General features: G+C 75.6%; 40 protein-coding genes. 19 read left to right on the forward strand and 21 right to left on the reverse strand.

Features of this window, described 5'->3' with window-relative positions:
* The 4 genes from ACR807_RS22265 to ACR807_RS22280 form a co-directional block, all read right to left on the reverse strand.
* The coding region (locus ACR807_RS22265; protein ID WP_438923312.1) for an endo-1,4-beta-xylanase at nucleotides 1–1,965 on the reverse strand (1,965 nt) is incomplete at its 3' end.
* 133 nt (nucleotides 1,966–2,098) lie between these two features.
* The gene (locus ACR807_RS22270) at nucleotides 2,099–2,584 is read right to left on the reverse strand and encodes a SigE family RNA polymerase sigma factor (protein ID WP_438923313.1); all 486 of its coding nucleotides are present in this window, start codon (nucleotides 2,582–2,584) and stop codon (nucleotides 2,099–2,101) included.
* Between the two features lie 45 nt (nucleotides 2,585–2,629).
* Nucleotides 2,630–3,121: a hypothetical protein gene (locus ACR807_RS22275; protein ID WP_438923314.1), complete on the reverse strand. Its 492-nt coding sequence runs from the start codon at nucleotides 3,119–3,121 to the stop codon at nucleotides 2,630–2,632.
* A gap of 232 nt (nucleotides 3,122–3,353) precedes the next feature.
* Nucleotides 3,354–4,331, reverse strand: coding sequence for a LacI family DNA-binding transcriptional regulator (locus tag ACR807_RS22280; protein ID WP_438923315.1), 978 nt, complete (start codon nucleotides 4,329–4,331; stop codon nucleotides 3,354–3,356).
* Nucleotides 4,332–4,386: 55 nt separating this feature from the next.
* On the opposite strand from ACR807_RS22280, the gene ACR807_RS22285 reads away from it, so the two are divergent.
* A complete protein-coding gene (locus ACR807_RS22285) occupies nucleotides 4,387–5,556 on the forward strand; it encodes an MFS transporter (RefSeq protein ID WP_438923316.1) in 1,170 nt (389 codons plus the stop codon).
* An 8-nt stretch (nucleotides 5,557–5,564) separates the two neighbouring features.
* On the opposite strand, the gene ACR807_RS22290 is transcribed toward ACR807_RS22285, so the two are convergent.
* On the reverse strand, nucleotides 5,565–5,993 hold the full coding sequence (locus ACR807_RS22290) for a YkvA family protein (RefSeq protein WP_438923317.1): 429 nt from the start codon (nucleotides 5,991–5,993) through the stop codon (nucleotides 5,565–5,567).
* Between the two features lie 479 nt (nucleotides 5,994–6,472).
* On the opposite strand from ACR807_RS22290, the gene ACR807_RS22295 reads away from it, so the two are divergent.
* Nucleotides 6,473–6,805 (forward strand): MerR family transcriptional regulator, encoded by a 333-nt coding sequence (locus ACR807_RS22295; RefSeq protein WP_438923318.1) that lies wholly within the window; start codon nucleotides 6,473–6,475, stop codon nucleotides 6,803–6,805.
* Nucleotides 6,802–7,674, forward strand: coding sequence for a hypothetical protein (locus ACR807_RS22300; protein ID WP_438923319.1), 873 nt, complete (start codon nucleotides 6,802–6,804; stop codon nucleotides 7,672–7,674). Before ACR807_RS22295 ends, ACR807_RS22300 begins: the two co-directional genes overlap by 4 nt.
* A 103-nt stretch (nucleotides 7,675–7,777) precedes the next feature.
* Here the strand turns inward: ACR807_RS22300 and ACR807_RS22305 are convergent, their stop codons facing one another.
* Nucleotides 7,778–8,689: an SDR family oxidoreductase gene (locus ACR807_RS22305; protein ID WP_438923320.1), complete on the reverse strand. Its 912-nt coding sequence runs from the start codon at nucleotides 8,687–8,689 to the stop codon at nucleotides 7,778–7,780.
* An 86-nt stretch (nucleotides 8,690–8,775) separates the two neighbouring features.
* Between ACR807_RS22305 and ACR807_RS22310 the strand changes: the two genes are divergently transcribed.
* Nucleotides 8,776–9,339, forward strand: a complete 564-nt coding sequence (locus ACR807_RS22310; protein WP_438923321.1) for a TetR/AcrR family transcriptional regulator — start codon at nucleotides 8,776–8,778, stop codon at nucleotides 9,337–9,339.
* 96 nt (nucleotides 9,340–9,435) lie between these two features.
* Here the strand turns inward: ACR807_RS22310 and ACR807_RS22315 are convergent, their stop codons facing one another.
* From ACR807_RS22315 to ACR807_RS22325, 3 genes are all read right to left on the reverse strand, one after another.
* Nucleotides 9,436–11,298 carry a pectate lyase-like domain-containing protein gene (locus tag ACR807_RS22315; RefSeq protein ID WP_438923322.1) on the reverse strand — a complete coding sequence of 621 codons (1,863 nt, stop codon included), beginning with the start codon at nucleotides 11,296–11,298 and terminating at the stop codon, nucleotides 9,436–9,438.
* 209 nt (nucleotides 11,299–11,507) lie between these two features.
* Nucleotides 11,508–11,669, reverse strand: a complete 162-nt coding sequence (gene rpmF, locus ACR807_RS22320; protein ID WP_438923323.1) for a 50S ribosomal protein L32 — start codon at nucleotides 11,667–11,669, stop codon at nucleotides 11,508–11,510.
* 1 nt (nucleotide 11,670) lies between these two features.
* Entirely contained in the window at nucleotides 11,671–11,922 is a 252-nt protein-coding gene (locus ACR807_RS22325; RefSeq protein WP_438923324.1) for a type B 50S ribosomal protein L31, read from the reverse strand.
* Between the two features lie 249 nt (nucleotides 11,923–12,171).
* Between ACR807_RS22325 and ACR807_RS22330 the strand changes: the two genes are divergently transcribed.
* A complete protein-coding gene (locus ACR807_RS22330) occupies nucleotides 12,172–13,320 on the forward strand; it encodes a glycoside hydrolase family 43 protein (protein ID WP_438923325.1) in 1,149 nt (382 codons plus the stop codon).
* Nucleotides 13,321–13,359: 39 nt separating this feature from the next.
* Here the strand turns inward: ACR807_RS22330 and ACR807_RS22335 are convergent, their stop codons facing one another.
* Nucleotides 13,360–14,937, reverse strand: coding sequence for an FAD-dependent oxidoreductase (locus tag ACR807_RS22335; RefSeq protein ID WP_438923326.1), 1,578 nt, complete (start codon nucleotides 14,935–14,937; stop codon nucleotides 13,360–13,362).
* Between the two features lie 254 nt (nucleotides 14,938–15,191).
* Here ACR807_RS22335 and ACR807_RS22340 point away from each other — a divergent pair, with 254 nt between their 5' ends.
* Genes ACR807_RS22340 through ACR807_RS22350 form a run of 3 tightly spaced genes read left to right on the forward strand, consistent with a single transcriptional unit; the run spans nucleotide 15,192 to nucleotide 18,549 of the window.
* Nucleotides 15,192–15,974 carry a carotenoid biosynthesis protein gene (locus ACR807_RS22340; RefSeq protein ID WP_438923327.1) on the forward strand — a complete coding sequence of 261 codons (783 nt, stop codon included), beginning with the start codon at nucleotides 15,192–15,194 and terminating at the stop codon, nucleotides 15,972–15,974.
* Entirely contained in the window at nucleotides 15,971–17,089 is a 1,119-nt protein-coding gene (locus ACR807_RS22345; RefSeq protein WP_438923328.1) for a glycosyltransferase family 2 protein, read from the forward strand. Before ACR807_RS22340 ends, ACR807_RS22345 begins: the two co-directional genes overlap by 4 nt.
* On the forward strand, nucleotides 17,089–18,549 hold the full coding sequence (locus ACR807_RS22350) for a phytoene desaturase family protein (RefSeq protein WP_438923329.1): 1,461 nt from the start codon (nucleotides 17,089–17,091) through the stop codon (nucleotides 18,547–18,549). The genes ACR807_RS22345 and ACR807_RS22350 overlap by 1 nt, the downstream gene beginning before the upstream one ends.
* Here ACR807_RS22350 and ACR807_RS22355 read toward each other — a convergent pair.
* Complete coding sequence (locus ACR807_RS22355; protein WP_438923330.1) at nucleotides 18,521–19,198, reverse strand: CDP-alcohol phosphatidyltransferase family protein; 678 nt, start codon at nucleotides 19,196–19,198, stop codon at nucleotides 18,521–18,523. The two genes, ACR807_RS22350 and ACR807_RS22355, sit on opposite strands and share 29 nt — an antisense overlap.
* A 55-nt stretch (nucleotides 19,199–19,253) precedes the next feature.
* Between ACR807_RS22355 and ACR807_RS22360 the strand changes: the two genes are divergently transcribed.
* The 3 genes from ACR807_RS22360 to ACR807_RS22370 all read left to right on the forward strand — a co-directional run bounded on the left by ACR807_RS22360 (nucleotide 19,254) and on the right by ACR807_RS22370 (nucleotide 25,215).
* Nucleotides 19,254–20,063 (forward strand): YhjD/YihY/BrkB family envelope integrity protein, encoded by an 810-nt coding sequence (locus ACR807_RS22360; RefSeq protein WP_438923331.1) that lies wholly within the window; start codon nucleotides 19,254–19,256, stop codon nucleotides 20,061–20,063.
* 177 nt (nucleotides 20,064–20,240) lie between these two features.
* On the forward strand, nucleotides 20,241–22,160 hold the full coding sequence (locus tag ACR807_RS22365; RefSeq protein WP_438923332.1) for a tachylectin-related carbohydrate-binding protein: 1,920 nt from the start codon (nucleotides 20,241–20,243) through the stop codon (nucleotides 22,158–22,160).
* Between the two features lie 208 nt (nucleotides 22,161–22,368).
* Nucleotides 22,369–25,215 (forward strand): AfsR/SARP family transcriptional regulator, encoded by a 2,847-nt coding sequence (locus tag ACR807_RS22370; protein ID WP_438923333.1) that lies wholly within the window; start codon nucleotides 22,369–22,371, stop codon nucleotides 25,213–25,215.
* A 31-nt stretch (nucleotides 25,216–25,246) separates the two neighbouring features.
* Here ACR807_RS22370 and ACR807_RS22375 read toward each other — a convergent pair whose 3' ends face one another.
* The gene (locus ACR807_RS22375; RefSeq protein ID WP_438923334.1) at nucleotides 25,247–26,707 is read right to left on the reverse strand and encodes a serine/threonine-protein kinase; all 1,461 of its coding nucleotides are present in this window, start codon (nucleotides 26,705–26,707) and stop codon (nucleotides 25,247–25,249) included.
* Between the two features lie 206 nt (nucleotides 26,708–26,913).
* Here ACR807_RS22375 and ACR807_RS22380 point away from each other — a divergent pair, with 206 nt between their 5' ends.
* Nucleotides 26,914–27,159 (forward strand): three-helix bundle dimerization domain-containing protein, encoded by a 246-nt coding sequence (locus ACR807_RS22380; RefSeq protein WP_438923335.1) that lies wholly within the window; start codon nucleotides 26,914–26,916, stop codon nucleotides 27,157–27,159.
* A gap of 81 nt (nucleotides 27,160–27,240) precedes the next feature.
* On the opposite strand, the gene ACR807_RS22385 is transcribed toward ACR807_RS22380, so the two are convergent.
* From ACR807_RS22385 to ACR807_RS22415, 7 genes are all read right to left on the reverse strand, one after another.
* Nucleotides 27,241–27,729 (reverse strand): OsmC family protein, encoded by a 489-nt coding sequence (locus ACR807_RS22385; protein ID WP_438923336.1) that lies wholly within the window; start codon nucleotides 27,727–27,729, stop codon nucleotides 27,241–27,243.
* Nucleotides 27,726–28,370, reverse strand: a complete 645-nt coding sequence (locus ACR807_RS22390; RefSeq protein WP_438923337.1) for a GntR family transcriptional regulator — start codon at nucleotides 28,368–28,370, stop codon at nucleotides 27,726–27,728. Before ACR807_RS22390 ends, ACR807_RS22385 begins: the two co-directional genes overlap by 4 nt.
* Before the next feature lie 115 nt (nucleotides 28,371–28,485).
* The gene (locus ACR807_RS22395) at nucleotides 28,486–29,574 is read right to left on the reverse strand and encodes a S1 family peptidase (RefSeq protein ID WP_438923338.1); all 1,089 of its coding nucleotides are present in this window, start codon (nucleotides 29,572–29,574) and stop codon (nucleotides 28,486–28,488) included.
* Between the two features lie 207 nt (nucleotides 29,575–29,781).
* Nucleotides 29,782–30,690: an Rv0361 family membrane protein gene (locus ACR807_RS22400; protein ID WP_438923339.1), complete on the reverse strand. Its 909-nt coding sequence runs from the start codon at nucleotides 30,688–30,690 to the stop codon at nucleotides 29,782–29,784.
* Nucleotides 30,691–30,722: 32 nt separating this feature from the next.
* Nucleotides 30,723–31,424, reverse strand: coding sequence for a hypothetical protein (locus tag ACR807_RS22405; protein ID WP_438923340.1), 702 nt, complete (start codon nucleotides 31,422–31,424; stop codon nucleotides 30,723–30,725).
* A gap of 17 nt (nucleotides 31,425–31,441) precedes the next feature.
* The gene (locus tag ACR807_RS22410) at nucleotides 31,442–32,344 is read right to left on the reverse strand and encodes a hypothetical protein (protein WP_438923341.1); all 903 of its coding nucleotides are present in this window, start codon (nucleotides 32,342–32,344) and stop codon (nucleotides 31,442–31,444) included.
* Between the two features lie 143 nt (nucleotides 32,345–32,487).
* The gene (locus tag ACR807_RS22415; RefSeq protein WP_438923342.1) at nucleotides 32,488–32,892 is read right to left on the reverse strand and encodes a YciI family protein; all 405 of its coding nucleotides are present in this window, start codon (nucleotides 32,890–32,892) and stop codon (nucleotides 32,488–32,490) included.
* A 383-nt stretch (nucleotides 32,893–33,275) separates the two neighbouring features.
* Here ACR807_RS22415 and ACR807_RS22420 point away from each other — a divergent pair, with 383 nt between their 5' ends.
* Nucleotides 33,276–33,656, forward strand: a complete 381-nt coding sequence (locus ACR807_RS22420) for an STAS domain-containing protein (RefSeq protein WP_438923343.1) — start codon at nucleotides 33,276–33,278, stop codon at nucleotides 33,654–33,656.
* Between the two features lie 54 nt (nucleotides 33,657–33,710).
* Here the strand turns inward: ACR807_RS22420 and ACR807_RS22425 are convergent, their stop codons facing one another.
* A complete protein-coding gene (locus ACR807_RS22425) occupies nucleotides 33,711–34,805 on the reverse strand; it encodes an acetate/propionate family kinase (protein WP_438923344.1) in 1,095 nt (364 codons plus the stop codon).
* Nucleotides 34,806–35,022: 217 nt separating this feature from the next.
* On the opposite strand from ACR807_RS22425, the gene ACR807_RS22430 reads away from it, so the two are divergent.
* The 3 genes from ACR807_RS22430 (at nucleotide 35,023) to ACR807_RS22440 (ending at nucleotide 37,683) form a co-directional block, all read left to right on the forward strand.
* The gene (locus ACR807_RS22430; protein ID WP_438923345.1) at nucleotides 35,023–35,808 is read left to right on the forward strand and encodes an alpha/beta fold hydrolase; all 786 of its coding nucleotides are present in this window, start codon (nucleotides 35,023–35,025) and stop codon (nucleotides 35,806–35,808) included.
* A 142-nt stretch (nucleotides 35,809–35,950) separates the two neighbouring features.
* A complete protein-coding gene (gene nhaA, locus ACR807_RS22435; protein ID WP_438923346.1) occupies nucleotides 35,951–37,249 on the forward strand; it encodes a Na+/H+ antiporter NhaA in 1,299 nt (432 codons plus the stop codon).
* A gap of 32 nt (nucleotides 37,250–37,281) precedes the next feature.
* Nucleotides 37,282–37,683: an ATP-binding protein gene (locus tag ACR807_RS22440; protein ID WP_438923347.1), complete on the forward strand. Its 402-nt coding sequence runs from the start codon at nucleotides 37,282–37,284 to the stop codon at nucleotides 37,681–37,683.
* 6 nt (nucleotides 37,684–37,689) lie between these two features.
* On the opposite strand, the gene ACR807_RS22445 is transcribed toward ACR807_RS22440, so the two are convergent.
* Complete coding sequence (locus tag ACR807_RS22445; RefSeq protein ID WP_438923348.1) at nucleotides 37,690–38,052, reverse strand: STAS domain-containing protein; 363 nt, start codon at nucleotides 38,050–38,052, stop codon at nucleotides 37,690–37,692.
* Nucleotides 38,053–38,260: 208 nt separating this feature from the next.
* On the opposite strand from ACR807_RS22445, the gene ACR807_RS22450 reads away from it, so the two are divergent.
* From ACR807_RS22450 to ACR807_RS22460, 3 genes are all read left to right on the forward strand, one after another.
* Nucleotides 38,261–42,424, forward strand: coding sequence for a SpoIIE family protein phosphatase (locus ACR807_RS22450; RefSeq protein ID WP_438923349.1), 4,164 nt, complete (start codon nucleotides 38,261–38,263; stop codon nucleotides 42,422–42,424).
* Complete coding sequence (locus ACR807_RS22455) at nucleotides 42,424–42,720, forward strand: STAS domain-containing protein (RefSeq protein WP_438923350.1); 297 nt, start codon at nucleotides 42,424–42,426, stop codon at nucleotides 42,718–42,720. The genes ACR807_RS22450 and ACR807_RS22455 overlap by 1 nt, the downstream gene beginning before the upstream one ends.
* 467 nt (nucleotides 42,721–43,187) lie before the next feature.
* Entirely contained in the window at nucleotides 43,188–44,141 is a 954-nt protein-coding gene (locus tag ACR807_RS22460; protein ID WP_438923351.1) for an anti-sigma factor RsbA family regulatory protein, read from the forward strand.
* Nucleotides 44,142–44,521 lie beyond the last annotated feature (380 nt).

Genomic DNA, 44,521 nt, shown 5'->3' on the forward strand with positions numbered 1-44,521 from the left:
GTTGAGGCTGAACGTCGCGGGCCTGGCGTTGCGGCCGGTCCACGAGCCGAGGAAGCCCAGGGTGGTCGAGCCGCCGGACGGGAGCGCGCCGTTCCACGACTCGTTGCGCACGGTGACGTTCGCGCCGTCCTGGGTGTGCTTGCCGCCCCACAGCTGGGTGATGCGCTGGCCGTCCGGGAACGACCAGGCCAGCGTCCACGACGTGGTGGGCGCGCCCCGGTTGACGATGCGCACCGAGCCCTGGAAGCCGCCCTGCCACTGGCCGACCAGGTCGTAGTTGATCACGCACACGGGCGGGGGCGGCACGTCGGTCGTCGTCGTCGTCGTCGTGGTCGTGGTCGTGGTCGTGGTCGTGGTGGTCGTGGTGCCTCCGCCGATGCGGCTCGGGTCCACCACGCCCCAGTAGGCGTCCTTGGCCTGCAACCGGGTGTCGAACAGCAGCGGGTGGTCCTTGCGGGTCACCGGGAACGCGTCGAGCCACGTGTTGTCGTCCGCCAGGCCCCACAGGGTGACCGAGCTGATGGACGCCGAGTGCCGCTGGTAGACCTCGAACAGGTCGCGGTAGCGGTACGCCTGGGCGCGCAGGACGTCGGCGGGCGGCGTCGGGTAGGACTGGCCGTTGTCGGTGTAGATCGAGATGTCCATCTCGGTGATCTGCTGGTCCACGCCGAGCAGGGCGAACTTCGCGATCGCCTCCTCGGTCTCGGCGACCGAGGGCCACTGCACGTTGACGTGCATCTGGTGGCCGACCGCGTCGACCGGCACGCCCTCCGCCCGCAGCTGCGCGACCAGGGCGTGCAGCTTGTCCCGCTTGGCCGGCACGGTGGTGTTGTAGTCGTTGATCACCAGCCGCGCGGTGGGCGCGACCTCGCGGGCCACCCGGAACGCGGTGCGGACGTAGTCCAGCCCGGTGATCTCGAACCAGCGGCTGCGGCGCAGGCCGTCGGCCTGGTTCTCGTCGACGACCTCGTTCACCACGTCCCAGACCGGGACGTCGTCGCCGAAGTGGGTCACCACGCCCCGGACGTGCGCCTCCAGCCGGGCGAGCAGCAGTGCCTTGTTCTCCGGGGTGGCGGTCATCTCCGCGCCGGACGCGTCCTCGAACACCCACGCCGGGGTCTGCTGGTGCCACACGAGCGTGTGCCCGCGCACGGCCGCGCCGTTGGCCTTCGCCCAGGTCACGAGCGCGTCGGCGTCGGCGAAGCGGAAGGCGCCCTCGGTGGGCTCGGTGGCGTCCCACTTGAGCTGGTTGCCGGGGGTGATGGAGTTGAAGTGCCTGGCCAGCAGCTGACCGTGGTTGCCCAGCAGCTGCGCGGGCTCGACGGCCGCGCCCACCGCGAAGTGGTCGGCCAGCACGTCCTTCACCGCCGGGATGTCGGTCTGGACCGGCGGCAGCGGCGTGTGGGACAGCGCGAAGTCGTCGACGTGGAACGCCGCCGCGGCGCTGGTCGTCTCGACGTACGCGACGAGGAACTCGACGTCGGCCGCGAGCGTGTAGGAGCCCTTCAGGTTGACCCAGCCGTCGGCGGTGACGTCCGTCGTGCCCACGACCTGGTCGTAGGACGGGGTGCCGCCGGTGCGGCGCTCGACGGACAGGCGCGCCCCGGTGGCCGCCTCACCGGCCGCCAGCCGCACCCACACCGACAGGTCGTAGCGGGTGCCCTTGTCCACGACGTCGAGCAGGTCGCGCACGGGCCCCTCCCAGTTCTGGGTGCGCCCGGTGACGGCGAGGCTCCGCGTGCCGCCGTGCGCGACGGCCGTGCTCACCGCCAGCGCCTCGCCCCCGCGCGGGGCCCAGCCCTGCGCGGTGCCGTCCTCGAAGGTGCTGGAGACGACGACCACCGGGTCGTCCGCCTGCCGCGAGACCACGGGTCGGGGCGCCGTCTCGGCACCCGCGTGCGCCACCGCCACGAGCCCGCCCGCCAGCGAGGCGGTCGCGAGCAGTCCGGCGAGAACTCTCCTCATCGAGGGTCCCTCTTCCGTCACCAGGTCTGGGAGCGCTCCCAGACCGACTGCCCGGACTATAGGAACCCCACCCGCACCTCGGCCGGCCGCCGTTCAGCCCAAACAGTCGAACGGCGCGTTCGACGGGCGCCGCTCAGGCGGCGGGCGACGGCGACAGCAGGGCCCGCAACGCGGCCAGCCCCTTCGCCGCCTGGCTCTTGACCGTGCCCTCGGTGCAGCCGAGGGCACGTGCCGTGTCGGCGAGGCTGAGGTCGTGGCAGTAGCGCAGCACGACGACGGCCCGCTGCCGGGGCGGCAGGCGGACGAGGGCGGCGCGGACGTCCAGGACCGCGTCGGTGTCCGGGGACCGGTCGGCGACCGCGGGCACCTCGGCCACGGCGGTCTCCCGCCGCCGCCCGGCGCGGCGCGCCTCGTCGACCACCACGTGCAGCAGCACCCTGCGGGCGTAGGCGTGCACCCGCACGTCCGGCCCCAACCTCGACCGCACGTGGTGCACCTTCAGCAGCGCGGTCTGCGCCAGGTCGTCCGCGCGGTGCCGGTCCCCGCACAACCGGTACGCGCCGCGCCGCAGCAGCGGGCCGTCCGCGCGGGCGTACTCCTCGAACTCACCGTCCGTCACGCACCTGGTTGACGGGAGGCGCCCCCCGCGTCCCCGTGGTCCTCGTCACAGCGCTCCGCGGGCGGGGGCGCTCGGCAGCGGGAGGCGCGCCCATCGGCGCACCCGCTCCCGGTACAGCCGGCGGGTCAGCGGCCCGGTGGCCGCGGTCACCACGTCGGCGGCCGTGACGGGCGCACCCAGCCGGAGCATCGAGCGCAGGTGCGCGACCGTCGTGCGCTGCTCGTCGCTGCCCAGCTCGAACCACCGCCACCCGCGCGGCCCCGCCCCCCGCAGGGCGAACGCCAGGCGGGCGCGCCGCACGACGACCGGGTCGCCGGGCGCGTCCGCGTCGAACCTGCGGTTGGCCGGGTCGGCGCAGAACCGGTGGGCGAGGACGTCCCCGGTCATCGCGGGCGCGGCCGGGTGCCCGGCGGGCCACCCCCAGTCGGTCCTCAACCCGCACCAGTGGCACGACGGGCGACCCCGCTCCGCCGAGGGGGGCACGGGCGGGCGCGGGGAGGCGGACGAGGCGGTCATGAACTGGACGGCGGACTCCATGACCGAACGCTATAGCCGCCGCGCGGCCGGGGGGCGGCGGAAGTCCCGGAGGCACCGGAAGTTCGGCAGAGGTGATCGGCCCGGGTGATCACCCCGGGGCGCCGACGGACCGCTGGACCGGGTCAACGGGCCGCCCACCGCGCCGAGCACCGGTCCGCGCAACCGGTTTAGTCCACAGTAGACGGAGGGGTGCCCTCGTCCGGGCGGCGTCGTCCCGGGCCGCCCCGTGCGCTCAGGCGCTGTCCCGGACCACCAGGGTCGAGGGGTGGAGGGTGAGCGGGCGGGGTGCGCGCCGGTCCAGGACCGCCGTCGCCGCGCCGGCCGCGACCTCCTCGACCGGGTTGGTGGCCGTGGTCAGCCCGGGGCGGCTCAGGGCGGCGAACGCGATGTCGTCGAACCCGGCGACCGCCACGTCCCCCGGCACGTCCACGCCCGCGCGGCGCAGCGCGCCCAGCGCGCCCAGGGCGGTCAGGTCGCCCAGCGCGAACACCGCGTCGGTGTCCGGCCAGCGGGCCAGCACCTCCCCCGCCGCCGCCTCGCCGCGCGCGGCCGTGAAGTCGCCCGGCACGGCGCGGACCGGCAGGCCCGCCTCCCCCACCGCGCGGCGGTAGGCGTCGAGGGCGCGGCGCGTGCAGGGCAGCCACGCCGGGCCCGTCACCATCGCCACCCGCCGCCGGCCGCCGGTCACCAGGTGCTCGACCACGCGGGTGGCGCCCGCGCCGTTGTCGACGTCGAACGCCGGCACGTCCCGCGAACCGACGCCGATGGCCGCGACCCGCCCGCGCGCCGACCTCGGCAGCGCCGCCAGCGCGGCCTCCGTGGGGTTGACCAGGACGACCCCGCCGACGCCCCGCCGCTCGGCCAGCCGCGCCACCGCGCCCGGGTCGCGCAGCGGCGCCCAGTGCAGCGACACCCCGACCTCGCGGGCGGCGGCGACCCCGGCGACGGCGGCGAGCACCCTGGCCGCGTACGGGTCGTGCAGCACGCGCGCGTCCTGCCCGCCGACGGCCACCGCGATGCGCGTGCCGCCCCCGGTGGCCAGGGCGCGCGCCGCCGCGTCGGGCACGTAGCCGAGTTCGCGCGCGGCCTCCGCGACCCCGCGCCGCGCCGCCTCCGAGGCCGGGCCCCGTCCGCTGAGCACCCGTGACGCGGTGGCCGCGGACACGCCGGCGAGCCGTGCCACGTCCTCCAGCCGCGCCTTCCCCACCACGCGCCCAGTCTGCCGGCCCTTGCGGTGGAAGCGCTTGCAGGCGTGGGGTCACGGGGTGAGCACCTCCACGGTCGACGTGCGGCAGGCCCGCACCGCCACCACCGCCGTCACCGCCGTCTTCGGCCTCAACGGGTTCGCCCTGGCCACGTGGTTCGCCCGGGTGCCCGCCGCGCGCGACGCGCTGGGCCTGGACGCGCGCGGGCTGGGGTTCCTGCTGCTGGCGATGTCCGCCGGGTCGGTGTCCGCGATGCTCACCGCCGGCGCGGTCGCCCACCGCCTCGGGGTGCGGCGCGCGGTGCGCTGGTCGACGGCGGTGCTGGCGGCGGCGCTGGTGCTGATCGGGGTCGCGGTCGGCACGTGGCCGTCGGCGGCGGCCACGGCCGCGGGGCTGTTCGCGCTGGGCTACGGCTCGGGCGTGTGCAACGTGGCGATGAACGTGGAGGCGGTGGCCGTCGAACGGGTGCTCGGGCGCACGGTGGTGCCCCGCTTCCACGGCGCGTGGAGCCTGGGCACGATCGCCGCCGCCGGCACCGCCGCGCTCGCCGCGTCGGTCGCGCTGCCGGTGACCGCGCACCTCGTGGGCGCGGCCGTCGCGACCCTGGCCGGCACGGTCGTGGCCGCGCGCTCCTTCCGCTACGGCGGCGACGCGCGGCGCGGCGGCAGCGGTGTCCTGGCCGCCTGGCGGGACCCGCGCACCCTGCTGATCGGCCTGCTGGTGCTGGTGCTCGCGTTCACCGAGGGCACCGCGAACGACTGGCTCGCGGTGGCGTTCGTCGACGGCCACGCGGTCACCCCGGCGGTGGGCGCGGTGGTGTTCGGCGTGTTCGTGACGGCGATGACCCTGGGCCGCCTCCTCGGTCCCGCCGCGCTGGACCGCTGGGGGCGCGTGCCGGTGCTGCTGGGCACGATGTCGTGCGCCGCGGCGGGCGCCGCCCTCGCGGTGCTGGGCGGTTCACCGGTCCCGGCCGTGCTCGGCGTGGCGCTGTGGGGCCTGGGCACGTCCCTGGGCTTCCCGGTCGGCCTGAGCGCCGCCGCCGACGACCCGGAGCGGGCCGCGGCCCGGGTGAGCGTGGTGGCGCTCATCGGCTACACCGCGTTCCTCGCCGGCCCGCCGGTGGTCGGCCTGCTCGGGCAGCACGTCGGCGTCCTGCGCGCGCTGCTGGTGGTGCCCCTCCTGCTCGTGCCCGCCCTGGCCCTGGTGCCGGTCCTGCGCCGGCCGCGTTGACCGTCCGCTCAGGACGGCTCGGTCCCCCGGTCGAGACCGGTGAGGCGGGCCAGCGCGGCGAAGCCGTCGTCGGTGCCGGGCCAGTGCCCGCGCACGACGTCCGGCCCGGCCCGGCGCACGACACCGCGCAGCACCGCGGCGACGACGATCGCGTCGTCGGCGTACCCGAGGACGGGGATGAAGTCCGGCACGAGGTCGATCGGCGACGCCAGGTAGACCAGCAGCAGCGCCACCCGCACCCGCACCCCGCGCGGCAGGGTCCGGTCGGCCGCGAGCCGCCGCACCAGCCGCAGCAGGTCGGGCAGCAGCCGCAGCGCCTCGCGCAGCAGCGCGCCCCTCGGGCGCACCACCACGAGCACCACGACCAGGGCCAACCACACCACGACCGCACTCACCCCGACGCCGACCACGACGTCCCACCAGACCGAACCCGTCACCGCTGCTCCCTCCGCCCGACGCGGGGGCAGTGTGCCACCCGGCCGCGCGAGCGGGGGTTGCCGCGCCTCGGCCGACGAGGGGTCGCCCGGACCGGGACCGGACGCCCCCCGCGCATCGACCGGAGGGGTGTCGCGGCGGGGCCGGGGGCGAGCGCTGGTGCGGGTGGACCCGGTGCGGCACCGGGAGGGGGCGCAGGCGCGGTGGTGCGGGCGGGTCCGGGGCGCCGGGGCTCCCGGACGGGCCTCGTCGGGTGAACGGCGGCTCCGGGGTGGCGCCGAACGCGGCGTCCACGATGGCGGCGAACTCGGCGTCGAGCCAGTCCGGGTCGCTGAGGACCAGGTCGGCGAAAGCCGTTGCGCGCACTGCGGTTCCGTTCACGTCGATCACTCCGGGCCACGTCCACCAGGGTTGTTGACCGATGTATATTTCTTATAGGCACGACTGGAGGTTCTGTCAAGCACCCGATGAAGGGCCCGCCGTGGCGCTGCGCGAACTGGACGACCTGGACTTCCCGACTTACACGATCGGGCAAGCCGCGGGGCTGCTCGGCGTGCGGCAGGCGTTCCTGCGCAGCCTGGACACCGCCGAGCTGGTGCGGCCGGTGCGCTCCGGTGGCGGGCACCGGCGCTACAGCCGCCGCCAGCTGGAACTGGTGGTGCGGGTGCGGGCGCTGTTCGACGAGGGCCACTCGCTCGCGGCGACCACGCGCATCCTCGACCTGGAGGACGCGCTGACCGCCGCGCGTGCCGAGATCGCCGACCTGCGCGGCCGGTTGCGGACCGCGCACGAGACCGGAGGGGAGTTGTCGTGACGGCGGTGGACACCCGCCCGGAACCGGAACTGGTCCCGCTGCGGACCGACTTCGACGTGGTGTGGCGGGGGTACGACCCGGGGCAGGTGCGGCACTACGTGGAGGGGGTGGAGGCCGACCTGCGGTTGCTCGCGGTGGACCGCGACGCGGCGGCGGCCCGGGCCGACGACCTGGCCCGCGAGCTGGAGCGCGCCAGGTCGGAGGCGCACGCGCTGCGCGAGCGCCTGGACCGCCTGTGCCGCACGCCGGTCGACCCGGCCGCGCTCACCGAACGCCTGCGGCGCCTGGTCGACCTGGCGCACGAGGAGGCCGCCGAGATCACCGAGCGCGCGCGGGCCACCGCCGAGCAGCACTGGGCGACCGCCGAACGGGCCGCCGCGAGGCTGCGCGAGCGCTCGGAGCGCCTGGTCGCGGACCTCGACGCGCGCCGCCGCGAGCTGGAGGCCGAGCACGAGGCCGTGATGCGCCAGGCGCACGAGCGGATCGCCGCGACGACCCGCGAGGCCGAACGCCGCCGCCGTTCGCTCGACGAGCGGGCGGAGGCGCTGCGCGCCAGGGTGCAGGAGGACTTCGAGACCGCGATGCGCGCCCGCCGGGCCGAGGCCGCGGCGGCGCTGGCCGCCCAGGAGGCCGCCGCCCGCGAGCGGGCCGAGCGGATCGTCCGCGAGGCGACCGAGCACGCCGACCGCGTCGTCACCGAGGCCCGGCGGCGGGTGGACGAGCTGCGCGACCGGCGGGCCCGCATCGCCGACGGCCTGCGCGAGGCCCAGCGGCTCCTCGCCGACGCCGACGCCCTCCTGGAACCGGCCGGGCCGCAACCCCCGCGCATCCCCGAACAGGCTTCCGGACCGGCGCTGGTCCCGGCCTGATGCGCGGCCGTGCCGGCACCGCCGCCGCCGGTGCTCGTGCCGGCACGAGCACCGACGGTCAGGCCACCTCAGGTCGGACAGCCGCAGGCCGGGCAGCCGCAGGTCAGGCGGCCGGTCCGCGCGGCCGGAAGTAGTGCCCCTGGTCGAGGTCGTCCAGGAGCGACGGCCGCGTGGGCCGCCAGCCGACCAGCTCGCGGGTCAGCTCGCTCGCCGCCGGTGCGTCGGCGGCGAGGAACGCGCCCAGCCACCCGAAGTGCTCGGCGGCCCGCTCCGGGGCGACCGGCACGACCGGCAGGTCCAGGTGCCGACCGATCACCTCGGCGATCTCGCGGACCGGCACGCCCTCCTCGGCCGCGCCGTGCAGCACGGACCCGGCCGGGGCCGACTCCAGCGCGAGGCGGAACAGGCGGGCCGCGTCGAACCGGTGCACGGCGGGCCAGCGGTTCGCGCCGTCGCCGACGTAACCGGACGCGCCCCGGTCGCGGGCGGTGCCGATCAGCGCGGCGAGGAAGCCGGGGTCGCCGTCGCCGTGGACGGTCGGGGCGAGGCGCACCACCGACGACCGCACCCCGCGTTCGGCGAGGGCGAGCGCCGCACGCGCGCTGACGGCCCGCACCGCGCCCGGTCCGTCCTCGGCCGGCCGGTCGTGCTCGGTCCCGACGCGGCCGGTCGCGAGGCCGATCAGGCCGGAGGCGATGACCAGCGGTCGGTCGCTGCCCGCCAGCTCCGCGCCGAACGCCTCGATGGCGCGCAGGTCGACGCGACCGGACTCCTCGTAGGCCGAGAAGTCGTGGATGAAGGCCAGGTGGACGACGCCGTCCGACTCGGCCGCGCCGGCGCGCAGGCTGTCGAGGTCCTCCAGCGAGCCGCGGCGCACCTCCGCGCCGGCCGCGGTCAGCGCCGCCGCCGACGAGTCCGAGCGGGCGAGCCCGACGACCTCGTGACCGGCGTCGATCAGCTCGGGGACGACGGCGGAGCCGATCCAGCCGCTCGCACCGGTGACGAACACGCGCATGGTGATCCTCCGGGAACCGTGATGTCAGTTGCTGTCATCACCGTAGCACTGCGATGACAGTCGCTGTCATCAGTTAGGATCGGCGCATGGGCCGCTGGGAGCCGAACGCGCGGGGCCGACTCGAACAGGCCGCCCTGGACCTCTACGGCGAGCACGGGTACGAGCAGACCACCGTGGCCGAGATCGCCAAGCGGGCCGGCCTGACCGAGCGGACGTTCTTCCGGCACTTCGCCGACAAGCGCGAGGTGCTGTTCGCCGGCAGCACGGCGCTGCGGGACGCCCTGGTGGCCGCCATCGCCGACACCCCCGGGGCGACGCCCCCGGTGGAGGCGGTGACCAAGGCGCTGGAAGCGGCCTGCGCCGTGCTCCGGGAACGCCACGAGCACGCCCGCCGACGCCACGCCGTCATCACCGCGAACGCCGAGCTGCGCGAACGCGAGCTGATCAAGCTGGCCTCGCTGGCCGGCGCGCTGGCCGGCGCGCTGCGCGAACGCGGCCTCGACCCCGTCACCGCGGACCTGGTCGCCGAAACGGGCATCGCCGTGTTCCGCGTCGCCTTCGACCGCTGGGTCGCCCCCGGCAACGAGCAGGACCTGGTGCTCCTGGTCCGGGACACCGCCGACCGCCTCGACGCCCTGACCGCGCGCTGACCGCGCGGCCGGTGACGCGCCGGACGACCCCGTCCACGCGAACGCGGGCGGTGCCCGACCGGGTGGGTCGGGCACCGCCCGCGCGGGGGCGTGCGACTACGGCAGCGGGTACTCCGCGACGTAGACCGGGACGCCGATCTTCGTGGTGTCGGCCGCCTCGCCCACGCCGTTGACGACGTGGTCGATCGTGCCCGCGGCGAGGTTGACGGTCATGATGTGGTGCAGCTTCACGCCCGGCCGCTCCGGCACCTCGAAACCGTTCTCGGTGTGGATGGACGGGTTGTTCTGGTTGAACACGTAGACGCCGCCGCCGTGCAGGGTGTGCGTGCGCACGCGGTCGCCGACCTTGTAGCCGGCCCAGCCCTCGACGTCGCCCTTCATCCAGTCGGCCTGCGTCGGCGGGTCGTAGGGCAGCTCGTTCTGGTAGAGCACGACGGTGCCGCGCTCGCCGTTCCAGACGGTGTTGTGCCGCTGGAAGTGCTCGACGAACAGGCCGGTCGCGGTCACGTCGTCGCCGTTGACCACGACGCCCGTGCGGCCGGTGTTGGTGTTCCAGCGCTGCGTGTCGGTGAAGCCCTCGACGCCGTGGTCCGCGCGCCACACCCAGGTGTGGTCGATGAGCACGTGGTCGCTGTTGACCTCCAGCGCGGTGTCGGTCCGGCCGACGTGCGGCCCGCCGACGCGGAAGTACACGTCGGACAGCGTGGTCGGGTTGTTCGGTGAACTCCAGTTGAGGCCGTGCCGCTTGCCGACCCGCAGCAGGACCGGGGACAGCTCCGTCCCGGCATCGACCGTGACACCGGCGACGACGACGCCCGGCACGCCCGCGACGTCCAGCGGGACCGCGCCGTTCACGGCGGTGAGCGTGGCGTGCCCGATGCCGAGGACGACGGTGTCGGGGCGCCGGACCTCGATGCTGCGCGCGACGTCGTAGACGCCGGGGGTCAGCAGCAGGTGCTTGCCGAGCAGGAGCGCGGTGTTGATCTCGCGCACCGAGTCGCCCGGCTTGGCCACATAGAAGTCGCTCAGCGGGATCGTGCGGCCGGGCGTGGTGCCGTTGGCCCACGAGACGCCGCTGGTGTTCTTGCGCGCCGCGGGGACGCGGACGTTGTACTTGCCCTTGGCGTCCACGAACAGGTAAGGCTTTTCGCGGCTCACCGGGGTGGTGTCGAGCGTGGTGTAGGGCGGGTTCGGGAACGCGGCGTCGTCCGGGGCGCCCACGACGCCGGAGAACACCTGGTTCCACACGCCGTTGGACCAGCCGGCGACCTCGCTGTCGCGGGTCAACCACTGCTGCTGCGAGCCGTTGGTGACGGCGGGCAGCCGCGAGTCGGCGATGAACCCGCCGCTGGCGTACTGCGGGCCCGCGGTGCAGTAGTCCATCAGGGACAGCGAGCCGTTGGTGACGTTGAGCCGGCGCACCGACACGGCCTGCGACACGGCCCAGAAGTTCGTCGTGGAGCGGCAGCCGTCCTGGCCGGCCGCGTTGACGTTGACCGTCAGGTTGGACAGCGTGCGCCAGAAGTTGACGAGGGCGATGCAGTTGCCCGTGCCGTTGTCGGCCAGGCAGCGGTTGTAGACCTCGACCTTGCCGTTGATGACGACGTCGGTGGGCGAGGCGCCGAGGCCCGCGATCTCGGTGTAGTAGCCGACCTTGATCTGGAGCGGCTGCTCGGCGGTGCCGTACTGGCCGGGCTTGAACAGGTAGGCGTACCGCTGGGTGCCCATCTCGTTGTCGACCTGGGCGGCGTGCGTGGCGTCGAGCTTCGCCTGGATCTCGGCGACCGGCATGCTCGGGTCGAACACCGTGACGTTCGCGCCGAGGTCCTGCGTGCCGCGCCGGGGCGGGTCGGCGGACGCGGCGGGTGCGATCGTCACAGCGGCCGTGGCGAGGGCGAGGCCGAGCGCGAACGCCCTGCCCGGACCACGCCTGGAGTGGCGCATGATCGTCATTGACATGCCTCTGCTGAGGGTAGGACCGCCCGACCACCGAGTCGAGAGAGCGCTCTCACCGGCCCGGTGGTGATCAAGCGGCGACGGAGGGGTTGGCTATTTCTACTCCGCCGACCGCCCGAAATCCATGCCTGTCCGACCCGGGTTTCACCGGCCGCGCCCGGCCTGCCCCCGGTCGGTCCGCGCGGTGGTGGCGGACCGACCGGGGCGCGGGGTCAGAGCAGGCCCCGCCGGTAGGCGGCCACCAGCCGCCGGGGCACGGTGAGCCTGCGCCCGTCGAGCGTGGTGACCGGGACCAGGTCGGGGACCTCGGCCTTCCACTGCGAGCGGCGGTGGCGGGTGTTGCTGCGCGACGTCTTCCGCTTCGGCACGGCCATGTCAGCGGTCCCTCTTCCCGTAGCGGCGGTTGAACTTCTCCACCCGGCCGGCGGTGTCCACGACCCGCTGGTTGCCCGTCCAGAACGGGTGGGAGTCCGACGTGACGTCGACCGTGATCAGCGGGTAGGTGTTGCCGTCCTCCCACTCGACGGTCCTGGACGACGTGGCCGTGGACCTGGTCAGGAACGCCTTGCCCGTCGACTGGTCCTGGAAGACCACCGGGTGGTAGTCCGGGTGGATGCCCTGCTTCACGTCTCCTCCGTCCCGTCGAGCCGGTCGGCTCGGCCGCACCAGACTAACGGAAACGATTGTCATTGCGAAGCGGGCTCGGCCTTCCGTCTACTCCGGACGCCCTTCCGGTGTTCTCGTTGTGTTGCTGAGCGTTGTTGAGCGATTGCGTTGAGCGGTGTTATGTTCGGCGCGCCAGACGAACCGTCGTGCCCTCAGCCGCCGGAGGTCGCACGGCCGTGAAGTGCGGTCCCTGCGTCCGAAGGAGTCCCCATGCGCCACCTCACCCGCGGCAGCGGCACACCACCGACCGGAACACCGAGGAGGTTCCCCCGCCTCGCGGCGGTCACGGGGGCGGCGCTCGCCGCGCTCCTCGTGCTCGGCCAGGCGGCGGGGGCCGCGGGCGGGGAACCGGCGGGGGCCGAACCGCCGGGCGCGCCCGGAGCGCTGGGGCAGACCGGCCTGCGCGCCGCCGACCCGAGCGTGATCCGCGTCGGCGGCACCTACATCTCGGTGCAGGCGGCCGGGAACGGCATCCAGGTCCGCCAGGCGTCGTCGCCGGACGGCCTGGCCGGCGCGCCCGCCCGCCAGGTGTGGACGGACACCCGGGGCATGGGGTCGGTCTGGGCGCCGGAGATCGTCCGCGACGGCGGCCGGTACTACATCCACTTCTCGGCGGGCGACGACGCGGCGCACCGCATGTACGCGATCAGCTCGACCTCGCCCGACAGCGGCTACTCGGCGGAGCGCAAGGTCGCCCTGCCCGACGACCGGTGGGCCATCGACGGCACGATGTTCGTCTTCAACGGCCAGCGCTGGTTCGTCTGGTCCGGGTGGGCGGGCACCACCAACGTCGAGCAGAACCTCTACATCGCCCGCATGTCCGACCCGTTCACCGCGACCGGGGCCCGGTACGTCATCTCGCAGCCCCGCGAACCGTGGGAGCGGGTCGTCGGCAACCCGTTCATCAACGAAGCGCCCGAGGTCGTCAAGGACCCCAACGGCCAGCTGCACGTCGTCTACTCGGCCAACGGCAGCTGGAGCGAGCAGTACTGCCTGGCGGACCTGCGCCTGCGCGCCGGCGGCGACCCCACGCACGTGTGGGACTGGTACAAGTCCAACGGCTGCCTCTTCGGCTCCAACCGCGCCACCATGATGTCCGGCTGGGACCCGACGCTCTACGCCAACGGTCCCGGCCACCACACGTTCGTGCTGCTCGACGGGGACATCGCGACCAGTCCGCCGGCCGGGCCGAGGTTCCCGATGGTGTACCACGCGGTGCCGAAGGGCACGCCGTACACGTGGGCCAACCGCCACTGGTACACCGGCACGTTCGCGTGGTGGGGCAACACGACCTACCGCCGCGCCAACGTGCCCGGCGCGACCTCGGACACGGGGTGGGGCCTGAAGTTCTTCGAGTGACCTCCCCGGTTCAGCACGCCCACCGGGTCCGCGCCGGCCTCACCCGGCGGCGGCGCGGGCCCGGTGGGCGGCGCGGCGCAGCAGGGCGGACCGGCCCCGGTTGGGCACCGTCCACAGGTCGTGGCCGCGCAGGTCCCAGCGCCCGAGCAGGGCGTTGGCGGCGAGGAACCCGGTGGTGGCGGCGCGTTCCATCAGGGCGACCGGCAGGTCGACGCGGGCCAGGTCGCCGGCCACGACCAACGTCGGGTCGGGGGTCGTCACGGTGGGGCGGGCGGTGAACGAGCCGGGCGCGAACAGCGGGCAGTCGGCGGCGAGGACGTGCTCCTCCTGCCGGGCGCGCGCCCCGGTCAGCTCCGGGTAGACCGCCTCCATCTCGCGGACCAGCGTGGCCACGACCTCGTCCTGGTCGCAGCCCTCGTCCAGGGCGTAGGCGTGCAGCTCCACCACCGAGCCGCCGGTGCGGTCGCGGTAGGCGCGGGCGCCGTCCTCGAAGTGGTCGAGCACGCTGACGTTGTCCAGCCGCCCGAAGCCGCTGGTGCCGAGGAACGGGGCGCGGTCCGGTCGCGCGGGCCGGTCCAGCCACAGCCTGCTCACCAGGAACGGCGGGGTGGTGCGCAGGTCGGCCACCCGCGCCCGCCACGCCTCGGTGCCCAGGTCCGGCGAGGCGGCCACCAGCGCGCGCAGGCCGGTGACGTCGGTGGCGAGCACGAGGGCGTCCACGTCCTCCGCGCGCCCGCCGGCCGACACCCGGTAGCCGTCGGCGCGGCGGTCCACCCGGTCCACGGCGCTGCCGGTGCGCACCTCCGCGCCCAGGGAGGCCAGGTGGTCGCGCATCGGCTCCCAGATCGCGGTCGGGTAGTCGTCGCGCGGCACGTCGAACAGCAGGCCCTCGCTGGAGCCGAGGAAGTAGATGTGGAACATGGCGACCAGCTCGGCGGCCGACAGCGCCGACGGGTGGGCGAAGAAGCTGCGGGAGAACACCTCGAACGCCAGGTGCCGGGCCGCGTCGGGGAACCGGATGCCGCGCAGGAACGCGTCGGCGTCCACGTGGTCCAGCTCGGCGTAGGTGCGCGGCAGCGACACGTCGAACAGCGCCGTGGCGGCCCGGGTGTCCATCCGCGCCAGGTCGCGCAGGCTGAACGTCTCGCTGCGCAGCACGAACCCGGCCACGTTCCACGGCGGTGTCAGCGGCAGCCGGGCGAAGCTCTCGCGCGTGCCGTTGGCGTGCAGCAGCGGGTAGTCGGCCACCGGGCGCAGCCGGGACAGGTCGGGGTCGACGCGGCGCAGCAGCGCGCGCAGGTTGTAGTACTGCCGGAAGAACGCGTGGAAGCCGCGCGTCATCGCCTCGCCGGTGGGGGTCGTCCACCCCCGCACCCGGCCGCCGAGCCCGTCGTGCCGCTCGTGCAGCACCACCCGCACGCCGCGCTCGGCCAACGCCACCGCCGCCGCCACCCCGGCGATGCCGCCGCCGACGACGGCGACGCGCGGCACGTGCCCGCCCCCCGCCCGCGCCCGACCGGGTCGGCCGGGCAGCAGGTGCGCGCGGCGGTCGCGGGCGGTCGGCGGGGCCTCCCGGCCGGTGAGCAGGAACAGGGGCGGGCCGGGGAACGCGCTCATGCAGGCGATCCTGGCACCGCCCGCGCTCCTCCGCCTGATGGGCGGCGGGCGGGCGGGGCGAGCGCGAACGGGTGTCGGTCCCGACGGGCGGCGGGCAGGAACGGGTGTCGGTCCCGACGGGCGGCCGAGCGGCGGGGCGAGCGCGAACGGGTGTCGGCCGTGCGTCACGCCCGGCGAGGTGATCGCGCTCACCGCGCCCGGGTCGCCGATCGCTCATCCAGCCCGATCGGGTGAGCGCCGTTAGGGTTTTCCGCATGTCGACGCGTGCGGCCCCCCGCGTTCCCGTCCACGCGCCCGCGGTCGCCGCCTGGTTGCTCGGTGGCGGCGTCGTGCTCGCCCAGATCGTCTACTCGATGACCGACCCCGCCGACCGCCTGACCACCACGGTGCTCTCGGTCGTGCTGTTCTGCCTGGCCTCGGTGCTCGACGCGGCCTCGCGGCTCGGTCCGCGCGCCGCCGGGGTGCTGATCGCGGTGGCCGGGGGCGGCGGGCTGCTCGCCGAGGCGGTGGGGGTGCGCACCGGGTTCCCGTTCGGCGAGTACGCCTACACCGGGTCGCTGGGCGTGCAGGTGCTGGGCGTCCCGCTGCTCGTGCCCCTGGCGTGGATCATGATGGCCTGGCCCGCGGTGCTGGTCGGGCGCGTGCTCGGGCGCGGGTGGGCGGTGGTGCCGGTCGCCGGGTGGGCGCTGGCGTCGTGGGACGTGTTCCTGGACCCGCAGATGGTCGACGCGGGCCACTGGACGTGGGCGGACCCGACGCCCGCGCTGCCCGGCGTGGCGGGCGTGCCGCTGACGAACTTCGCGGGGTGGCTGCTGGTGGCCGTGCTGATCACCGGCGCGCTGCACGCCCTGCTCGGCGACACCGGCGTGGACCTGCGCCGCGGTCCCGCGCCCGTGCTCTACCTGTGGACCTTCGGGTCGTCGGTGTGGGCGCACGCGGCGTTCTTCGACCGGCCCGGCTCGTCGCTGGTCGGCGGGCTGCTGATGGGGCTGGTCGCGGTGCCGTTCGCCGTCGCGCTGTGGCGGGCCCACCGGTGAGGCGGGTGCTGGGGGCGCTGGTCGCGAGCGGGTCGGTGGCGGCCGCGCTGGGCACCGCGCACGCCCTGGTCAACGCGCGCCTGGTCCGCACGCCGCCCGCCGACCCGCCGCCGTGCGCGGAGCCGGTGTCGGTGCTGGTGCCGGCCCGCGACGAGGCCCACCGCATCGCGCCGGCGCTGCGGTCGCTGCTGGCCCAGCGGGGTGTGCCGGACCTGGAGGTCCTGGTCTGCGACGACGGCTCGACCGACGGGACCGCCGACGTGGTGCGCGCGGTCGCGGCGGGCGACCCCGGGGTGCGGCTGATCACCGGCTCCCCTCCCCCGGACGGCCTGCCCGGCAAGCCGGCCGCGTGCGCGCGGCTCGCCGCCGAGGCGCGCGGGCGGGTGCTGGTGCTCGTGGACGCCGACGTGGTGCTCGCCCCGCACGCCGTGGCCGCCGCCGTGGGCCTGCTGCGGTCGGCGGGGTTGGACGCCGTGTCGCCGTTCCCCCGCCAGTTGGCCGACGACGCGGCGACCCGCCTGGTGCAGCCGCTGCTCCAGTGGTCGTGGCTGGTGTTCCTGCCGCTGCGGCTGGCGGAGCGGTCGCCGCGCGAGTCGCTGTGCGCGGCGAACGGCCAGTTCTTCGTGGTCGACGCCGGGGCGCTGCGGCGCTGCGGCGGGTTCGAGGCCGTCGCCGACGCCGTGCTGGACGACATCGCGCTCATGCGGGCGGTGAAGCGGTCGGGCGGGCGCGGCGCGGTGGCCGACGGGAGCGCGGTGGCCGAGTGCCGGATGTACCGGGGCTGGTCGGAGGTGGCCGCCGGGTACGAGAAGTCGCTGTGGGCGGCCACCGGCACCCCCGCCGCCGCGGTGCTGCTCGCCGCCCTGCTGGGCTGGTTGTTCGTGCTGCCGCCGGTGGCCGCGCTGGCCGGTTCGCGGGTGGGCCTGCTGGGGTACGCCGCGGCCGTGGCTGGCCGGGTCGTGGCGGCCCGGCGCACCGGCGGCCGGGCGTGGCCGGACGCGCTGGCCCACCCGGTGTCGGTGGGCGCGCTGCTGCGGCTGCTGGCGCGGTCCTGGCGTGCGCGCCGCGCGGGCACGCTGACCTGGAAGAACCGACCGCTGCACGGGAGCCGCTGATGGCGCGCGTCGTCGTGGTCGGCGCGGGGATGGGCGGGTTGGCCGCCGCCGCGCGGCTGGCCGCCACCGGGCACGACGTGACCGTGCTGGAGCAGTCCGGCACGCACGGCGGCAAGCTCGGCGAGCTGCGCCGCGACGGGTTCACCTTCGACACCGGCCCGTCGCTGCTGACCCTGCCGCAGGTCTACCGCGACCTGTTCGCCGAGACCGGGGGCGACCTCGACGACGCGGTGGACGTGGTGCCGGTGCACCCCACCTGCCACTACCGCTTCGCCGACGGGTCCGAGGTGGACGTGCCGCACGACGCGGCGGCGGTGCCCGGGGCGCTGGAGGAGGCGCTGGGCGGCGGCACCGGGCGGGAGTGGGCGGAGCTGATGGCCGACGCCGCCCGCCTGTGGGACCTGGTGGGCGAGTCGGTGCTGCAACGCCCGCTGAACGGGGTGGGCGACCTGGTGCGGCGCTCGGCGAGCGTGCGCGACCTGTGGGCGCTGGCGCCGTGGCGGACGCTGCGCACCGCGGGCCGGCGGCTGTCCGACCCGCGGGCGCGGATGCTGCTCGACCGCTACGCCACCTACAGCGGCTCGGACCCGCGCCGCCTGCCCGGCCTGATGACCGTGGTCCCGTACGTCGAGCAGCGGCACGGCGGCTGGTACGTGCGCGGCGGCCTGCGCCGGCTCGGCGACGCGCTGTTCGAGCACTGCGGGAAGCTCGGCGTGGACTTCGCGTTCGGCGCCCGCGTCACGCAGGTCCGCCCGGCGGGCGGCGGGGTGGTCCTGGCGGACGGCACGACCGTGCCCGCCGACCTGGTCGTGTCCGACGCCGACGCCCGCCACCTCTACGAGGAGCTGCTCACCGACCGCCGCGCCCGCGCCCCGCGCCGCGCGCTGGCCCGCGCGGTGCCGTCCCTGTCGGGTTTCGTCCTGCTGCTGGCCCTGCGGGGCCGCTCGCCGCGCCCGTACCACCACCGCGTGCTGTTCCCGGCCGACTACGACGCCGAGTTCGACGCCCTGTTCGGCCGCGACCCGCGCCCGGTGCCCGACCCGACGGTGTACGTGTGCGCCCCGGACGACCCGGCCGTCGCTCCCGCCGGCCACGAGGCGTGGTTCGTCCTGGTCAACGCGCCGCGCCAGGGCCAGGTGGACTGGACCGAGCCGGGTCTGGCCGACCGCTACGCCGACCGCGTGCTGGACGTGCTCGCCGAACGCGGCCACGACGTGCGCGACCGCCTGCTGTGGCGCGAGGTGCGCACCCCGGCCGACTGGGAGCGCGACACCGGCTCGGTCGGCGGCGCGCTGTACGGCTCGTCCTCCAACGGCGCGCGCGCCGCGCTGCTGCGCCCGGCCAACCGCAGCCCCGTGCCGGGCCTCTACCTGGTCGGCGGCTCCGCCCACCCCGGCGGCGGGCTGCCGCTGGTGGCGATGTCCGCCAGGATCACCGCGGAGCTGATAGGTCCGGCATGACCCGGCCGCGCAGGCCGCGCCGCAGCGCGACCACCAGGTGCGCCCCGCCGACCGCGGCCACCGCCGCCCACAGCGCCAGGCACACCGCGCCCCAGGACCAGCCGACCCACGGCGTGCCGCCGGGCCACACCCCCGCGCCCAGGCAGGCCACCGCCGCGACGACCACCCGCGTCGGGCGTTCGGCCACCGTGACGGCGCCCGCGCCGGTCATCCCGACGCCCTGGGCACGGGCGCGGGCGTACTCGTGCAGGAACACCGACGCGCCCACCGCCGCCGCGAGCCACCCCGGGCCGCCCAGCACGACCAGCAGCACCACCAGGCACACGTCGGCGACCCGGTCGGCCACCGCGTCCACCACCGCGCCGAGGGGCCGCGCCCGGCCCGTGCGCAGGGCCACCGCGCCGTCCACCCCGTCGAGCAGGCCCGACAGCACCACCAGCGCGCACGCGAGCAGCGCCCACCGGCCGCCCGCCGCCGCCACGCCCACCGCCGCCACCGCCGCCACCACGCCCGCGGCCGACAGCGCGTCCGGCGACACCCGGTGCACCCGCCGCGCCAGCAGGTGGACGATCCTGATCCAGCCCACCGCCAACCTGTTGCCGGACACGTCGTGCCCGTGCAACCGTGACCAACCACGCACCTCGTCCACCGCACCACCGTATGGCGGGCGGTGTGCGCGCGCCGGTCACGGGGTACACGCGGCCATGCGAACAGCCCGTGCGGTGCTGCGCCACGCGCTGACCGCGCTGCGGGGGCGCGACCTCGCGCTGTGGGCGGCCGGGATCTCCTTCTTCGCCGCGCTGGCCGTGGTGCCGGTGCTGCTGCTGGCGCTGCGCGGCGCGGCCGTCCTGTTCGGACCCGACCTGGTCACCGACGGCGCGCGGCTGCTGGGTGACGCCCTGCCGGACGCGCAGGACCCCGGGCCCGCGCTGCGCGCGCTGACCGACGCCGCCCTGGGCGCGTCCTGGCCCGTGCTGCTGTCGACCCTGCTGCCCGCGAGCCTCTACGGCGAGGGGCTGCGCCGCGGCCTGCTCCAGATCGCGGGCGAGCCGTCCGGCGCGAAGACCGGCTGGCTGGGCCGGATCGGCTTCCTGCCGGTGCTCGTCGTCGCGCCGCTGCTGCTGGCCGCCCCGCTGGCGGTCGCGCCGTCGGTCGCGCCCGACTACCTGGCGGGCGGGTGGTCGGCGGTGCGGGGCGTCGCGGTGTCGTTCCACGTCGACTGGGTCGTGCTGTCGGTGGCGCTGTGCCTGGTGTTCCTGGCGACCGGCCCGAACCTGCTGCCGCGCGCGTTCGCCGTCGTGGGCGGCTTCTGCACGGGTGCGGTGCTGACCGGTTTCCTGCACGGCTTCCTGCTGTTCCTGGCCATCCCGGTCGACTGGGCGTTCCCCTTCGCGGGCCTGCGCGCGGTGGGCGCGGTGGGCGCCCTGGGGCTGTGGCTGTACCTGCTGCACATCATCCTGCTGCTCGCCTACCGGGTGCTGCTCAGCGCGCACGCCGTCCACCGCGCGCGCTGAGAGCGGGCGGGTCAGTACTGGAAGGTGCAGGTGTTGCCGGGGGCAGCGGCGGGGAGTACGGGAAGTTCAGCACGACCGGGGTGTCGAGCCGGAGCCCGTCGCAAAAGCCCTCCGACCCCCCTGCGCGGCAGGTACTTTCCGCAACAGGACGATCACTCGCACCGGGGGGAAGCAGTCATGCGGAGAAGCGGTTCGACCCTGCCCAGGAACGGCCTCGGCCTGGCCCTGTCCGCGCTGCTCGCCACATCGTTGGCGGCCGTGCCCACGCACCCGGCGTCGGCCGCGGCGACGCTCACCTGCCATTCGGCCGCGCTGGTCGTCGGCGTGCAGCCGAACGGCGACCTGTGGCACTACGCGCACAACGAACCCGAGACCGGCGTCACCAGCTGGGGCGCGAAGGTGAACGCGGTCGGGCGCGGCTGGCACATCGGGCGCACCGTGGCCGGCCCCGGCGGCGTGGTGTACCTGATGGTGGACAACGCCACCGGCGACCTGCGCCGCTACCACTGGACCGGCACGGCCTGGGAGATGTTCAACGGCACGGCCAACCGCGTGGTGGGCACCGGCTGGAGCCGCTACTCCCAGGCCGAGCACCGCAACAAGGTGACCGTCGACGAGAAGGGCAGGCTGTACGAGATCGCCGCCGACGGGTCGCTGAAGGTGCGGATCTGGCAGGGCGACGACGCCACCGGCGACTGGACGCCCGACACCCGGAACGGCAAGGTCATCGACACCGGCTGGGGCCAGTACGACCTCGTGGTGGCCGCCGGTGACGGCGTGCTGTACGCCCGCAAGCCCGACGGCCTGCTCTTCCGGTACCGGTGGCACGCCGCGTCCAACCGGTTCGTCAAGCACGCCCAGCAGGTCGGCCGGGCCTGGGGGGTCTACAACCGGATCTTCTCCCCCGGCGGTGACGTCCTCTACGCCTCGCGCGCGAACAACGGCGGCGAGCTGATGTGGTACCGCTGGTACGAGGAGGGCGACCACTGGGCCGTCAACGTCGGCACCAAGGTGGGCACCGGGTTCTACGGCGAGCTGGACGTGACGGCCAACGCGGACAGCTGCCGGCTCACCGGCCTGCCGACGCCGACCCGCCCGTCCGTGCCGGTCCGCCGGGAAGCGCCGATCACGCCGGTCGTCGGCCCCGACGGGCACCTGTCGTACTTCTACGTCAACGCGGCGGGCGGCCTGACCGCCGCGCGGCAGCGCAACGCGGGCGACTTCGTGATCATCGACTACCACACGTTCCCGGAGCACCACGGCTTCACCGGCCGGCCGGGCGCGGGCGTGCGCTCCGACGGCAGGTTCGAGGTGCTGGCCAACAGCTCGGACGACGCGTCCTACCGGGGCAAGACCGGGGCCGGCGCGTGGTCGACGACGCCCCTGGTCGACCAGGGCGGCTGGATGGTGAGCGACCCGGTCCTGGTCCGGCAGCCGGACGGCTCGCTGACCGCCTACGCGGTGGACGCCGCCGGCACCCTGCACCGCCGGACCCACTCGACCTGGTTCCCCCTCGGCACCGGCCCCACCGCGGAGTTCACCGTGGTCGCGAACGGCGCGGAGGACGAGGTCGTGGCGCGCTTCCCGGACGGCGGCGTGCGCGCCGCGACCGTCACCGGCGGGGTGCTCGGGGCGTGGCGGGCGGTCGGCCCGGACGCGGTGGGCACGCCCGCGGCCGTGGTGCACGCCAACGGCGACCTCCAGGTGTTCGTCCGGCGGTCGGACGGCACGGTCGACACCCAGCGCGAGGTGGCGGGCGCGTTCCCGGGCACGTGGGCGTCGCTGGGCGACTTCGTCGCGGCCGGTCCGCCCGCCGCGGTCGTCCGGGGCGGCGGGCTGGTGGAGCTGGCGGTCCGGGGCACGGACGGCTTCGTGCACCAGGCCGGCCAGTTGGCACCGGCGGGCGGTTTCGGCGACTGGGCGGTGCGCTACTTCGAGGACACGGCCACCGACCCCGGCGGCGCGGTCCTGCCGGACGGGAGCCCGATCTTCACCTGGCGCACCCCGCAGGGCCTGATCGCGACGGTCCACGCCCCGGCCGGGGCCGTCCCGACCGGGGATGCCCCGACCGCGTTCCGCGGCACGTCCGCCGGCTGATAGGTGGCGGCAGCGGTCGCCGGCCACCCGTCAGCCGGCGACCGCTGCCACACCCCGCTCAACGCGCCGTGGGTGCGCTGCACCCGTCCGTGGGGCGTGACCGCCGAAACGGGCGGCCGTTGGTGTGAACCACCCTCGGAATGCCGTGAAGCGCGCTGGTCAGCGCGATATAGCTGAGGCAGGGTGACGTCGAGGCCGGGGGGCCGCCGTGGTGGTGTTGCGCCTGCTGGGTGAGGTGGTCGCGCGCGTCGACGGGCACCGCGTGGGGTTGGGGCCCGCGCGGCAGCGGTGCGTGCTGGCCGCCTTGGCGGTGGACGCCGGCCGGGTGGTGCCGGTGGACCGGCTCGTCGAGCGGGTGTGGGGTCCGGCCGCCGCGCCGCGGGCCCGGTCCACGCTGCGCAGCTACATCTCCCGCCTGCGCCAGGCGCTGGAACCCGCGGCCGGGGTGGCGATCAGGCAGCGGTCGGGCGGTTACGTGCTGGTGGCCGACGAGGCGGCGGTCGACCTGCACCGGTTCCGGCAGCTGTGCGCCGAGGCCCGCGACCGGTCGCGGGCCGGGGACGTCCCGGCGACCGCACGGGCGTGCGCGGAGGCGCTGGAGCTGTGGCGCGGCGAGGCCCTGGCCGGTCTGGGCGGCGAGTGGGCCGAGGCCGAGCGGGACGTGCTGGAGCGGGAGCGGCTGGCCGCTCGGCACGACCTGGCCGACGCGCGGCTGCGGCTGGGCCAGGGCCCGGACCTGGTGGCCGAGCTGGCCGCGCGCACGGCCGAGCACCCGTTGGACGAGCGGGTCGCCGGCCAGTACGTGCTGGCCCTGCACCAGGCCGGCCGCACCGCCGACGCGCTGGCGCACTACCGGCACCTGCGGGAGCGGTTGGCCGGGGACCTGGGCACCGACCCGGGCCCCGCGCTCCAGGAGCTGCACCGGAGCGTCCTGAACGCCGACCCCGCGCTGCCCGCGGCCGCGGTGGCGCCGGCCATGCCCCCGGTGACGCCGGGCGGACCTCCGGTGCCGCTCCAGCTGCCGGCCGCACCCGGGCCGTTCACCGGCCGCGCGGCCGAGCTGGCCGAACTCGACCGCGTCCTCGTCCACCCGGACCCGCCGCCCGGGGGCACCGGCGCGGCGACGATCGCCGTGATCAGCGGCACCGGCGGCATCGGCAAGACCTGGCTCGCGCTCGCCTGGGCCAACCGCGAGCCCCACCGCTTCCCCGACGGACAACTCACCGCCGACCTGCGCGGCTTCAGCCCCGACACACCCAAGCAGGCCGCCGGCGTACTCGGCGACTTCCTCGCCGCCCTCGGCGTCGACCGCGACCACCACCCCCACGACCTCGACGCCCGCGCCGCCCTCTACCGCACCCACACCACCGGCAGGCGGATGCTCATCCTCCTCGACAACGCCGCCACCGCCGACCAGGTCACCCCGCTCCTGCCCGGCGGCCACTCCTGCACCGTCCTGATCACCAGCCGCAACCGGCTCCCCGCCCTCCCCGCCCGCCACGGGGCCCACCCCCTCCACCTCGACGTCCTCACCGACACCGACGCCCGCACCCTGCTCCACTCCGCACTCGGCACCACCCGCACCACCGCCGCCAACCGGGCCGTCACCGAACTGATCGCGCTGTGCGGCGGGTTCCCTCTCGCCCTCGGCCTGATCGCGGCCCGCGTCCGCGGCACCCCCGACCTGCTCCACGACACCGTCACCGACCTGCGCGAACTCGGCCTCGACGCACTGGACTCCGACGACCCCGACACCAGCCTGCCCGCCGTCCTGTCCTGGTCGCTGCGCCACCTCGCCGACCGGCACCGCACCGCCTTCGCCCTGCTCGGCACCGCACCCGGCCCGGACGTCGACCTGCCCGCCGCCGCGAGCCTCATCGGCCTGTCCCCGCGCGACACCCGCACCGCGCTGCACGCGCTGGTCGACGCCTCCCTCGCGACCCACGCGCCGGGCGGCCGGTACGCCCTGCACGACCTGGTCCGCGCCTACGCCGCCGCCACCGCCCACGACCACCTCCCGGAACCCGTGCGGCAGGCGGCGCTGGAGCGGGTGGTCGACTTCTACCGGCACACCGCCCACGCCGCCGACCGCCTCCTGAGCCCCAACCGCACGCCGATCCGGCTCGACCCGCCCGTCCCCGGCGCCCACCCCCACCCGCTGCCGGACCGCCTGGCGGCGCTGGCCTGGCTGGACACCCACCGCCCGCACCTGCTGGCCGCCCAGCGCACGGCGGCCGAGCACCAGCGCCACCGGGCCGCGTGGCACCTGGCGTGGACCCTGCACACCTTCCAGCAGCGGCGCGGGCACCGCCACGACGCGCTGACCGCGTGGCGCACCGCCGTGGACGCCGCCGCCCACCTGCCCGACCACGGTGCGCGCGTCCTCGCCCACCGGCTCCTCGGCCACGCCCACGCCGAGCTGGGGCAGCACGAGGAGGCGGTCGAGCACCTGCACCGGGCGCTCGCCCTGGCCGAGCACCACCGCGACCCCTCCCAGCAGGCCCACACCCACCACGCCCTCTCCACCGCCTGGGAGCGGCGGGGTGACGACCGGCGGGCCCTGGAGCACGCCCGTCACGCCCTGGACCTCTACCGCACCCTCGACCAGCCGGTGCGGGAGGCCGTCGCGCTCAACGCGGTGGGCTGGCACTCCGCCCGCCTGGGCGACTACGACGCCGCCCGCGACCACTGCGAGGCCGCCCTCACCCTGCACCGGCTCCACCCGAGCCCCGAGTGCGAGGCGAACACCCTGGACAGCCTCGGGTTCATCGCGCACGACACCGGCCGGCACCACCAGGCGACCCACCACTACCGGCAGGCGCTCGTGCTGCTGCGCACCCTGGGCAGCACCACCCAGGCGGCCACGATCCTCGACCGGCTGGGCCACCCCCACGCCGCCCTGGGTCAGCACGAGCAGGCCCGTGCGGTGTGGCGGGAGGCGTTGGAGCTGTACCGCCGGCTGGGCCGCGACGCCGACGCCGAACGCGTCCGGCGGCAGCTCGACGACCTCGACCGCGCCACCGCCGGGCCCCGCCGGCGACAAGGCGACGGATGACGGGTGGCGGTGCCGGGTGCCAGGCGCCGGGTCAGGGCATGGTGTCGGTGGGCGGCTCGGGGACGTCCGCCACCTCGGACTCCTCGGTGGGCGGGACGCTCGGCTCCGGCGCGCCCGAGGTCGGCTGGGGAACGTCGGAGGTCACCGGCGGTTCCGCGGGGAGCGACTGCTCCGTGGAGGGCACCGGCTCGCCGGACGGGACCGCGCCGCTGGTGGTCGGCTGCGGCGGGGCGCTGGTCGTGCTCGGCGGCGCGGAGGGCTCCTGCGCCCCGGAGGTGGGGGCGATCACCGCGTCCGGACCGGCGTCGGCGTCCCCGCCGACGAGGGAGTGCACGGCGGGTTCCGGCGCGGGCGTGCCGGCCTGGGTGGTGGCGGTGCTCCCGGTGCCCGCGTCCGTCGGGGTCGAGGTGGCGGGCTGGGCGCCCGGCAGCACGGCCCACGTGATGGCGAACGCGCCCACCAGCGACGCGGCCGTGGCGAGCAGCTTGCCCTTGGGCACCCGCCGCACGGTGACCGCCGGCATCGTCTGCTCGGCCGCGCTCGCCGCGCGCCCGACCGCCACGTCCTCGGCGGCGATGCGCTCGGCGGGTGTGTGCTCGGCGAGCGTGTGCTCAACGGGCGGGGGCAGGAGGGGCGCGGCGCGCGGTCCGACCGGCCGCACGGGCAGCTCGTCGGCGTGCAGCGCGCGGGCGCAGTCCTCGGCGGTGGGGCGCTGGTCGGCGGCCGTGGCGGTCATCGCACCCAGCAGCGCGGTCAGGTCGTCGGGCAGGTCCGCCGGGAGCACCGGCGACCGGTGCAGGCGCGCGACGGCCGTCTCGACCTCGCTGCCCGGGTACTCGCGCTTCCCGGTGAGGCATTCGAGCAGGACCAGCCCGAGGGCGTAGACGTCGGCGGCGTGGCCCACGTCGGCGCCGAGCACCTGCTCCGGGGCCAGGTAGGCGGCGGTGCCGATCATCTGGTCGTCGCGGGTGAACCGGGTCGTGCCGGTCAGGTGGGCCAGCCCGAAGTCCGCGAGGTAGGGCTCGTCGTCCTCGTCGAGCAGGATGTTCGACGGCTTGACGTCGCGGTGCACCACGCCCTGGTCGTGCACGTAGGCGAGCGCGCAGGCCAGCCGCGCGCCCAGCCGCCGCACCGCGTCGACCGGCAGCGGTCCGCGCGCGACGAGGTCGCGCAGCGTCTGCCCCTCGACCAGGTGCAGCACGACGAACGGCACGCGCCCGTCGGTGCCGGCGTCGTAGACGCGGACCAGGCCGGGGTGGGAGAGGTTGGCGAGCGTGCGCACCTCGTTGTCGAACCGCCGCGCCGCGTCGAGGTCGTCGTTGGGGCGGAACACCTTGATCGCGACGTGGCGCCGCAGCAGCACGTCCCAACCGCGGTGGACCTCGGCCATGCCGCCGACCCCCACCGCCTCGCCCAACCTGTACCGGCCGGCCAGCAGTTCCCCGCCGGCGGTCGGCGCCGCCGTCGCTTCCTCCGGACCTGGGATGTGCACACCACCGTGTGCCCCCGCCGACGCCCGCGCAAACGCGAGCCCGCCCGACCGTCTCGACAGGACGGGGCGGTTGTCGTGGTCGAATCCCAGGTCGGGCGTCGGGTCGCCGGCCGCGGCACAGTCGTTAACCGGGAATTTGATCGGTGTGCACCGCCGGTTAACCACAATGGCCGATCCCGGTGCGGTCCCACGAACCGGAGGTCGTCATGGCGGACAAGCTGTCGGGGCACGAGGTGCGCGATCCCAGCGGGCTGCACGCCCGGGTCGAGGTCCAGTTGGACCAGGCCGCCCAAGAGCTGACGCGGCGGTTGTCGGGGCGGGTGGGCTACGACGTCGTCCGCCGGGCCGTCACCGACGCCTACGAACGGCTCGCGCGGCACGCGCGGGTGCGGAACTTCCTGCCGATCCTGGCGGCGCGGGCCGCGCAGCAGCGGTTGCGGGCGGGCCGCTGACCGCCGACGCCCCACCCCGCTCGGGCCCGCCCGGCCCGCGACGGCCCGGCTCGCCCAGCCCGCTCAGCTCGCCCAGCCCGCTCAGCCCGTGACGGCACGCGCGTCGTGCGACACCACCGGCTCGTGCCGGACCGGGAAGTTGACCGAGTTCGCGATGAAGCACGCGCGGTGCGCCGCCTCGTGCAGCGAGCGCGCCGCGTCGACCGTGCCGGGGTCGGCGACGACCACCTCGGGCCGCAGCACGACCTCGGTGAACCGGCCGCTGTCGCCCGGTTCCTCCCGCATGACCCCGCTCGCCGAGTCCGCGTACCCGGTGACGACCACGCCGTTGCGGGCGCACAGCGCGAGGTAGGTGAGCATGTGGCACTGCGAGAGGGAGGCCAGCAGCAGCTCCTCCGGGTTCCAGCGGTCGGGCGTGCCGCGGAACGCCGGGTCGGCGCTGGCCCTCAGCGGCGGCTTGCCGGCGGCGAGCACGTCGTGGTCGCGGCCGTAGTCGCGGTAGCGGGCGGTGCCGGGACCGGTGTTGCCGGTCCAGCGCACGGTGACCTCGTAGTGGTGCTCGCCGTTCACGCCGGCTCCTCTCCCCTTCTGCCGGTCAGGACGTCCGCGGTGGACAGGACGTGCTCGCGGGCGTGGGTCGCCGCCGCGTCGGGGTCGCCCGCGGTGATGGCCGCGATCAACCGCCGGTGCTCGTCGTCCACCAGCGCGGGCCTGGCCGGCGCGGTCAGCGACGCGCGGGTCGAGACCACGATCTGGTCCCAGGTCCGGTCCAGGACCTCCAGCGCCGGCGGGTTGTCGGCGAGCACCGCCACGCACCGGTGGAACGCCCGGTTGTGCCGCACGCCGGCGACGAGGTCGCCCTGCCGCGTCGCCCGGTCGGCCAAGTCGGCGTGCTCGACGAGCCGGCCGAGCGAGGCCGGGGACAGCTCCCCCGCCCGGTGGCGGCGCGCGGCCAGCTCGGCGGTCAGCGCCTCCAGCGAGGCGCGCACGAGGTAGGCGTCGCGCAGCGCCTTGCCGCCCAGCTCGACCACGGTCACGCCCCGGCGCGCGGCGCGGACCAGGCCGTCGCCCTCCAGGCGCCGCAGCGCCTCGCGCACCGGCGTGCGGCTGACGCCGAGCCGTTCGCACAGCTCCAGCTCGCCGACCGGCTGCCCGGCCGGGTAGTCGCCGAGCACGATCAGGTCGCGCAGCTCGTCGTAGACCGTCTTCACCCGACCTCCTCTGCATGCAATGTATACAAAGGATGCGGGCGGTGTCGACCCCCTTGCACGCGCCGGTCGCCCGCCCCCGCGCGGGGAGCGGACGACCGGGAGGGCGCGCGACCGGTCAGCCGGTGACCAGCGCCAGGCCGGTGGCCGACAGCACCTCGTTGATGGGCTGGAAGAACGTCGTGCCGCCGGACGAGCAGTTGCCGGAACCGCCCGAGGTCAGCCCCTGGGCCTGCACGCGGGTGCCCGAACCGGGGTTGCTGACGACCGAGCCGCCCGAGTCGCCGGGCTCGGCGCACGCGTTGGTGCGGGTCAGGCCGGAGACGATGTCGCCGCCGCCGTAGTTCACGGTCTGGTTCGTCGCCTGCACGCTGCCGCAGCGCCAGCCGGTGGTGGAACCGGAACGGCAGATCCCGCCGCCCACCGGGGTGACCGAGGAACCCGCGACGGTGACGTCGCTGCCGCTGGACCAGCGGTCCACCAGCGCGGTGGAGACGGCGCTGGAGCTGGTGACCCGGACGGTGCCGTAGTCGTTGCCGGGGAAGGAGGTGGTGACCACCGAGCCGATCGCGCCGCCCGTGCCGGAGACCGAGCCGCCCAGCTCGGTGCAGTGGCCGGCGGTGATCACGAACCGGGCGCCCGCGGAGTTGCGGGCGTTGAACCCGACCGAGCAGCGCCCGCCGCCGAAGTAGAGGGCCTGCCCGCCGATGATGTTCCACATCGGGCGCGGCGCCTCGGTCACCCGGTCCACGCGCACGGCGGAGCCGCCGGTCGAGCGGGCCCAGGCGAGGCCGGCCGCGTCGTCGCCGAGCACGGACACGACGACCTCGTTGGCCACCACGTCGACGTACCAGCCGGTCACCGAGTCCGGTACGCCCTCGGCCTTCTTGTCCAACGTGGACTTCACCGAGTCGAGTTCGGCGGCGCTGCGGGACACCGTCCTCGCGACCGCGCCGGCGGCGCGCACCTCCGCCGCGCGGGAAGCGTCGGTGATGCCCACGACCAGCTTGCCGTCGGGGTCCAGCCAGGAGTTGGCGTACGCGTCGCCCAACCGCTCGCCGAGCGTCCGCTGCACCTCCGCGAGGGCGGCGGGTTCGACCGATAAGTCCAATGTGGATGGAGCAGCCGCGGCGGGTGTGGTCAGGGCGAGGGCCGTGGCGGCAGCGCCGGCACAGGCGATGAGGGCGTGCAGGGGACGACGGGACACGAACGCCTCCAAGAGCAGGGGTGACGGACGGCGGTGCACCTGTCGACCGACGCTACGGCAGCCCTCGTGCGGCCCGGAAGCGGCTATTGCGGCACTCCGGCGGCGTGCCGCGACGCCGGGTGGCTACCAGCCGTGGGCCGGGTGCGGCAACCGGATGACGGCGACACCCGATCGCCCCACCGGCCGGCGGCACCGCGTGCGTTCGCCTCAGGAGGGTCCGGCCACCTCGCGGAACCGGCCCTCGGCCGGGGCGCAGACCTTCCAGGCACCCTGCTCGCGGCGCAGGTACAGCGAGAACGGCTCCTGGTCGGGACGGGTGACGCGGACCTCGGCGACGTCCTCGACGACCCGCACACCGGTGATGTCGCGGGCGAACCCCGGTCCGGCCGGCGTGGACGGCGCGTCCTCCGGCGACCCCGCCGGCTCCTCGTCGTCCGGGGCGAGCCCGGCCGCCTCCTCCTCGCAGAGCAGGGCCGCCACCGCGGCCTGGTCCGCCCCGTCGACGGCGGTCACGAACTCGTCGGCCACCCGCTCGACCTCGCGCTCGTCGCGGTCGGGCAGGACGAAGAACAGCACGCCGGCGGCCACGAGGAGCACGACGGCCGCGGCCACGGCGAGGACGACGCGGCGGCGCTTGCGGCGGGCCGGGTCCGGGCGAGCCTGCTCCGGGGGCGGCGGGTACCCGGGGTGCGAGGGGTAGCCGGGGTGTGGCGGGTAGCCAGGTTGCTGCGGATACCCGGGGTGCTGCGGGTAGCCGGGGTCCTGCGGGAAACCGTGCGGTGGGAAACCCGGTTGGTCGAACCCCGGTTGCGCGAAGCCCCCGGGCGGGACAACAGCGGGCTGGACAACAGCGGGCTGGACAGCACCGGGCGGCACCGCGACGGGCGGCACCGCGTCGGCCTGCACTGCGTCGGCCTGCACTGCGTCGGCCTGCACTGCGTCGGCCTGCACTGCGTCGGCCTGCACTGCGGCGGGCGGCACCGCGTCGGGCGGCGCGATGGGCAGACCGGCGGGCGGCGTCGGGTCGGGGTCGACGAACCCCCCGGCCCCTCCGACCTCCTCGGCCTTCCCGGTGTCCCCCGCCTCCCCGGCCGGTTCCAACGGTGGTTGTGCCACGTCTCCCCTTCCACGTGCCCGACGCCCCGGCCTCAGGCCGAGAACCGCCGGCTCATCAACTGGTCCAGCGCCTCGCCGAACTCCGGCTCCGCGTCGACGTCGTCCTCGTGCACGAGGACGACCCGGCCGGGCGGGACGTCCGGGGAGACGCAGTAGTACAGCGTCGAGCCGTTGGTGGTGACGACCGCCATCCGCCCCGCCGCGACCTCGGCGTCCTCGTCCCAGTCCTCGACGGCCTCCTCGTCGAGGTCGAACCACTCCGCGAACGTCGTCATCCGCGCCGGTCCGACGAGGCCGTGCGACTCCCAGTCCGGCCCCGTGAAGCCCGCGTGCACGTCCGTCAGGAACCGCCGCGCGGGCTCCGGGAGGCTGTCCCAGAACTCCGGTCGCGCGTCGCCGCCGGCCGCCGGGTCCCAGCCGATCCACACGACGACGTGCGGGTCGACCGCGTCGCGGGCGAGGTAGAGCAGGACCCAGTCGTCGCGCAGCCGGCACGCGCGGACGTCCGCCAGCCGTTCGCGGAACACCGCGGCGAAGCTCGGCAGCAGGTCGAGGAAGTCCTGGTTCCACAGGGCCAGCGCCGCCGAGCACCGGGCGGCCGCGTCGGTACCCGAGGCGACGGCCCGCCACCTCGGCGGCACCGCCGCGGCCTCCGGGGACCCCGGCCGGACGAGCGCGGCGGGGTTGCTCCCGGCGACGTCGGCGACGATCCTCGCCAGGTCGAAGTCCGTCATGCCGCCATCCTCGCTCATCACTGGCTCGCGAGCAGCCTGGCGATCAGGTCCTGCAACCGCGGCCTGATCCTGTTCTCCAGCGCCACCTGGGCGGTCGACCACGCCGGGTCGAACCGGGTCACGACCCCCGCGCTCTTGGAGCCCTTGGAGATGTTGGTGCGCGAGGCCATCCACTGGAGGTTGAGGGGCGAGTTCACGACCGAGTACATGTTCCGGGCGTTGAGCTGGAGGAAGCCCGGCATGTGGACGATCTCCGTCAGCGGCACGACGTGGTCGGGCGACACCTGCGGCTCGCCCTTGGCGTTGGCGCCGATGGTGTGCCTCGGGTGCAGCGCCGGGTTGCGGTCGCCGACCTTCGGCCTGGACACGCCCTGGAGGGTGGTGCCCGCACCCCAGTTGCCGGGCGGCGTCACCTCGCGCAGCGCCTCGTACAGGGGACGCGGGGGCGTGCCCTTGTCCACCCGCCAGCGCCCCTTCGCGTCCGGCGCGCGGACCGGTGACGTGAAGCCCGGCGGCAGCTTGGCCCGTTCCTGCTCCAGCCGCTGGAGGGTGTCCGGCCTGGGCGTCGGGACGGCGGGCGAGCCGGGGCGCGCGTCCGCCAGCTCCGCGAGCGCCTGGTCCCGTTGCAGGACCCGCTGCCGGCAGCCCCCGAGGTTCGTGATCGCGGTCTGCTGCGCCGTGTTGAGCGCGGCGGCCTCGGCGTCGTAGGCGGCCAGCTCCCCCGCCTGCCGGGGGAGCTCGAAGACGTGCGGCTTGGCGTTGTGGGTGCTGATCTGCTGGTGGACCTGGTCCAGCGCGGACTGCTCGGCCGCGCAGTCCGCCTGCGCGAGCGCCGCGCCCGGTGACACGCCGACGACGCCGGACACCGCCAGCAGCAGCGCGGTCAGGAACCCGCGCGCGGTCGCGGACCGCTTGGTCATGGCGCACTCCCCCCTCGGGCACCCCTACCCGACGTGCCTGCCCGGATGGTAGGGCGTCGCGGCGGGCCGTGGTCCCGGTTCGCCGCGACGTGCCCGGACGGCACGGCGCGGCGAGGTCGGCGCGGCGCGGCGAGGTCGGCCGATCAGGAGTGGCCGGCCGCCCGACCGTGGCCGGCGGCCTGGGCCTGGTCGGGCAGGTCCTCGAACTCGACGACCTGGCGCACCTCCACCTCGACCTCCTCGAACAGGTCCGCGTAGAGCCCGGCGTACTCGACGGCCTCCGCCTTGTCCTTCGCGTTGATGAGCGCGAACCCGCCGATGACCTCCTTGGCCTCGGTGAACGGCCCGTCGGTGGCGGTGAGCCCCGCGCCGGCGGCCTTGCGGACGCGTGCGCCCATGACGGACGGGTGGACGCCCTCGGCCGTGATCAGGACGCCCCGGTCGACCCAGTCCTGGATGAACGCGCCCATCTTGTCGATGAACTCCGGGCTGGGGTTCCAGGCTTCCGAGGCGCTCTCGTCGAGCCGGTGCATCATCAGGAACCGCATTGCCACTCCTAAGTGGTCAGGTGAGGACAGGTGGTCGGGCCGACCCCGGACACGGTGATCGATCCTCACCCGGGCGACGAACGACGACCCCGGGGTTCGACAGGTCGGCGAAAATTCTTCGGCACGTCGGCGAAGAATTTTTCGGCGCGGGGCTGGAGAGCGCCCACCAGGTAGCAGAAGCCTACCCACCGAGGAGGATTGTTCAACAATCCGACAATAGTCATGTCCGTCGGTTGTTGCGTGACAGCAACCACCGGGTCGTTGTCGTTCGACCAGCTGTCCGATACCGTGGGTGACAACCGTCGTGCACCGTCACGCGGAGCCGCGGTCCGGGTTGAGCAGAAGCTCGGTTGTCGACGTTCACGCCGATCGAGGAGCCCCCCATGGGCGAAACCTGCTCGCAGACCGCACCCGTCACGATCAACTCCCACATCGCCCACGGCGGCATCGCCGTCGTCGAACTCATCGGCGAGGTGGACATCGCCTGCGAGGAGCAGGTCCGCGCCGCGCTCGACGCGGCGTTCGACCGCGGGCCGACCGGCCTGGTCGTGGACCTCACCGGCACCGACTTCTTCGGCTCGACCGGGATCCGGCTGCTCGTGGACTCCGTGCAGCGGGCGCACCGCCAGGGGATAGCGCTGGTCGTCGCGACCGACCGCCGCGCCGTGCTGCGCCCCCTGTCGATCACCTTCGTGGACCAGGCCGTGCGGGTCCACCCGACCGCGCAGGACGCGGTCAGGTCGCTGCTGGTGATGTCCGCGTAAGGTCCCGCACCCGCCTCACGGGGCGGCCGGGGTCTCACGGGGCCGGCCGGGATCTCACAGGGCGGCCAGGGTGGCGCGGCAGAGCTGGAGCTCCTCGCGCGGGCGCACCACGAGCACCGGGACGGCGGCGCCGGGCGGGCTGACCGGCCCGTCGCCGCCGGGGTCCGCCACCAGGTCCGCGGGGACACCGAGCAGCGACAGGCCGGCCACGACGTCGGCGCGCACCTCGGGCTGGTCCCAGCCGATCTCGCCGGTGAACACCAGGGCGTCGAGCCGGTCGAGCGAGGTGGCCGCGGCGGCGAGTTCGCGGCGCACGCGGTGGGCGAACACCGCCAGCGCCAACGCCGCCGCCGGGTCCTCCCCCGCCGCGGCGACCAGGTCGCGGGTGTCGCCCGACCGGCCGCCGGACAGGCCGACCAGGCCCGACTCGTGGTTGAGCCCGTGTTCGAGGTCGTCCAGCCCGACGCCGCCGTGGCGCAGCAGCCACAGCAGCAGGCCGGGGTCGACGCTGCCGGAGCGCTTGGACATCGGCACGCCCTCCAGCGGCGTGAAGCCCATGGAGGTGTCGACGCTGCGGCCGTCGCGCACCGCGCACACCGAGCAGCCGCCGCCCAGGTGGGTCATCAGCACGGTCAACCGGTCGGCGGGCCGGTCCAGCAGCGCGGCGGTGCGGTCCAGCGCCCACTTGTAGGACAGGCCGTGGAAGCCGTAGCGGCGCAGGCCGTGCCGCTCCCGCCACGACGCGGGCAGCGGGTAGGTGGCGGCGACGTCGGGCAGGTCGGCGTGGAACGCGGTGTCCGGGCACAGCACGTGCGGCACGTCGGGCAGGCGTTCGCGCAGCACGTCCAGCAGCCGCAGCGCGGGCGGCACGTGCAGCGGGGCCAGCGCCTCGGCGCGGCGGGCGGCGGCGAGCGCCGCGTCGTCCACCGCGGTCGGCGAGCGCAGGTCCGGTCCGCCGTGGACCAGCCGGTGGCCGACCGCGACGACGTCGTCCGCGCCGCCCAGCAGGTCGTCCAGGGCGCGGCGGGCCTCGTCGGAGTCCGGCGGGTGCTCGACCTCGGCCGAGTCGAGGACCTCCTCGGAGCCGGTGTCCACCAGGTGCGCCTTGAGGCTGTTCGAGCCCGCGTTGACGGTCAGGACGGCGCTCACGCGGCCCACCCCCGCACGTCGGTCGCGGACCGCCTCCACACGTCGATCATGCGGTCGGGCTACCCGCGGCACGGCCGTGCGATACCCGCGGCGGCCCACCGCATCCGAGCAGGGCCGAGCAAGGCCGAGCAGGGCCGGGCAAGGCCGGGCAGGGCCGCCGGTTCACGGGGGTGATCAAGGGGTACCCGCCGCCCATGAGCACCCGGGCCTGCGCGCGGTGACCCGTCCCGCCCCGACGGCCACCCGCCCGGACCGGGTGTCGGCCGAGTTGACCGAGGTCGCGGGCACCCGCGTGCACGCCGCCGTGCTGGGACCGCGCGGTGCGCCGGACGTGGTGTGCGTGCCGGGCCTCGGCTGTTCGCACCGCTACTTCCTGCCGCTGGCCCGGTGCCTCGCACCCGGTGCGCGGGTGGCCGCGGTGGACCTGCCCGGCTTCGGCCGCACGCCCGGCCCGCGCGAGGCGCTGGACGTCCGGGGGCTCTCCCGCGCACTGGCCGACTGGCTGCGGGCGACCGGCCGGGGCGGCGCGGCGCTGGTGGCCAACTCCGCGGGCTGCCAGGTCGTCGCGGACCTGGCGGTGCACTCCCCCGACCTGCTCGGCCCGGCGGTCCTCGTCAGCCCGACGGTGGACCGGCACGCCCGGTCGACGCCGAGGCAGCTGGCCCGGCTGCTGGCCGACGTGCCGCGCGAACGGCCGGCGCTGGTCCCGCTGCTGACCCGCGACTACCTGACCTGCGGTCCGCGCCGGATCGCCGCCACGTTCGGCCACCTGCTCGACGACCCGGTCGAGCTCAACCTCGGTCACCTCCGCACGCCGACCGCCGTGGTGCGCGGCAGCGGCGACCCGATCGTGTCGCGGGAGTGGGCCCGCGAGGTGGCGGCGCTCCTCCCGCGCGGCCACCTCGTCGAACTGGCCGGCGCCGCGCACGCCGCGCACCACTCCGCGCCCGCCGAGGTCGCCCGGATCACCCGCGCGCTGCCGCGCGTCCCGGACCGGTCGTGACCGGCCGGCGCCGGCGGGCACGGCCCCGGAGCTTTTGCGCCGCCCGGCACCCGCCGTTAGGGTCGTGGCGTTGCTCCTGACGGGGCATGGTGTGCCGGGAAGCCTGGTCGGCGTCGCGCCCGACCGACCCCAGGAGCCGCCCGTGAACCGCAGCACCGCAGCCAAGCTCTTCGACCGCGGCTCGTGGCCCGAGGCCAAGCGCGTCGCCGACATCCTCCGCCTGGAGACCGTGGGCGGCGTGATCATGCTCGTGGCCGCCCTGCTCGGCCTGGTCTGGGCGAACTCGCCGTGGGCACCGACCTACGAGGCGCTGCGCGCGGTCGAGTTCGGCCCCGGGTCGCTGCACCTGAGGCTGACCGCGGGCCAGTGGGCCTCCGACGGCCTGCTGGCGATCTTCTTCTTCGTGGCGGGCCTGGAGCTCAAGCGCGAGTTCGTGGCGGGCGACCTGCGCGACCCGCGGCGCGCGGCCGTCCCGGTGGCGGCGGCGTTCGGCGGCGTGGCCGTGCCCGCCCTGATCTACGCCCTGGTCAACCTCGGCTCGCCGGACGCGGCCGCCGGCTGGGCCATCCCCACCGCGACCGACATCGCGTTCGCCCTGGCCGTCCTGGCGGTGATCGGCCGCAACCTGCCCTCGGCGCTGCGCACGTTCCTGCTCACGCTCGCCGTGGTGGACGACCTGATCGCCATCGTGATCATCGCGCTGTTCTACACCGACCACCTGGCGGTGACGCCGCTCCTGCTGATGCTGGTCCCGCTGGCCCTGTTCACGGTGCTCGTGCAGCGCCGGGTCCGCTCCTGGTGGCTGCTGCTGCCCCTGGCCGCGGCCACGTGGGCGCTGATGCACGCCTCGGGCGTGCACGCCACGGTGGCCGGCGTCCTGCTCGGCTTCGCGGTCCCGGTGATCCGCCGCAAGGCCGGCGAGGGCCCGGGCCTGGCGGAGCACTTCGAGCACCGCTGGCGGCCCGTGTCGACGGGCGTGGCGGTGCCCGTCTTCGCGTTCTTCGCCGCGGGCGTGGGGATCGGCGGCCTGGACGGCCTGGCCGCGTCCCTCGCCGACACCGTGACCCTCGGCATCGTCGCGGGCCTCGTGGTGGGCAAGCTCGTGGGCATCACCGCGAGCACCTGGCTGGTCTCCCGCTTCACCAGGGCGACCCTGGACGACGACCTGGCCTGGGTGGACGTGGTCGGCCTGGCCGTGCTGGGCGGCATCGGCTTCACGGTCTCGCTGCTGGTGGGCGAACTGGCGTTCGGCGAGGGCACCACCCAGTACGACGACGCCAAGGTGGCCGTCCTCCTCGGGTCCCTGCTGGCCGCCCTGGTCGCGACCCTGATCCTGCGCGCCCGCAACCGCGTCCACCGCCGCATCCACGAGGAGGAGACGCGGGACGACGACCGGGACGGCGTCCCGGACGTCCACCAGCGACCGGGCGGCGCCGGGTGACCGGACGCCCACCGGCGACCGGGCGGCGCGGGGTGACCGCGCCGCTGATCAGCAACAACCCGCTGGTCTGGGACGTGACCGGGCAGGCCCCGCAGCTCGCCCGGGTGCGCGGCTGGGTGGCGGACGGGGTGCCCCGCCTGGCGGGCACCGACGTCCTCGACGACCTCCTGCTGGTCGTCACCGAACTGGTCGGCAACGCCCACGACCACGCGCGCGGGCCGACGGTGCTGCGGCTGCTGCGCAACCTCGGGCCGCTCGACCGGGTGCGGATCGAGGTCGACGACCCGTCGTCCCGGCCGCCCGTGCCGGGCCGGTCACGCCTGGCCGGGACACGCGGCCGGGGGCTGGTGCTGGTCGGGGAGCTGTCCCACCGGTGGGGGTGGAACCCCACGCCCACCGGCAAGACGGTGTGGGCGACCGTCGCGTGCGGCTGACCCGCCCTACGCGCCGCGCCGGGCGTGCGCGGACCGGAGCGCCTGCTCGACGGTGGGGTGCAGCGACAGGACCTGGTCGAGCCCGACGATGCCGAACACGCGGGTCAGGTCGGGGCTGAGACCGGCGAGGTCGAGGGAACCGCCGGCGGCCTCGGCCCGCTGGTGGGCGGTGACGAACACGGTGATGCCGGTGGAGTCGCAGTAGGAGAGGCCGGTCAGGTCGAGCACGATGCCGGCGGTCGACGGCACCGCGTGGACGGCCTCGCTCAGCTGGGGCGCGGTGTGGTGGTCGAGCTCGCCGGAGACCCGGAGCACGGCCGGCCCCCCGGGCTGGGAACTGGTGCTGACGGTGAAGACGCGATCGGTCACCGGTTCTCCCTGCGTGGTGGGTTTCGGGCGGTCGTCGGTCGAGCGGGTTCCCGGACCGCGTCCCCGTGCCCCGGACAGCCACCCACCAGGTGTGATCTCCTATCCTACGGACCGCGTCTCCGGGTTCCCACGGCGGCGGTGATCGACGGCCGGTGGCACGTCGGGGCAGCGGTCCCGGACCTGGTCGGCGCGTACGAAGGGGTCTCCAGTGGCGCGTTCCGACGACACCGGGCACGGGTGGCCGAGGGCGGGCACCGACGTGTTCGCCGCGGACGACGAGGTCGGCCGGCACCTGGCCGCCGTCGACTGGGCGACGACCCCGCTCGGGTCGCCGGACGGCTGGCCGCAGAGCCTGCGCACCGCGGTGAGCATCCTGCTGTCGTCCCGGTTCTCGATGTGGATGGCCTGGGGACCGGAGCTGACGTTCTTCTGCAACGACGCCTACCGGCGCGACACGCTGGGCCGCAAGTACCCGTGGGCGCTGGGCCGGCCCGCCGCCGAGGTGTGGGCGGAGATCTGGGGCGACATCGGGCCCCGGATCGACACCGTGCTGACCACCGGCAGGGCGACCTGGGACGAGGCGCTGCTGCTGTTCGTGGAGCGGTCGGGCTACCCGGAGGAGAGCTACCACACGTTCTCCTACAGCCCGCTGCGCGACGACGACGGCGTCGTGGTCGGGATGCTGTGCGTGGTCAGCGAGGACACCGACCGGGTCGTCGGCGAGCGGCGGATGGCGACGCTGCGCGACCTGGGCTCGGACCCCAGCGTGGTGCGCACCGAGGAGGAGATGCTCGGTTTCGCCGGCCGCCAGCTCCAGCGCAACCTGCGCGACCTGCCCTTCACCCTGACCTACCTGTTCCAGGACGACGGCGGCGCGCGGCTGGCGGCCACGACCGGCGTCCCCGCCGACCACCCGATCGCGCCCGCCGCGCTGCCCGCCGGCGAGCAGGGCCCGGTGTGGCCGACCGCGGTCCCCGCGCGCGGGGACACCGCGCTGGTGGCGCTGCACGGCGAGCCGTTCACCGGGCTGCCGGGCGGCGACTGGCCGCAGCCGCCCGCGCAGGCGCTGGTGACGCCGTTGCAGCAGCAGGGCGGCGCGCCCTACGGGTTCCTGGTGATCGGGCTGAACCGCTACCGGCCGCTGGACGACGGCTACCGGGGGTTCGTCGACCTCGTCGCGGGCCACGTCGCGACCGGGATCGCCAGCGCCCGCACCTACCAGTCGCAGCAGCGGCGGGCCGAGGAGCTGGCCGAGCTGGACCGCGCCAAGACCGCGTTCTTCTCCAACATCAGCCACGAGTTCCGCACCCCCCTCACCCTGATCATGGGGCCGGTGGCGGAGCTGCGCGACCGGCTGGCGGGGTCGGACCCGCAGGCGTCGCAGGAGCTGGGGCTCGTCCACCGCAACGGGCTGCGGCTGGGCAAGCTCGTCAACACGCTGCTGGACTTCTCCCGCATCGAGGCCGGCCGGATGCAGGCCGGCTACGAACCCGTGGACCTGTCCGCCGTCACCGCCGAGCTGGCCGGCGTGTTCCGCTCCGCGGTCGACCGGGCCGGCCTGGCCTTCGAGGTCGACTGCCCGCCGCTGCCCGAACCCGTGCACCTCGACCGCGGCATGTGGGAGAAGGTGGTCCTCAACCTGCTCAGCAACGCGCTGAAGTTCACCTTCGACGGTTCGGTCGGCGTGTCCGTGCGCGCCGACGGGCCCGAGGCCGTGGTCACCGTCAGCGACACCGGCATCGGCGTCCCGGCCGACGAGATGCCCCGGCTGTTCGAGCGCTTCCACCGCATCGAGCACGCCCGCTCCCGCTCCACCGAGGGCAGCGGCATCGGGCTCGCCCTGGTGCGGGAGCTGGTCGGCCTGCACGGCGGCACCATCACCGCCGACAGCACCGAGGGCCGGGGCACCACCTTCACCATCCGCCTGCCCTTCGGCTCCGCCCACCTGCCCGCCGACGCCCTGGTGCCGGCCGGCACCGCCACCCCGGTGGCCGGCACCGCCGCCCCGTACGTGCAGGAAGCCCTGCGCTGGCTGCCCGACGGGGACGACGGGCCCGACGGCGAGGCGCCCGACGGCGGGGGACACGACGGCGGGGCGCACGGCCCCTCGGTGCCCGCGACGGTGGTGGTCGCCGACGACAACGCCGACATGCGCGGGTACCTGACCCGGTTGCTGTCCGACGCCGGCTACCGGGTCCACGCCGTCACCGACGGCGTGGAGGCGCTGGAGGCGGTCCGCGTCCGGGAGCCCGACCTGCTCGTCAGCGACGTGATGATGCCCCGCCTGGACGGCCTGGCGCTGGTGGGCGCGCTGCGCAACGACCCGCGCACCGCGGCGGTCCCGGTGCTGCTGCTGTCCGCCCGCGCCGGGCAGGAGGCGTCCATCGAGGGCCTGCACGCCGGCGCGGACGACTACCTGGTCAAGCCGTTCGCCGCGGCGGAGCTGCTGGCCCGGGTGCGGGCGAACGTCGAGCTGTCCCGCCTGCGCAACCACCACGCCCGCTGGCGCACCGCGCTGATCGACTCCCTCCAGGAGGCGTTCTTCGTCTGCGACGAGGAGGGCGCCGTCGTGGAGATCAACACCGCCTTCACCGACATCCTCGGCTACGGCGCCGAGGGCCTGCCCTACGCGCCGGTGCACCCGTGGTGGCCGGACGCCCGCACCGACCCCGGCGCCCACGAGCAGGTCGCCGACGCCTTCGCCGCCCTGGTGGCCCGGGGCCGGGGCAGCTACACGGTGCCGGTGACCCACCGCGACGGCCACCAGCTGTGGATCAGCGTCACGTTCAACTCCGCCCAGGACCCCGACACCGGGCGCACCGTGGTCGTGGGCACCTTCCGCGACGTCACCGCCGAGCACTACGCCATCCAGCGCGACACCGCCCTGGCCGCGCTGAGCATGCGCCTGACCCGGGCCACCAGCCTGCCCGAGGCGCTGGACGGGGCGCTGGACGAGTTCCGGGAGCTGTGGCGCGCCCGCCGGGTCCTGGCCGCCGTCTTCACCGACCGCGACGCGCCGCAGCTCGCCGCCACCGAACCGGGCCTGGACTGGGACACCCTGGACGAGCAGCACCGGGCGACCCTCGGCGCGCTGCGCGAACGCCCCCTGCTGAGCCAGACCGGCGTCGGGGCGACGGGCACCGGCATCACCCTGGAGCACCCCTCGGGCACCATGGCGCTCTGGCTCGACCTGGACGCCCACCGGCCGTTCACCGACGAGGACAAGGTCCTGCTGTCGCTGCTGGCGGGGCACCTGGCGCAGGGGCTGAGCCGCGCCCACCAGATCGACCAGCAGCGCGAGACCGCCATCGCGCTCCAGCGCGCCATCCTCGGCCCCGCCAGCCTGCCCGAGGGCTTCGTGGTCCGCTACGAGCCCGCGGCCCGTCCCCTGGAGGTCGGCGGCGACTGGTACGACACCGTCCCGCTGCCGGACGGCCGGATCGGCATCGTGGTGGGCGACTGCGTCGGCCGGGGCCTGGAGGCCGCCGCGGTGATGGGGCAGCTGCGCAGCGCCTGCCGCGCCCTGCTGCTGCAGGACGTCGGGCCCGCCCGCACGCTGTCGGCCCTGGACCACTTCGCCGCGGGCGTGCCCGGCGCCGTGTGCACCACGGTCTTCTGCGGCGTGCTCACCCCGGAGACGGGTCACCTGGTCTACTCCCGGGCCGGCCACCCGCCCGCCATCCTCGCCCACCCGGACGGGACCACCCGGCTGCTGGACGAGGGCGGCTCGACGCCGCTCGCCGTGCGCCCCGGCGTGCGGCGCCCCGAGGCCGAGTGCACCCTGCCGCCCCGCGCGACCCTGCTCATGTACACCGACGGCCTCGTCGAACGCCGCCGCCGCCCGCTGACCGCGGGCATCGACCAGGCCGGGCAGGCCGTCCAGGAGGGCCGCGACACCGCCCTCGACGACCTCGCCACCCAGGTGATGGCCCGGCTGGCCCCGGCCGGGGGCTACGACGACGACGTGGCGCTCCTGCTCTACCGCCACCCGGCCCCGCTGGAGCTGTCCTTCCCCGCCGAGGCCGCCCAGCTCGCGCCGGTCCGCAAGACCCTGCGCGGCTGGCTGACCCGCTGCGGCCTGCCCGCGCAGGACGTCCAGAACGTCCTGATCGCCGCCGGCGAAGCCTGCGCCAACGCCGTCGAGCACGGCCACCGCGACGCGACCGGCGACCCGGTCCGGCTCCGCGCCGAGGCGCTCGTCGACGACCTGCGCCTGACCGTGGTCGACACCGGCCGCTGGCGGACACCGCAGCCCGAGGTCGACCGGCACCGCGGTCGGGGCGTCACGTTGATGCGCGCGCTGATGCAGCGCGTCACCATCACCCCCGGTCCGGGGGGCACCACCGTCGACATGCACCTGAGGATCCCCTGATGACCACGCCCCTCACCCTCACCCCCGGCCGCGCCCCGGACGGCACGGCGGTCCTCAAGGCCGTCGGGGAGATCGACCTGAGCAACACCCCGGCCCTCGCCGCCGCCCTCGACGGCCTGCCGGGGCGGCTCGTGGTGGACCTGACCGAGGTCGAGTACCTGGACAGCGCGGGGCTGAGCGTCCTGTTCGACCACGCCGACCGCATCGAACTCCTCGCCGCGCCGCTGCTGGAACCGGTCATCACCATCTCGGGCCTGGCGGACGTGGTGGTCGTCCGCTCCCCCGGCGGGAGCTGAGCGCCGTCCCCCTGACGTGGGCTTCCAGGGGTGGGTACCCCCTTTTGGCTTCATCCGTTCGGGTGAACGACACGTGAGCCTGTTTCGCGGTGACGGGCCGGGGCGATAGACCGGACAGCGCCGGGGGCACGCCCCCCGACCCCCGGCGCCTTCACCACCCGACCAGGTCGGGAAACGCGCCGGTGCCGCCTCCCGGACGCCGTGGCACCCACCACCGCGCACCGGACGGCCGCCCGCCGGCCGGGCGCGCGGGGCGGGCGACGGCGGTGCCACGCGTACCGGCCCGCCCCCCGGCGGGTTACTGTTGACGCGCAACGGCCCGGAACTGGGCCCGGCGGGAGCTCTGGGGCGGACGTGATCACGCACGGCAGTCGGGAACGGCGGGTCCTGGACGGGGACCGCGGCTCCCGCCCGCGCCCGACGTCCGCCGCCCCCGCCCCGGTCGTCAGCGCACAGGAGGTGGGCGCGTGACCGCCGCCCCGCACCCGCCGACCCTGGTCCACCAGGGCCTGGTCTACGGCAGCGACGACGAGTTCCTGTCCGCCACCGCGCCGTTCTGCGCCGATGGCCTGGAGCGGGGCGACGCCGTGCTCGCGGTGACCACCGCCGCCAACGCCGCGCTGCTGGCCCGCGCGCTGGGCGAGTCCGCCGGGCGGGTGGAGTTCGTCGACGCCGAGGACTGGTACCGGGCGCCGGGGCGCACGCTGAGCGCCTACCACCGCTACGTCGACCGGCACGCGGTGAAGGGCCCGCACCCCCGGGTGCGGGTGATCGGCGAGCCGGTGTGGCACGGCCGCGACGAGCTGGAGACGGCCGAGTGGACGCGCTACGAGTCGGTGATCAACCTCGCCTTCGCCGACTGCCCGGCGTGGATCGTCTGCCCGTACGACACCCGCGTGCTGCCCGGTCACGTGGTGGACGACGCCCGGCGCACCCACCCGCAGCTGGCCGTGGGCCGGTCCGCGCGGGCCAGCGACCACTACACCGGTCCGACGGCCGCGGACGGCTCCTGGGAACGCCGGCTCGCCCCGCTGCGCGCCGACGGCGAGGAGGCCGTGCTGCGGTTCGGCACCGACCTGTCGGCCGTGCGCGCCTTCGTCGCGCGGACCGCCGCCGCGCTGGGCATGTCCGGCGAGGCCGTCGCGCGGCTGGTCTACAGCGTCAACGAACTCGCCACCAACGCCGTCCGGCACGGTGGCGGCGGCGGGCAGGTGACCCTGCGCCGCGTGGGTCCGCGCGTCATCTGCGACGTCACCGACCCGGGCGCGGGTCCCGTCGACTGGTACCAGGGCTACCTGCCGCCCGACCCGGGGCTGCGGCGGGGGTGCGGCCTGTGGCTCGTGCGCCAGTTCTGCGACCTGCTGGAGGTCGACCACCGGGCCGGGCGCACCACCGTGCGCCTGCACGCCGACCTGGGCTGAGCCCGGCGCGCACACCCCGCCGGCGCGCACACCCCTCCGGCGCGGAACCGCCGCTCGCGGCACCCGCTTGCCCGGCCGGGCGTGCACACCGAGTGACCGCTGCGTGCGGTGCGTGACCGGACCGGTTCCCCCGTCACCGCCGGGGCTGACGCGTCGACCCGGGAGTGGGGCGCGCGGCCGACGCGGTCCGCGCGGCCGACGTGGGTGCAACCCTGTCCTCGACGGGCGCGGCCCGTCGCCGCACATCCGGTTCGACGAATCTGGAGACACCATGGGCTACCTGGTCAGCTTCAACGCCGCCGAGGTCGAGGACACCGAGATCCCCGCCGACGTCGCCACCGAGGTGGAGTCCGAGGACACCGCGGAGTCCGCCGGGTCCG

Origin of the sequence: Saccharothrix sabaoui (genome assembly GCF_051756985.1) — a bacterium.
Lineage (GTDB): Bacteria > Actinomycetota > Actinomycetes > Mycobacteriales > Pseudonocardiaceae > Actinosynnema.

Bases quoted from the DNA above. Each gene is read 5' to 3' on its own strand.
- ACR807_RS22455 (WP_438923350.1), top strand. From the start codon at position 42,424: ATGACCACGCCCCTCACCCTCACCCCCGGCCGCGCCCCGGACGGCACG.
- ACR807_RS22310 (WP_438923321.1), top strand. From the start codon at position 8,776: ATGGGCCGCTGGGAGCCGAACGCGCGGGGCCGACTCGAACAGGCCGCC.
- rpmF (WP_438923323.1), bottom strand. From the start codon at position 11,669: ATGGCCGTGCCGAAGCGGAAGACGTCGCGCAGCAACACCCGCCACCGC.
- ACR807_RS22330 (WP_438923325.1), top strand. From the start codon at position 12,172: ATGCGCCACCTCACCCGCGGCAGCGGCACACCACCGACCGGAACACCG.
- ACR807_RS22350 (WP_438923329.1), top strand. From the start codon at position 17,089: ATGGCGCGCGTCGTCGTGGTCGGCGCGGGGATGGGCGGGTTGGCCGCC.
- ACR807_RS22365 (WP_438923332.1), top strand. From the start codon at position 20,241: ATGCGGAGAAGCGGTTCGACCCTGCCCAGGAACGGCCTCGGCCTGGCC.
- ACR807_RS22360 (WP_438923331.1), top strand. From the start codon at position 19,254: ATGCGAACAGCCCGTGCGGTGCTGCGCCACGCGCTGACCGCGCTGCGG.
- ACR807_RS22420 (WP_438923343.1), top strand. From the start codon at position 33,276: ATGGGCGAAACCTGCTCGCAGACCGCACCCGTCACGATCAACTCCCAC.
- ACR807_RS22380 (WP_438923335.1), top strand. From the start codon at position 26,914: ATGGCGGACAAGCTGTCGGGGCACGAGGTGCGCGATCCCAGCGGGCTG.
- ACR807_RS22305 (WP_438923320.1), bottom strand. From the start codon at position 8,689: ATGCGCGTGTTCGTCACCGGTGCGAGCGGCTGGATCGGCTCCGCCGTC.
- ACR807_RS22335 (WP_438923326.1), bottom strand. From the start codon at position 14,937: ATGAGCGCGTTCCCCGGCCCGCCCCTGTTCCTGCTCACCGGCCGGGAG.
- ACR807_RS22405 (WP_438923340.1), bottom strand. From the start codon at position 31,424: ATGACGGACTTCGACCTGGCGAGGATCGTCGCCGACGTCGCCGGGAGC.
- ACR807_RS22340 (WP_438923327.1), top strand. From the start codon at position 15,192: ATGTCGACGCGTGCGGCCCCCCGCGTTCCCGTCCACGCGCCCGCGGTC.
- ACR807_RS22410 (WP_438923341.1), bottom strand. From the start codon at position 32,344: ATGACCAAGCGGTCCGCGACCGCGCGCGGGTTCCTGACCGCGCTGCTG.
- ACR807_RS22415 (WP_438923342.1), bottom strand. From the start codon at position 32,892: ATGCGGTTCCTGATGATGCACCGGCTCGACGAGAGCGCCTCGGAAGCC.
- ACR807_RS22315 (WP_438923322.1), bottom strand. From the start codon at position 11,298: ATGTCAATGACGATCATGCGCCACTCCAGGCGTGGTCCGGGCAGGGCG.
- ACR807_RS22275 (WP_438923314.1), bottom strand. From the start codon at position 3,121: ATGGAGTCCGCCGTCCAGTTCATGACCGCCTCGTCCGCCTCCCCGCGC.